The sequence below is a fragment of the Thermobifida alba genome, assembly GCF_023208015.1.
Taxonomy (GTDB): Bacteria; Actinomycetota; Actinomycetes; order Streptosporangiales; family Streptosporangiaceae; genus Thermobifida; species Thermobifida alba.
In genome coordinates this window covers 1,079,553-1,134,533 of the sequence record NZ_CP051627.1, presented here as the reverse complement: position 1 = coordinate 1,134,533, position 54,981 = coordinate 1,079,553, and the positions used below count along the sequence as shown (strand labels likewise).

Below are 54,981 nucleotides of genomic sequence, written 5' to 3'. Positions count from 1 at the left end.
CCGCCGTGACCAGGGTCTCTGTTCCGGGGCTCTCGTGGGATTTCCGGAACCGGCAATTGAGGGCATAATATGAAGTCGTTCCGTGAATCCACCGTTTCCGTATGGCGCCTTCTCCACCTGACCGGCGCGGAGCACTTCTGGGCTCGCCTTCCCACAGGCCGGGAGCACCGTCCGGATTGACGGACCCCTCGCCGTCCCGAAGACCATGCCAAGGGAACAATGACGTTTTCTGCTCCGAGTCCCGTCGCGGACCGTTCCTCCGTGGCCCGTGCCCCCGGTGTCCCGGCAACTCCACCGCCCGGTGCTCCCGTCCGCACCCCCGTTCCCGCTTCCGAGGAGGCACGATGAGGGAGCGCTTCCCCGCGACACGTCCGCGGCCGGTCACGGAACTCTTCGGCGCGTCCCGGCGGCCCGCCACCCGCCTCCTCCCGGCCAGGGCCGACTTCTTCGGTTCCGCCCAGGAGCCCGATCCGCGGCGGGCCACCACCCCCGCCGCTTTTGTCTCGGCCATGCGCCACTACCGGGCCTGGGTCGGCTCCCCCTCCTATCTGGAAATGGAGTACAACTGCGGCGGGGTGTGCTCGGCCTCCCGCTTCCGCCTCACCCTCAACAGCGACCGCCTTCCCCGGCTGACCGTGCTGAACGCCTTCGTCGTCGCCTGCGGCGGGGGCGAGGCCGACTACCAGCGCTGGGCCGCGGCCTGGCGCCGTGTCCGCACCGCCTCGGGGAACGGCACCCCTTCCTGAGTACTGAGTACCAGCCCCACGGCCTCCGGTGGCGCACGCCGCCGTAGGCCGCCCGCTGGCCACTCCCCGGGTACGGAGCCGCGGAGAACCGGAGGGCAGACGGTCCCGGACAGACCTTCCGCGCCGTGCCGGTGGAGCCGCCCGTCCGGTGCCGCGTTGCCGGTTCTCGGGTCTTCGTCACGTCGCCGCCGCGGGTGCGGGCTGGCAGTGCCGGCAGGGGCGGTAGCCCGCCGTCTCGGCCTGGACGACGGTGCGGAAGCCCTTCCGGTGGGACGGGGCGATGCGTCGGGCGTGGTGGCAGGTCGGATAGCACACGATTCCGGTGGTGTCGCTGGCCACGTAGAAGATGCCCCGACGCGCGAGGCTGTGCGCCTCGTCGAGGTTGGTGTCCTCGGCGTGGAGCAGGTGCCGTTTGAGTTCGGTCCCGAAGATGTACTCACCCACCGAGCCGTCGGAGCGGACCACCCGGTGGCAGGGGATCAGCAGGGGCACCGGGTTGGTGGCCAGCGCGGTGCCGACCGCCCGCACCGCGCGGGGACGGTTGATCCTGCGGGCGATCCAGGAGTAGGGGCGCACCTCGCCGCGCGGGATGGCCTGGGTGGCGCGCAGCACCTCGGCCTGGAAGTCGGTCAGTTCGCGCAGGTCGAACTCGATACCGCTGGTCCGTCCGGTGCGCAGCGCCGATGCCAGTCCGGCGGGCGGGCGGGCGGCGCGCAGCAGCGGCCGCCCGAAACGCCTGCGGAACTCCTCGCGCACGTCGTCCGAGGCAGGCCGGACATAGGCGATGCCGCGGTCGGTGTAGGCGACGAACAGCTCGCCGATGGGGCCGTCAACGGTGACCCAGCGGGCGGCGATCCTGTCGATCAGGTCGTCCGGAGCGTCGGTGACCAGTTTCGCGAGCTGCTCCAGCAGCGGTCCGTCACTCATCGGACACCTCCCTGGGTGAGTTCGCGGAGCTTCTTGAGCCCGCGGGAGACGTGGGATTTGGCGGTCCCCTCGGGGACCCCGAGGATCGCGGCGACCTCGCTGATGGACAGGTCCGCGACGTACCGCAGCACGACCGCCTCCCGCTGCGCGTCGGACAGCTGCTCCAGCAGCGCGGCGAGTCTTTCGCCGGTCTCGTTCCGTTCCGCCGCACCGGCCACGTCCTGACCGGGGTCGGCGACGTCGACCCCCTCGGTCAGCGGTGCGGGCGGCGGCCTGCGCGCGGCCGTGCGCGCCCGGTTGCGCCACAGGTTCCACAGGATGGTCATCAGCCAGGCCCGGGGGCGCACCTGGGCACGGCGTTCGGGGGTGTAGTCGCCGGCGGCCCGGTACGCCCGCACGAACGTCTCGGCCGTCAGGTCCTCGGCGTCGGCCCAGCGTGCGCACAGTCTCAGCGCGGCCGAGAACACCGGCCCGCGGTGCTGGTCGTACAGGTCGACGAACCAGCGGTCGACGTCGTCGGAGGTCTCCGCGATAACTCTCACACCCCTGTAACCCCGCACTCCCCCGATCGGTTGCACCGGCCGGCGGTCAGTTCCGGGCCGCATGCTCCCCCAGGAAGGCCAGGACCAGGTCGGCGACCTCGACGGGATGCGTGACGGCCATGCCGTGGCCGGCGTCGAGTTCGCGGACGTGCACGTCGGGCCGTGCGGCGGCCAGCGCGCCGAGGTCGCGGCGCAGGGCGGCACGGTGGGCCAGCATGAGGTCACGCAGTTCCTCGGGCATCCGCGGCACCTCCCAGGCGGCGAGGACGACCAGGAGCGGCGCGGTCACCGCGGCGAAGACCGGCAGGCAGTCGCGGAACTCGGCGCACTCCCGCAGGGCGGCGGTGGTCTCCGGCCCCGGCCGCAGGAACCACCGGCCGTCGCGTTCCTCCAGGCCCCGCCGCACGGCCGCCAGCCACTCCTCCTCGCTGATCCCCGTGTCGGCGGCGAAGGCGCGCTGCTGGTCGAGCAGTCCCGCGACCTGTGCGGCATCCATCGGCCGGGCCATCACCTCGGCCTGCGCGGTGAAGACCGCCCGCAGCCGCTCCAGGTCGCGGTGCACCCGCTCCTCGGGCAGTCCGGCGTAGTGGGCCGGGTCGGTCTCGGCCGCCCGGTGGCCGTCGAGGCTCACCGCCGCCGGGCAGTCGGGTGGGCGGCGCGCCCAGGCCCCGGCGAGCATCCCGCCCAGGGAGTGTCCGACGAGCGCGGGAGACCCCAGTCCGCAGTGGTCGACGACGGCCTCGACATCGTCGAGGGCCCGCTCCCACTCCCAGGGGGCGTCGTCGGAGCGGCCGTGTCCGCGCAGGTCCATGGCCACGACCCGGTGCGCGGTGGCGAGCCGGGCGGCGACCCGGCCCCAGTGCAGGAGGTTGCCGCCCGCCCCGTGCAGCAGGAGCACGGGCGGTCCGTCTCCTCCGTGGTCGCGCACCGCGACACGCGTCCCGTCCCGTGTCCGCACCGTGGTCTCCTGCTGTTCAACGCGCATCGCGAACCGCCGTCCTGCCGTGCTGCCGACCGTCGGTGGAAAAGGCGGATCCGCGCAGTCGGTCGCGCACCGACGCCGAGGTGACACCGCCGTCGGGATGCCGGGCCAGCTTGCCGCGGCGGACCAGGTCGTGGACTCCCTGCCGGGTGATACCGAGCATCGCCCCCGCCACCGAGTAGGACACGTGGTCTCTGGCCGTGTGCCCGACACGGCGGGCGACCACCCTGCCCAGCGGGGTCCGCCACCAGTCCTCCGGCGGGTCGAACGGTGCGTCCCCCGGATACAGCGCGGCCAGCACCCGGACGGCCGTCCGGGTGGCGACCGCGTCGTCGGGGCCGAGGAGCTGCGCCGCCCACATCTCGGCGTCGATGTGGAGGCGGTCGCGTAGGAAGGCGATCCGCTCCTCGTCCCCCAGCAGGAGGAGCAGCGGGTCGAGCAGCCGGCTGCGGACCAGCCGCCGCAGGTCGGCAACGAGTTGGACGTGCTCGGAGGTCGACGCGCCGGACATCGTGGCACCACCCCTTCCAGTACTTGACAGACAATAGCAAGTACTTGACAAGAGGTGTCAAGGAAAATCGGTGGGTCGCGGTACCGTCTCCCCCGGGCCGCACAGCGGCTCGGCGGACCCGCCGAGGACCGCCTGTCCGGCCCCGGTGCCGCCGGGGGACCCCCGGTGACACGGCCGGACGGACGCACGGCGCACCGGGCCAGCGGTACCGGTGGGGTGGATCGGGCACTCGGGGGAGGAAGCGCACGGCGCCCCACAGCCGCCCCGCCGCGGCGTTCCGCGGCGACCCCGCGCGTGACCCCAAGTTCGTTCGGGGGTGCCGGCTGGTGCCCGCAACACCGGACCACACCGAATCCTGGAGCCCCCGTGTCTGCGCGTCGGTCGACCGAGCACTCCCCCGTTCCCTCCCCCGTCGTCCCGGACTGTCCTGGTGGCAGGGGCCGCGGCCGTCCTCAGCACCGTCGCCGCTCCTGCTGCTGTGGGGCACCGGCCCTCCGCGGGCGCGTCCACGACCCGCCCCGACCACCTCACCGGGGCCGTGGTCACCGCCGCAGACGTCGCCTTCGCCTCCACCGTTCCCCTGGGCGCCGGGTCCGCCGTCGCGGTGGCGCGGTCCCCGCTGTGGCGGGGGTCCCTGCGAACCACGCAGGCCAACGGCACGTGGTACCGGCCACGACCGCCGCTCTCGACGCCGACACCGCGACCCGTGTCGTGCTCGCGTCGCTGCACGTGGCGCCGGCCCCGGCGGGGTGGCCGAGCCCGGCTGCGGTGCGCCGCGCACGCCGCCCCGGCCGCTCCCCCTTCCGGCCCCGCCCGGACCGTCTCGTGGGACCGGCCGGGGCGCCGCGCCGAGGCCGCGCGTCCCGTTTCCGCTGCGGCGGCCTCCAGCGGTTCCGGCGGCACGGAGGTCTTCCGGACGCCGTCTTCCCCGCGCCCCGAGGTCCTCTCACGAGAACCGCAACCGAACCCGCGCCTGCGGGGTTCAATCCCATGACAGGTCTTCCCGCATCCAGGAGAATCCCGTGGATCTGTGTTCGTCGGACCGTGCCGCCGTGGCCACCGAAGCCTTCGGCGCCGGCGCGGCCTCGTCCGTTTCCCGCTCGGCGCCGCTGTTCGCGTGGTGGCGCCCCCGTGCCGCCCCGCCCGGAGCCGTCCGCCCCGCCCGGAGCCGTCCGCCCCGCCCGGATCGCGGGACTCTGCGGGCGACAGCGGCCCCGGCCGCAGCGCGCACGGCGGGTCCGTGTCCTCGCCCCCGTCGCCGACACCCGCCGTGCCCCGGGGCGCCGATGTTCCGTCAGCGTCGGTGTTCCCCCCTCCCCGGTTCCCGACCGGCCGGGCAACCGCAACGGAGGTCGGACACCGTGAGCGCCTCCTCCGCCCCACGCGCACCGGGACCGTCCACCGGATGGGCCGTGGCGCGTCCGCACCCCGTGCTGCGTCCGCTGGTCGCGCGGTACGTCGGCTACACCCGACACGCGGTCCCGCTGACCGTGCACCGCGGCCTGCCCTCCCGGCACGTCACACTGGTCATCGTGGTGGACGCGCCGGTCCGGATGCTCGGCGGCCCCACACCGGACGGGGGTCCGATGACGGTGCGCACGGGCGCCTCCGGGCTGCACCTCGGTCCGGCGCTGATCCGTCAGGACTCCCACCAGCGTGGCCTGTCGCTGCTGCATCCGCTGGGAGTGCGCGCACTGCTGGGGGTGTCCGCCGCGGAACTGGCCCGGACCACCGTCGAAGCCGCCGATCTGCCCGTCCCGTGGGGCGGACGCCTCGCCGACCGGCTGGCCGAGGCGGCCACCTGGACGGAGGCGTTCGCCGTGCTGGACGAGGAGTTGGCCGCGGCGGTGCGGCCCGCGCGGTCCGCACCCGAGATCCACCGGGCGTGGCGGGCGCTGCTGGCTTCCGGCGGCACCCGACCGGTCGCCGCCATCGCCGCGGAGGTCGGCTGGAGCAGACGCCACCTGACGGAGCGGTTCGCCCGGGAGGTCGGCGTCCCACCGAAGCAGGCGGCGCGTCTGATGCGGTTCGAACGGTCCGTCGCCGCGATCCGCGCGGGCGGCCACCACGCCCTCGCCACGGTCGCGGCCGACTGCGGCTACGACGACCAGGCGCACCTGACCAACGAGTGGCGGACACTGGTCGGCTGCTCCCCCACCGTCTGGATCCGGGAGGAGCTCCCCTTTCTCCAAGACCCGTTCGCCGAGGTCGGCCACGATCCAGGACATGAGTGAGAACACGAACCGGCCCGGAGTGTGGCCCTGCCTGAGGTACCAGGACCCGGAGGCGGCACGCCGCTTCCTGGCCGGGGTCCTCGGCTTCGTGGAGACCGCGACCTTCCGCGACGCCGACGGACGCATCGAACACGCCGAACTGAGCTGGCCGGAGGGCGGAGGGGTGATGTACGGCCCCCTGACGGGGGAGTCGGCGGCCCTGTCGACAGTCGAGACCTACGTGTGCACCGCCGACCCCGACGCGGTGCACCGTCGCGCGGTCGCCGCCGGAGCGCGGATCGTCCGGGAGCTCATGGACACCGACTACGGGTCGCGTGATGTCAGCATCGTCGACCCCGAGGGGAACGTGTGGGCTTTCGGCACCTACCGAGGCGCTTGACTCCCCGTCCCCCACCCACCTGGCACCGGACGGGGGACGGGGAGACGGCCGGGTATGCGGGGCGGCGGGCCGCCACGGCACCGCCGCAGGGGCGGGCCTCCGGGCGGCTGACCGGGACGGTCGCCCCGCTGGGAGGGCCGGCCCGGACCGACGTCCCGGAGACTGTTCCGCCGCGTCCCGGCGGGAGTACTGTGGCGGATCGGTGACCGTCCACCGTGTCCGGCGGCCGCGGTGCAAGCCGTCCCGACGCCGGATGCCGCTGGTCCACTGCTTCCGGCGCCGCTTCCACCGCGGAACCGACGGGACCACCGACCCGCCCAGGACACGTCGCCGCTCAGGAGAGGACTGATCGACCAGCACGCCTTCACAGGCTTGAAAAACACAGTCCGCCCCTTGGGGAAGGGGGATGTCGTCAACTCCAACCACGGGGGCAGGGTGGCCGGTGCCCTGAGTCGACCTCGGGATCACCCGCGTCGGCGAGCTTGACCTGGCGGGGGCCGGAAACCGGTCCCCATTCCTCTTCCTCCGGCATTGCGTCCGAATCAGTCTGCCCCGCCAAACCCCCGAAATCAACTTTTGTCTAAAAATGTAGACAAATGCTTATTTTGATGACTCTTGCGGCCCACTCCCTCGCTATCCTGCCGCTATGCCACTTCGGTTCGGTCCTCCTGAGCACTCCTCCAAGGGGCAGGTGACCCGACACAGGATCCTGGAGGCGCTGCACGACCTGCTGCGCACCTCCCCCGCGGCACGGGTGAGCGTGGCCGACGTCGCGCAGCGGGCGGAGATGAAGCGATCCAGCGTCTACAACCACTTCAGGACCGTGGACGAGATGTGCCTGGCGCTGGTCGACCGCTCCCTCTCCGCGGTGTTCGCCGGCTTCGGCCGGGCGGACGCCACCAACCTGGGCACCTACTTCAGTTCCGCTCTCATGAGCACGTTCCGCCTGTGGGCCCTGCACCGTGTCGTGCTCGTCATCGCGTTCGAGATCTACGCGCGCGACCGCGCCTTCGCCCGGGCCTGGGACGAGCGGGTCACCCGGGAGTGGACCGAACCGGCCCTGGAGGTCTACCAGGCCGACGTCACGGCCGGACGGCTGTCCCCGCTCCCCGACCCGAGGGGTCTGCTGGACCTCCTCGCCTTCACCATCCAGCACCAGCTCCACCGACTCTGGCGGGACGGTACTCCCTCGCCCCAGGACTGCCACCGGGAGTTGGAACTGTGCGCCACCGCCTCCTGGCGGCTGCTGGGCCTGCCGGGGGACCCCGTGCTGGACCGGGCCACGGTCGACGAGATCCTGGTCCTCGCCGGGACGAAAGACTGACGGCCCCGACCGCCCGGCTCCCCGCACCGTCGTTTCTCCGTCTCTTCTGACGCTGGTCTTCCTTCCCGCGGGCGTGTGCTCTCTCTTTCCCCGCGCTGCCGAGAACGAGGACCGGGGGAGAAAAGAAGCGGCCTTCGCCGGCCTCCCCGCCGGCTCCGGCGGACGCTGCGCCACCCGCCCCGGCCCGGAGGCTCAGGCGGACACCCCCGCCGCGGCACGCACCGCCTCGGTGATCAGCTCGCGCCGCCGTGTGAAGGCGGAGTCGGCCCGGGGATCGTCCAGGCGGGGCAGGTCGGAGCTCTCGTCCAGGACGATCCGTCCGGGACGGGCGCTGAGGACGACGATGCGGGTGCCCAGGTACACCGCCTCGTCCACGTCGTGGGTGATGAACACCAGCGTCTTGCCGGTGAGCCGCCACAGGTCGCGCAGTTCCTCCTGCATGCGTTCCCGGGTGAGCGCGTCCAGGGCGCCGAAGGGCTCGTCCATGAGCACGATCCCGGGGTCGGGAGCCAGTGCCCGGGCGATGGCGACGCGCTGGCGCATGCCGCCGGAGAGCTCGTAGGTGCGCATACGGGCGGTGTCGGCGAGTCCCACCAGTTCCAGTTGGCGCATGGCGCGCTCCCGCCGCTCCTCACGGCGCATCCCCGCCATGCGCAGGCCGAACTCGACGTTGGCGAGCACGCTCAGCCACGGGAACAGGGTGGGCTGCTGGAAGACCACGCCCCGGTCGGGGCCGGGCCCCCTGACCGGGGCGCCGTCGACCGTGACGGCACCCCGCGAGGGCCGGTGGAATCCGGCCACGAGCCGCAGCAGCGTGCTCTTCCCGGATCCGGACGGGCCCACGACCACCAGGTGCTCTCCCCGTTCCACAGACAGGTCGACTCCCTGCAGGGCGGGCACCGTCCCCTCACGCCCCCGGTAGTCGTGGCCGACACCGCGCAGCTCCAGTGCGGCCGCCCCGGCGTCAGGGCGTGGCGACACTCTCGACTCCCTGGGTGGCGAGCGCGGCCTGGAAGTCCTCCAGGGTGGGTGCCGCGTCGATCTCTCCCTGCTCGGCGAGGAACTCGGCGGTCAGGAGGAGGGCCTCGGCCAGTCGGCCGGGTTCGTCGGCGGTGCCGAGGTAGTCGGCGGAGGACTGCTCGGCGGCGTCGAGGAAGACGAGCTGGCCGACCTGCTCCTCGGCCTCCGCGGGCTCCAGGTTGAGTTCGGCCGCGATGGCCTCGACCGCGGCGGCCCTGTCCTCGTGCAGCAGGGTCACCGCGCGGTTCTGCTGCTCCACCCAGGTGGCCAGGACGTCGGGGTAGGTCTCGGCGAACTCGGTGCTGACCACCGCGAGGTCGGCGGTGACCTTGCCCCGTTCGGCGAGTTCGCCGCTGGTGACGAGGATGCGGCCGCCGTCGGCGCGGAGCTGTCCCAGCACCGGGTACCACACGAAGGCCGCGTCGATGTCGCCGCGCTGCCAGGCGGCCTGGATGTCCGGCGGCTCCAGGTCGAGCAGTTCCACGTCGTCGACGGCGAGGCCGACCTCGTCCAGGGCGGCGATCAGGTGGTAGTGGGTGGTGCTGGCGAAGGGCACCGCCACCGTCCTGCCCGCGAGGTCGGCGACCTCGTCGATTCCCTCGGCGGCGACCAGCGCCTCGTTGTCGCTGATGACGTCGTGGATCCAGGGCACCTGGTAGTCGATGTCGAGAGGCTGGGACAGGCCGCGGACGACCGGGGCGCTGCCGACCAGGGCGATGTCGAGTTCGCCGGCGAGGAAGGCGGTGTTGACGTCGCCGCCGGAGTCGAACCTGTTCCACACGATCGCGGTGTCGGGCAGCGCCTCCTCCAGCCAACCGTTGTGCTTGACGACGAGGTCGCCGTTGGGGATGGACTGGTAGCCGATGCGCAGCTCGGCGGGCACTCCGTCGGCGGTCTCCGACCGGTCCTCGGCGGTGCTGCAGGCCGAGGCCATCAGGATGGCGGCGGTGAGTGCGGAGGCCGCCGCGAGGGTCCGGGAGGTGCGGGAACGACGGATCGGTGTCATGGGGATCTCCTGCGGGATGGTGGTGAGGGGTGGAGGGGATCGGCGGGGTCAGGTGCGGCCCCGCCACGGGGCCAGGACGCGGTCGACCAGTTGCAGCAGCCAGTCGATGAGCAGGCCGGACAGGCCGATGACGATGAGGCCGAGGATGACCGTGTCGGTCTGGTTGTAGCGCTGGGCCTCGCGGACCATCCCGCCGATTCCGGGGATGCCGTTGACGGTCTCGGCGGCGACGACGGAGGTGTAGGCCACGCCGACCGCGATGCGAATGCCGGTCATGACCTCGGGGAGGGCGTGCGGGAGGACGACCCACAGCGGCAGTTGCCAGGAGCGCGCCCCCAGGGAGCGGGCCGCGTTGAGGTAGTCGGGGGCGACGTTGCGGACGGCGTCGGCGGTGGCCACGGCCACCGGCGGCAGGGAGGCGATGACGAGCAGCCAGATCTTGGGCTCCTCGTTGATGCCGAACCAGATGACGAGCAGGCTGAGGTAGGCCAGCGGCGGCAGGGTGCGCACGAAGGAGATGAAGGGGCCCAGGAGCGCGCGCACGGCGGGCGCCAGTCCGATCAGGAGGCCGAGCAGGACTCCGCCGAGGGTGCCGTAGCCGCTGCCGACGAGGATGCGGCGCATGCTGACCCACAGGTGTTCGGGCAGGGTGTGGCCGCTGAAGCCCTCGGTGGTGGTGGCCACCGCCTTCTCCCAGACCGCCTGCGGCGAGGGCAGGATGACCGGGGGCCAGATCTCGGCGCGTGCCACCGCCCACCACAGCAGCAGGAGGCTGCCCACCGACAGGGCCCGCAGGCCCAGGGACCGCACCGGTGCGGGGGTGCGGGGACGGAAGCGGCCCCGGGTGGAGTTGTTGTCGAGGCGGGTCCCGGGGCCGCCGTCTGCGGGGCCCGGGCGGGCCTCGGTCACGGCGCTCACGACGCCGGTTCGGGAGTCGGGGAGGGCGTGCCGAGCCGGGGCAGGACGTACTCGCCCACCCGATAGGCCTCTTCGAGGTGGGGCCAGCCGGAGAGGACGAACTCGTCCACCCCGAGGGCGTGGTACTCCTCGATGCGCTGGGCCACCTCGGCGTAGTCGCCGACCAGCGCGGTCCCGGCGCCCTCGCGGACCAGGCCGACCCCGGCCCACAGGTTGGGCGAGACCTCCAGGGAGCGCGTGGAGCCGCCGTGCAGGGCGGCCATGCGGGCCTGGCCGACGGAGTCCATGCGGGCGTAGTAGCGCTGCATGGCCTCGATCCGCTCGGGGCTCATGCCCTCCAGCAGCCGTTCGGCGTCGCGCCAGGCCTCGGCGGCGGTGTCGCGGGCGATGACGTGCAGGCGGATGCCGAACCGGAGGCTGCGGCCGGTCCGGGCGGCCAGGGCGCGCACCCGTTCGATCCGCTGGGCGATCATGGCCGGCGGCTCGCCCCACATGAGGTGGACGTCGCTGTGGGCGGCGGCGACGCGCTCGGCCGCCGGGGACGCGCCGCCGAAGTAGATCTCGGGCGCGGGGTCGAGCGGCTCGGCGGCCTCCCAGCCCTCGATCCGGTAGTGCTCGCCGGAGAAGTCGACCGGCTTTCCGGTGAAGGTCCGGCGCAGCACGGTGAGGAACTCGTCGGTGCGGGCGTAGCGCTGGTCGTGGTCGAGGAAGTCGCCGTAGGCGCGCTGCTCGACCGGGTCGCCTCCGGTGACGATGTTGACCAGCAGTCGGCCGCGCGACACCTCCTGGAAGGCCCGTGCCTGCTGGGTGAGCAGGGTCGGCAGTACGAAGCCGGGGCGGAAGGCCACGAGGAACTTCAGCCGCTCGGTGTGCTGGGTCAGTGCCGCGCAGGTGATCCAGGGGTCCGGGCAGCCCGCGCCGGTGGGGGTGAGCGCCGCGGTGAACCCGGTGCTCTCGGCGGCCCGGGCCACCTGGGCGAGGTAGCCCAGGTCGGCCGGGCGCGAGGGTGCGGTGACCCCGTCGACGTCGAGGCGGATCGTGGAGTTACGGACCGCGTACCCGTCGCCGGTCGTGGGAAGGAACCAGTGGAAACGCATGCCGAGGAGCCGCCTTTCGCGGAGGTCGTCGCACCGGGAAACAAACCCAACTATACAGGTAGGAAAAATTATTTGGAAGCAGTGGCCTCCGGGAACACAGTGACGGGAGTGCCGCGGCGGTCCTCTCCCCCGGCCCGGTCGGACGCTGCCGCCCGGCGCCCGGCGCCGCGCAGCAGCGGGAGGACCTCCTCGCCCACCCGGTAGGACTCCTCCAGGTGGGGCACCCCGGCCAGGATGAACGCGTCGACGCCCAGCGCGATGAGCTCCTCCAGCCGCTCGGCGACCTGCCGGTAGCTGCCCACCAGCCCGAACGCCGGACCGCCGCGCAGCAGCCCGAAGCCGCCCCACACGTTTGGCTGGACCTCCAGGTCCCGGTAGCCGGTGACGGGGCCGCTGACGAAAGAGCGGCTGCGCGCCACGCCCACCGAGTCCCCCGCGCCGCCGTCGAGGCCGCGCAGGTCCGCGGCCTCGAAGCCGCGGCGCACCTCCTCCCAGGCCTCGCGTTCGGTGGGGCGCGCCACCACGTCCAGCCGGACCGCGAAGCGGGGGACGCGCCCGGCCGCGGCGGCGTGCTCGCGCACCGCGGCGAACTTCGCGGCCAGCGCGTCGAAGGGCTCCAGCCAGGACAGGTAGTAGTCGGCGTGCCGGGCGGCGACGTCGAGGGCCGCCGCCGAGGACCCGGAGAAGTAGATCTCGGGGAACTCCTCGGCCGCCAGGGGGTCGGGCAGCGCGCCCCCCGCCACCCGGTAGAAGCGCCCGTCGAAGTCGAAGGGGCGCTCCTGCCACACCCCCCGGTGCACCCGGAGGAACTCGTCGGTGCGCGCGTAGCGGTCGTCGTGGGCGACCTCGTCGCCCCACCACGCCTGGGCGGGGCCGCCGCCCCCGGTGATGACGTTGTAGACGACCCGGCCCCGCGAGGCGCGCTGCAGGGTGGCCGCCATCCGCGCGGCGTGCACCGGGTTGAGGAAGCCGGGCTGGAAGGCGATCATGAACCGGAAGGTGCGGGTCTCGCGCGCCAGCATCGCCGCGGAGGCCCACGGGTCGTCGGTGAAGGGGAACGACGGCATCAGCCCGCCGTAGAACCCGGCCGCCTCGGCGGCCCGCGCCACGTCGAGCATGTGCTCGACGTAGGCGTAGCCGTCGGGCTCCCCGTGGCGCAGCGCGGGGGCGATGCGCCCGGGCACGTGCGGGGCCCAGTCGCCGCGGCTCTCGGCGCGGCGGCGCAGCGACGGCTGGTCGCCGTGCATGCCGATCCGCCAGTAGAAGTCAACGGACACTCTCGTACTCCTCCTCCAGTGCGGGGCGCAGGTGCTCGCCCAGCCGGTACGCCTCCTGTAGGGCGGGGGCCGCCTCGACCGCGAAGACGCGCACTCCCCGGCGCGCGTAGTCGCCCAGCAGCTCGGCGGCCTGCCGGTAGGAGCCGACCAGGCCGGCGGCCACGGTGTGGCCGAGGGAGGCGAAGCCGTCCCAGCGTCCGGTCCCGCGTCCGGGGGCGCCCGCGTGGTGCCACGCCTCCTCGGCGTCCTCCCTGACCAGCAGGGACAGCTCCAGGCCCAGGTCGACCCGGCGGCCCAGGGGTGCGGCGCGCTCGGCGAGGCCGGCGCGCACGGCGTCGATGTCGTCGTCGAGTCCGACCAGGTGCACGTCGGCGTGGCGGGCCGACAGCTCCAGGGCGGCCTCGTCGGTGCCCGACAGGTACACGCGCGGGAACGGGTGCCCGGCCAGGGGCGGCGCGAAGCCTCCGCCGCGGACCCGGTAGAAGCGCCCGTCGAAGTCGAAGGGGCGCTCCTGCCACACCCCCCTGGCCACGGTGAGGAACTCGTCGGCGCGCGCGTAGCGGTCGGCGCCGTCGACGAAGTCGCCCTGGGCGGCGCGCTGGGCGGGGTCCCCGTCGAGGGACAGCCGCCAGCCCAGTCGGCCCACGGAGAAGCGTTGCAGGGTCACCGCCGTCTTCGCGGCGTAGACGGGGGTGGCGGCCCAGGGCGGGAACTCGGCGACGACCCGGAGGTGGCGGCTGTGCCGCAGCGCCCCCGCGGCGACGGTCCAGGAGTCCTCCCCCTGCGGGTCGTGGGGGGCCAGGACCCCGCCCAGGCCGGCGATCTCGGCGGCGCGCCCGGTCTGGAACAGGCGCTCCAGGGGGCCGTAGTGGTCGCCGCGCACGTCGCGCGGGACGGGGCCGAGGTCCGGCGGGGGCTGGTGGCGGGTGGGGAGTCTGAACAGCAGTTCGGTCATGGCGTCCTCGGTGGGGGTCGGGGCGGGGCGGGAGGCGGCGGGCCTCCCGCCCCGGGCGGGTCACTGCGCGTCGGCGCCGGGGATCGGCGGGACGAGGGCGTTGACGCTCGGCGACACCGCCGAGGAGACGTCGACCTTGCGGGGCAGCAGGCCGTTGGCGTGCAGCAGGTCGGCGGCGCGCTGCTGCTCGGCGACGAACTCGTCGGTGACCGGGAGCAGGCCGAAGGGGCGGGTGCGCAGGGCGTGCTCCCAGGCGTCCAGGTCGGCGCGGGGGCCGCCGCGCTTCTCGGCGTCGGCGACGAACAGGGCCGCCGCCTCCCTCGGGTTCTCGCGGATCCAGGCGTCGGACTCCTGGAGGGCGTTGACGATGGCGGCCAGCGCCTCGGGGTTGTTCTCCGCGAAGTCGCGGCGGGTGAACCAGAGGGAGCGGTGGCTGAACAGCCCCTCGGTGGCGACCAGGTCGCGGGTGGCCACCTGCTCCTCCACCGCGCGCAGCACCGGGTAGGAGCCCACCCAGGCGTCGATCTCGCCGGAGAGGAACTGCTGTGCGGCGTCGACCCCGGTGTCCACGGGCACGATGTCGCTCCAGGACAGGCCGGCCCGGTCCAGGGCGAACAGCAGCAGGGTGGTCTGCCAGGAGCCGTGCGCGATGCCGACGCGGCGGCCGCGCAGGTCGGCCGTCTCCTTGATGTCGGAGTCGGCCTTGACCAGCAGGCGCCCGTTCTCGTGGCGGGGGCCGGAGACCGCGACGTAGACGATGTCGTGCCCCTGCCCCTGGGCGGTGATCGGCGGGGTGAACCCGGTGCCGATGAAGTCGTAGCCGCCGTCGAAGAGGCGGTCGGCGTGCACGGTGGGCAGGCCGCGGGTGGGGTCGGGCCGCGTCCCCTGCGGCAGGTCGCGCAGGTCGACCCACTCCACGTCGGGCAGGGAGCGCTCCAGGATGCCCCGGTGGCGCAGGACGAACAGCGAGTTGTTGTGGGGGAAGTATCCGACCTTGACGCTCATGCTCGGTGTCTCCTCTCGGGTTCGTTGTGTCGGGTCGTGGGGTCGGTCGGTCAGGGGGTGGCGCGGGCGAGGGCCTCGCGGGCGGCGGCCAGCGGCTCGTGGGCGGCCCAGGCGCGCACGTCGACCCGTTCGGCGAGGAAGCCGTGCCGGTGGAGGAAGTCCTCCTGGGCGGCGAGCAGGTCCAGCCGCTCGTCGGACAGGTCGGGGTGCAGCCCGGTGTGGAAGCCGTCGGCGTAGGCGCGGGCCACCCCCTCGGCGCCGGAGTGGGTCTCGGCGGCCAGGATGCGGCGCACCCCGTCGGGGTCGGTGGCGGCCCAGTCGGCGGCGCGCAGGGTCTGCACGAGGAAGTCCGTCACCAGTTCGGGACGTTCGTCGAGGATGCGCTCGTGCACGGTGATGGGGCGGGGGGTGCCGTTGTTGACGCGGTGCCTCCGGTCGGGGACGGCGTCCAGGTCGACCGCCACGGTCGCGCCGATCGCCGCGGCCTCCTCGGCGGCCCGGGCGCCCTTGACGTAGACCGCGTCGACGGTGCCCGCGGCGAGTTCGGCCAGTCCCGGCCAGGTCGGGGCCGGCGAGTCCGGCTCCGGGCGGCCCGACAGCGTCGGGGGGACCTCGACGTGCTCGACGTCGTCGAGGGTGAGCCCGGCCAGGGCCAGGGCGCCCCGGAAGCCGTGCAGGGCCATGGCGCGGGGGAAGCTCTTGGCGCGGGTGTCGGCCCAGGCGGGCACGGCGATGCGGCGCCCTGCGAGGTCGGCGGGCGAGGCGATGCCGGTGTCGGGGCGGGTGAGCACGGCCTGCCCCTCGTCGATCCAGGTCAGTCCGATCAGCCTGGTCGGTGCGCCCTCGGACCTGGCGACCAGGGCCGGCACGTTGCCGCCCTCGCGGAACAGGCCGAGGAGCCGGTGGTCGAAGTGGTGGCGGGCGATCTCGGGGGGCGCCTCCTGCAGGACGCCCACCTGCAGTCCCCGGGCGGCGAAGGCGTCGGAGAGCCAGCCCAGGTTGTGGGCCAGGCCGCTGGCGGTGGGGACGGGGCAGCGGGTGTACCAGATCTTGTCCACTGCGGGTTTCGCGGGTGCGGTGGTGGTCACGGGTTCCTCCCGGTGGGTGGCGGGTTCAGCGTCCGGTGCCCACGCCGAGGCGGGCGAGGAGGTCGCGGCGGTGGGCCAGGACGGCGGGGTCGTCGCGGTCGCGGGGGTGCTCGGCGTCGATGCGCACGTCGTGGACGAAGCGCCCGCCGCGCAGCACCGCGACCCGGTCGGCCAGTCGGACGGCCTCGTCGACGTCGTGGGTGACGAGCAGCACCGCGGGGCGGTGCCGGACGCACAGGTCGGCCACGAGGTCCTGCATGTGCAGCCGGGTCAGCGCGTCCAGGGCGGCGAAGGGCTCGTCCAGGAGCAGCAGTTCGGGGTCGCGCACGAGCGCCCGGGCCAGGGCGACGCGCTGGGCCTCGCCGCCGGAGAGGGTGGCGGGCCAGGCCCGGGCCTTGTCGGCCAGGCCGACCTCCGCCAGGGCGCGCAGGCCGGCCTGCCGGGTGGCGGCGCCGCGGGGCTGTCCGATGGTGACGTTGGCGAGCACCCGGCGGGCCGGTACCAGGCGCGGCTCCTGGTAGACGGTGGTGCGCCGGGGCGGCACCCAGACCTCGCCGGCGTCGGGCGTCTCCAGGCCGGCGAGCACGCGCAGCAGGGTGGTCTTGCCGGTGCCGCTGGGGCCCAGCAGGGCGAAGAACTCGCCGCGGCGGATGTCGAGGTCGACTCCGTCCAGGACGGTCTGGGCGCCGTAGGACTTGCGCAGTCCGCGGACCTGGACGGCCAGGTCGGCAACGGGCGGGCTGGCCATGGCTTCCTTTCGGGCGGGCGGGTCAGCGGGCGGCGACGTGGCCGCGCCAGGGCATGAGGACGCGTTCCAGGACCCGGATCACCAGGTCGATGAGCAGGCCGAGCACCGCGTACAGGGCGATGCACAGCACCATGTAGTCGGTGCGGTAGTACTGCTGGGCCAGGGTGACCAGGTAGCCGATCCCGGCGGTGGTGCCGATCTGCTCGGCGGCGATGAGCCCGGTGAGGCTGACCGTCATGCAGATGCGCAGCGCCATGAGGATGCTGGGCAGCGCGCCGGGGATGATGACGCCGACGGCCAGCCGCGGGCCGCGCAGGCCGAAGCCCCGCGCCGCCTCCACGACCCGGCGGTCCACGCTGCGCACGCCGAGGTAGGTGTAGGCGTACATGGGGGCGACGGCCGCGACCGCGATGAGCACGACCTTGAAGGCCTCGTCGACGCCGAACCAGGAGATGAACAGCGGCACCAGGGCCAGGAACGGCACGGCGCGGACGATCTGCATGGACGGGTCGACGAGTTCCTCGGCGAGCGCGGACAGTCCGGCCGCCACCCCCAGGACGAGTCCGGCGCCCACTCCGAGGGCGACGCCGAGCGCGGCCCGGCGGAAGGAGGCCGCCAGGAACTCGGCGAGCTGGCCGGTGGCCACCAGTTCGCGCAGCGCGTCGACCACGTCGGGCGGGCTGGACAGCACCCGGGGGTCGACGAGGCCGGCGTCCGTGCCCCACCACCACAGGGCCACCAGCAGCACGGGGACGCTGGCGCGCAGGATCGGCGACACCGCGGGGTGGCGCCGGCGGCCCCGCAGGGGGGCGGGGCGCTCCAGGGCGGACGCCGCCGGGGCGCGGTCGGCGGCGTCCGCGGAGCCGGGCGGGTCGTGGAGCAGCGGTCGGGACGGAACGGTCATGGGATGCTCCCGGCGGGTGGGCGTCTGGGTCAGTCCAGGGCGGCGGGCAGGTCGAAGACGATGTCGGAGGCGTTGACCGGCCCGTCGAGCAGTCCGTGGTCGACGAAGGTCGCGGCGACGCTCTCGATGCGGGCCAGGTCCTCCTCGGTGGGGTAGCGGTAGGAGGTCGCGGCCCTGGTCAGCTCGACGCTCTCGGCGAGGCGGTCGCCGTCCAGGGCGGTGGGGCCCTGGTCGAGGAACACGTTCTGGAACTTCTCGGGCCGGCTGCGGCCCTCCTCGATGAGCTCGTTGAGGACCTCGAAGAACACCTCGGCGGCCTCGGGGTGCTCCTCCAGCAGGTCCTTGCGGGCGACGAAGACGTTGAGGTCCGCGTCGTCGATGTCCCGGCTGGTGACGACGGTCCTGGCGCCGTTGGCGACGGCCTCGGGGTAGGCGTCCACGATCGCCCACCAGGCGTCCACCTTGCCGGAGGCGAAGGCCGCCGCCCCCTCCTGCGGGTTGAGGTAGACGCGTTCGACCTCGTCGGGGTCGACGCCCTCGGCCTCCAGGGCGCGCAGCAGCAGGTACTCGCCCTTTCCGGCCTGGTTGACGGCGACCCTGCGCCCCTTCAGGTCGGCGACGGTCCGGATGTCGCTGTCGGGGGGCACCACGAGGCCGTCGCGCAGCGGCGCGGGGTCGCCGACGAGGTCCGCGACGATGAAGATGCGCAGGTCGTCGGTGCTGGCCAGGGAGCCGACCGCGGGGGAGACGGCGCCCTGCTGGACGTTGAGGTCGCCGGACTTGAGGGCGTCGGAGGCGGCGGTGAAGGAGGCGTAGGAGCCGCCCCACTCGATGGTCGCGCCGACCTCGGCGAGGCGGTCCTCGAAGATGCCCTCGCGCTTGGCGTAGGCGAGGGGGCCGACGTTGCCGGGGTCGCCGATGCGGATGACCGCTCCGCCGGAGGGGGACTCCTCCTCGGGCCCGCAGGCGGTGAGGGCCAGGGCGGCGGTCAGCAGGGTCAGCGCCGCGGCGGCGCTTCGGGTGAAGGGGTTCATGGGAGTGTTCGCTTCCGTGACGGGGGTGTGCGGTCAGGGCCGGGGGGCGGGGACGCCGAGGTGGGGGAGGATCGTCTCGGCGATGTGCTGGGCCTCCTCCAGCAGCGGGTTGCCGGAGAGGATGAAGGTGTCCACGCCCAGGGCCTCGAACTCCTGGAGGCGTTCGACGACGCTGGCGTGCGAGCCGACCAGGGCGGTTCCGGGGCCGGGGCGCAGCAGTCCCATCCCGGGCCAGACGTTGGGGTAGACCTCGATGTCCTTGGCCCGGTCGGGGACGCGGCCCCGGTGGGACTGCACCTGGCGGCTCTGGCCCACGGAGTCGGACCTCCTGGCCAGGTCGATCTGGCGGGCGAAGGTCTCGGGCCGGGTGACCTTGAGCAGGTGGTCGGCGTAGGCCCACGCCTCGGCGTCGGTGTCCTTGACGATGAGGTGGACGCGCAGGCCGAAGCGCAGGGTGCGGCCGTGGCGGGCGGCCTTGGCGCGCAGCCGGTCGATCTTCTCCTTGAGCTGGGCCGGGGGCTCTCCCCAGGACAGGTAGACGTCGACGAGTTCGGCGGCCAGGTCCAGGCCGGGTTCGGAGGAGCCGCCGAACCACAGGGGGACGTGCGGCCGCTACACCGGTTCCAGGCCGAACCCGCTGCCGGCGCCGGTGACGTCGATGTGGTCGCCGTGGAAGTCCACGGTCTCCCCGGCGGTCAGCCGCCGGAACACCGACCAGTACTCGCGGGCCAGCGCGTAGCGCTCGTCGTGGTCCAGGTGCAGGCCGTAGGTGCTCAGGGTGCGGGTGTCGCCGTTGATGACGTTGACGGCCAGGCGCCCGCCGAAGAGGTGGTCGAAGGTCAGGGCCATCTTGGCCAGCAGCACGGGTGAGATGAGCCCGGGGTGGACCGCGACCAGGGGGCGCAGCCGGGTGGTGACGTCGGCCAGGGCGGCGCCCAGGATCCACACGTCGTGGGCGGCGGTGGCCAGCAGCGCTCCCGAGTAGCCGAGCCGGTCGATGCTGCGGGCGAGGTCTTGCAGGTACTCGCGGTCGACCTCCCTGCGTCCCTCGGGCTCCCAGGGGTAGGGGCCGTCCTGGGGAACGACGTACCAGAGGACTTCCTCGGCCATGGGGCCTCCAAGGGGTGGTGACGGACGGGGGCGAGGCGCCGGGCAGCCGCGGGGCGGCGGCGCGCTTCGTGTCGGACGGGCAGGCACACCGTATTTCCCACATAATGGGATTGTCAACTTATTCAGTAGGTTTTATAGGAAATAGGGCGACAAAGAGGCCCAGGTCACAGGGGTCCGTGGTCCGCCGGACTCAGCGGGCGGGGCGCAGCAGCACCCGCTGGAAGGCCAGCGCGTACTCGCGCCCGATCTCGGCGAGCTCGGGGACGCGCTCCAGCGGCAGCCCCTCGGTGTCGGCGCGCAGCGCCAGCGCCATCTGGACCTGGCCGTACTCGTCGGCCAGCGGCACGGCGACCGTGCGCTTGCCGAGGGCCTGCTCCTCGTCGTTGAGGGCGTAGCCGCGTTCGCGCACCCGCTCCAGCTCGGCGCGCAGGCGCCGGGGGTCGGTGATGGTCCGCGGGGTCAGCGCGGGCAGCTCGCCCAGGTCGGCGACGTCGAAGTCGGGGTTCCAGGCGACCAGGACCTTGCCCATCGCCGAGGCGTGCAGGGGGATGCTCACCCCGAGTCCGGACTCGGGGTCGGCGGGGCCGCCCACGACGACGACGGCGCGCCGCCCGCTGTGGACGGCCAGGCCGGGAGAGGTCCGCGTGACCTCGGCCAGGCTGGCGAGCAGCGGCTCGGCCCGGTGGAGCCCGCGCTGCCGGTAGAGCACCTGCCCCAGTTCGGCGACGGAGGCCCCCAGCCGGTAGCGGGCGGTGCCGGGGGCCTGTTCCAGGAACCCCTCCGCGGCCAGGGTGCGCACCAGTCGGTGTGCGGTGCTGGTCCGCAGGTCCAGGATGCGGGCGATGTCGGTCGCCCCGAGCTCGGGCCCGTGGTCGCGGAAGCAGTGCAGCACCCGCAGCGCCCGCACCACCGCCTGGGCTCCCGCCGGACGGGACTCCTCCGCCATCGCGTGCTCCTCCGTGTCGGCCCGCGGCGCGACCGGCCGCGCCGCCGCGCCGATCCCAGCGCAGCCTACCCAACTCCGGCCCGCCGCCGGAGCGGGCGGAGAGGGCCTGCGCGGCCGGTCCGGCGGACCCCCGGCATAAAAACCGACTAAACAGGTAGACTTAATTGGGTTATTGGCCCATGATGGTGTCATGACCACCAGCGACACCCACCGCCCGGTGCTCCGCGCCGACGCCGTGCCGTCCCGGCACGACGAGGAGCGGCTGCTCGGCGTGATCCCCCTGGAGGATCTGCGCAGAGTCATGGTCGTCGTCGGCCACGTCGTGGAGGCGTCGACCGTCGGCGGGGTCCCCGCCGACGGCGGCTCCGCGGACGACTCCCTCGTCATCGACCGGGCCTCGTGGCGGGTGTGGGTGCGCGGCGTCCCCGTGTCCCTCTCCTACCAGGAGTTCCGCCTCCTGGCGCACCTGGTCGCGGCGCCGGGGCGGGTGTTCACCCGCCAGGAGCTGCTGGACCAGGTCTGGTCGCCCGGATCGCCCACCACGGCCCGGTCGGTGGACGTCCACGTCCACCGGATCCGCCGCAAGCTCGGCGACCTGGGCGACCGGCTGGTCACCGTACGGCGGGTCGGCTACGTCTACCGGCCCCGGTGACCCCCGCCCCGGGGGCTCCCCCGCCTGCGCGGACCGCTCCGATCCCGGAAGGAAACACCTCATGTCCCTGACGTTCCACTGGTTCCTGCCCACCCAGGGCGACAGCCGTGGCATCGTCGACCCCGTCACGGAGACCGCCTCGGCGTGGCGCTCCCGGGAGCCGTCCTTCGGCTACCTCCTCCAGGTGGCCCGGGCCGCCGAGCAACTGGGCTTCGAGGGGGTGCTGACCCCGACCGGCGCCTGGTGCGAGGACGCCTGGGTGACCACCGCGTCGCTGCTGGGCACGGTCCAGCGGCTGAAGTTCCTGGTGGCCTTCCGCCCCGGGCTGGTCTCGCCCACCCTGGCCGCGCAGATGGCCGCGACCTACCAGCGGCTCAGCGGGGGCCGCCTGCTGCTCAACGTGGTCACCGGCGGGGAGAGCGCGGAGCAGCGCGCCTACGGCGACTTCCTCGACAAGGAGGAACGCTACGCCCGCACCGACGAGTTCCTGCGGATCGTGACCCGGCTGTGGGAGGGCCGGACCGTCGACTTCAGCGGAGAGCACCTGGTGGTCGAGGGGGCGGCGCTGCACCGTCCCCCCGACCCCCGGCCCCGCCTCTACTTCGGCGGCTCCTCCCCCGCCGCGCTCCGGGTGGCGGCGCGCCGCGTCGACACCTACCTGACCTGGGGCGAGCCGCCCGCGGCGGTCGCCGACAAGCTCGACCGGGTGCGGCAGTTGGCCGCCGAGGCCGGGCGGAGCCTGGAGTACGGGATCCGCCTGCACGTCATCACCCGCGACACCTCCGCCGAGGCCTGGCGCGAGGCCGAGCGGCTGCTGGAGCGCCTACCCGCCGACACCGTGGCGCAGATCCAGGCGGGGCTGGCGCGCAGCGAGTCCGAGGGGCAGCGCCGCATGCTCGCCCTGCACGGCGGCCGCCGCGACAACCTGGAGGTCCACCCCAACCTGTGGGCCGGCGTCGGGCTGGCCCGCGGCGGAGCGGGAACCGCCCTCGTGGGCAGCCACACCGAGGTGGCCGACCGCATCGAGGAGTACCACCGGTTGGGCATCACCGAGTTCGTCCTCTCCGGCTACCCCCACCTGGAGGAGGCCTACTGGTTCGGCGAGGGGGTCCTGCCGCTGCTGCGCAGGCGCGGCCTGTGGCAGCATCCCGGAGCCGGGCCCGAGGCCGCGTCCGCGCACGTGCCCTTCCTGGGCGCCCCGCGGGTCCCGGCCGCCACGACCTGAGAACAGGAGAAACCACCGTGTCCGTCACCGTCCTCGTCGGGAACCCCCGCCCGGGGTCCCGCACCGCCACCGCGGCGCTGGCCGCGGCCCGCCACGTGGCCTCGGCCCTGGGCCTGCCGGGCGACCCCGACCTCGTCGACCTGGCCGCCCTGGCCCCGTCCCTGCTCCTGCCCGGTCCTCCCCCGGAGGTCGCCGAGGCGCTGGAGCGGGTGACCGGGGCCGAGCTGCTCGTCGTGGCGAGCCCGACCTACAAGGCCACCTACACCGGCCTGCTCAAGGTCTTCCTGGACCTGCTGCCCGGCGGCGCCCTCTCCGGCGTCACCGCCCTGCCCCTGCTGGTCATGGGATCCCCCGCCCATACACTCGCCGTGGAGGTCCACCTGCGCCCGCTGCTCGTCGAGCTCGGCGCGCACGTGCCCTCCCCCGGCCTGGCCGTCCTCCAGGACACCGTTCCGCGCGACGGGGCCTCCGGCCCCGACCTGGACGCCGTGCTGGCTCCCTGGGCCGAGCGGGTCGCGCCCCAGATCCGCTCGCCCCGCCGCAGCCGGGCGGCCGTGTGACCGCCCCGGCTCCCACCAGACCGCACACCGAGGAGGTCCCGATGGGCAACCCCGACACCGCCCTGCGCCCCGCGCAGCCCCGCGACGAGGTCAGCGCCGAGCAGTTCCGCCAGCTCCTGCGCCAGCACCCCGCCGGGGTCGTCATCGTCACGGCCGACGTCGCGGGCCGGCCGGTGGGGCTGACCGCCACGTCCTTCACCAGCGTCAGCCTCAACCCGCCGCTGGTCTCCTTCTACATCGCCACCACCTCGTCGACGTGGACGCACCTGAGCCGGGCGGACTCCTTCAGCGTGCACCTGCTGGGCGAGGACCAGGCCGACCTGGCGGCGCGCTTCGCGGCCAAGGGCGTGGACCGCTTCGCGCCGCCGACCCGCTGGTCCTACGGCCTGGACGGGACGCCCGCCCTGGAGGGGGTGGCCGCGCGGCTGGTGTGCCGCAGGTACGACACCCAGCTCATCGGCGACCACTGGCTGGTGGTGGGCCGCGTGGTGCACAGCGCGGTCCACGACGCCTCCCGGCCCCCGCTCCTCTACCACCGCGGCTCCTTCGGCGGGTTCGCGGCGCTGTGACGCCGCGCTGAGCCCTCTTCGGCCACGACCGGCCACGTCCTTGCCCGGGCCCGGCCTTCTCCCAAAAACCTACTTTTTCAGTAGGGAAAGTTGGTATATCTGGTGGTGCGGCCCCGCGGCCGCCCCGACCCCCGAAAGGAACAGCACCACCGTGTCCGACCAGTCACCCGTCCCCGAACCCCTGAAGTTCGCCTACTGGGTCCCCAACGTCAGCGGCGGCCTGGTCACCAGCACCATCGAGCAGCGCACCCACTGGGGCTACGACTACAACCGCGAGCTGGCGGTCCTCGCCGAGAACAACGGCTTCGAGTACGCGCTCACCCAGGTGCGCTACATCGCCAGCTACGGCGCGGACCACCAGCACGAGTCGACCAGCTTCAGCCTGGCCCTCGCCCTGGCCACCGAGCGGCTGCGGGTCATCGCGGCGGTGCACCCCGGCCTGTGGCACCCGGGCGTGCTGGCCAAGTGGGTGGCCACCGCCGACCACCTCACCCACGGCCGGATCGCCATCAACGTGGTCAGCGGCTGGCTCAAGAGCGAGTTCACCGCGCTGGGCGAGCCGTGGCTGGAGCACGACGAGCGCTACCGGCGCACCGAGGAGTTCATCCGCTACATCCGCGCCGCCTGGGAGGGCACCCCCCGCGACTACGTCGGCGACTTCTACCGGCTGCACGGCTACGACCTCAAGCCCAAGCCGCTGGACGTGCCCGGCCGGGGCCTGCCCGAGGTCTTCTTCGGCGGCAACTCCACCGCCGCCCGCGGCGTCGCGGGCCGCAACGCCGACTGGTACTTCTCCAACGGCAAGGACTTCGACGGCTTCACCGAGCAGGTCGAGGAGGTCAGCGCGCACGCCGCCCGGGCCGGGCGCACGGTGCGCTTCGGCCTCAACGGATTCGTCATCTCCCGCGACACCGAGGCCGAGGCCCGCGAGGTGCTGCGCGAGATCATCGACAAGGCCGACCGGCGCGCGGTGGAGGGCTTCCGCGACGCGGTCCGCCAGGCCGGCAAGTCCACCGCCGACGGCAAGGGCATGTGGGCCGACTCCGAGTTCGACGACCTCGTGCAGTACAACGACGGCTTCCGCACCCGCCTGATCGGCACCCCCGAGCAGATCGCGCGCCGGGCCGTGGAGTACAAGGCGCGCGGCGCCGACCTGCTCCTCCTCGGCTTCCTCCACTACCAGGAGGACGTGGCGAACTTCGGCTCCCAGGTGCTGCCGATCATCCGCGAGCTGGAGAAGAAGGTCGACGAGCGCCTGGCCGAGGGCGCGCCCGCCGAGGAGGCCGTACGGGCCGCGCGGGCCTGACCGGTCCGTCCGCCCCGGCCGGCAGGCCGGGGCCCGTCCACCCACCCGATCCCGCCGACGAACGAGGAGGCACCATGAGCACCGAGCAGACCGAACAGCCCACGCTGCCCCGACCGGACACCCCCTGGAGCGACCGGCCGACCCCGGCCACCGCCGAGGAATGGCTGGAGCGCGCCGCCGAGGTCGGCGCGGTCCTCGCGGTCGACGCCGTCGAACGCGACCACGCCGGACTGACCCCCCACTCCGAGGTCCGCCTGCTCAAGGACTCCGGACTGGTCACCCTGCTGGGGCCGGTCGAGCACGGGGGCGGCGGGCAGACCTGGGAGACCGCCTACCGCGTCGAGCGGGAGATCTCCAAGGCCGACGGGTCGATCGGCCAGCTTCTGGGCTACCACTACCTGTGGGCGTGGGCGGTGCGCTTCCTCGGCACCCCCGAGCAGATCGCCGCGGTCGAGGAGCTCTACACCGCCAACCGGTACTTCTTCGGCGGCGCGGTCAACCCCCGCGACAAGGACCTGGTCATCACCTCCGACGGCGACGAGCTCGTCTTCAACGGGCGCAAGACCTTCTCCACCGGCAGCAAGGTCTCCGACCTCACCGTGCTGGAGGGCGTGCTGGAGGGGACGGACAAGCACATCTTCGCCATCGTCCCCTCCGCCCAGGACGGCATCGTCTACGGCGACGACTGGGACAACATCGGCCAGCGCCTCACCGAGTCCGGCAGCGTCCGGATCGAGAACGTGCGCGTGTCCTGGGACGACGCGGCGGGCTACGTCAACCGCGAGTTCCGCCCGCTCGTCTACAACACCCTGAACCTGCCGACCATCCAGCTCGTGTTCACCAACCTCTACCTGGGCATCGCCCAGGGGGCGCTGGAGACCGCGGCCGCCTACACCCGCTCCACGACGCGGCCGTGGCCCTACGGCGGGGACAACAAGGACTCCGCCGTCGACGAGTGGTACATCCTGGAGGCCTACGGCGACCTGCAGTCGAAGCTGTGGGCCGTCGAGGCCCTGGTCGACCGGGCCGGCGAGCGGATCTCGGCGATCCTGCACGGCGACCGCGAGGCCGTCACCGCCCGACAGCGCGGCGAGATCGCCGTCCTCGTCGCCGCGGCCAAGCAGCGCGCGATCGACACCGGCCTGGAGGTCTCCTCCCGCATCTTCGAGGTCACCGGCGCCCGCGCCACCGCGTCCTCGGTCGGCCTGGACCGGTTCTGGCGCAACCTGCGCACGCACAGCCTGCACGACCCGGTGGCCTACAAGCGGCGCGAGGTGGGGCGCTACGTCCTGCTCGACGAGATCCCCGAGCCCACCTGGTACACCTGACCCCTTCCGGGACCGGTGCACCGGACCCCCGGCGCCCGGCCCGCGCGGGCCGGGCGCCCTCCCCCCGCAACCGACACCGGCCCGGTCCGACGCGGGCCGCGGCGGAAGGAGAGCTCCCCCATGACCGACACTGTGACCGCCCACGTCGTCTCCGACGACGACGAGGCCGTGCGGATCGCCCGGGACCTCGTGCCGCGCCTGGCGGTCGGGGCCGACCGGCGCGACGCCGAACGGGAACTGCCCTGGGAGCAGGTCGCCCAGATCAGGGCGAGCGGCCTGCTGGGCATCACCGTGCCCCGCTCCCACGGCGGCGCCGGCGCGGCCGCGGCGACCGTGGCCGAGGCGCTGCGGCTGGTGGGCACGGTCGACCTCAGCCTGGCGCAGATCCTCCAGCCCCACTTCGCGTTCCTGGACTCGCTGCGCCGCAGCGGCGGCGAGGAGGTCCGCAACCGGGTGTTCGCCGACGTCCTGGCGGGCGCGCTGGTCGGCAACGCCCAGGCCGAGCGCACCGGCCGCAACTCCCACGAGCAGCGGACCCGCCTGGAGCCGGCCGGCGACGGCCGCTACCGGATCACCGGGGTCAAGTACTACGCGACCGGGTCGCTGTTCGCGCAGTGGCTGGCGGTGACGGCCAAGGTGGAGGTCCCCGGCTTCGGCGAGCCGCAGCCCTACGTCGTCTTCGTCCCCCGCGACGCCCCCGGCGTGGAGGTGGTCGACGACTGGGACGGGATGGGGCAGCGCACCACGGGCAGCGGCACCGTGCGCCTCACCGGCGTGGAGGTCCCGGCCGAACGGGTGGTCCCGCACTACCTCACGTTCACCGGGCCCACCACCTACGGCGCGTTCGCGCAACTGGGGCACGCCTCGATCGACGTGGGCCTGGCCCGCGGCGCGCTGGAGCGGGCCGCGGAGTTCGTGCGCACCAGGAGCCGGGCCTGGTTCGAGAGCGGCAGCGACACGGCCTCGGAGGACCCGCTGGTGATCCAGCAGTTCGGCGAGCTGGAGCTACAGGTCCGCGCGGCGGAGGCGCTGGTGCAGCGGGCCGCCGCGGCGGTCGACGCCGCCAACGCCGACCCCACCGACGACACCACGGCCGAGTCGTCCATCGCGGTCGCGGCGGCCAAGGCGGCGGGCGGCCGGGCCGCCGTGGCGGTCTCCAGCGCCCTGTTCGAGGTGGCGGGCACCCGTTCGGCCACCGACGGGCTCAACCTGCACCGGTACTGGCGCGACGCGCGCACCCACACCCTGCACGACCCGGTCCGCTGGAAGATCCAGCACATCGGCCGCTACTCGCTCAACGGCCGGCGGCCCCCGCGCCACGGCCAGATCTGATCCGCCGGGGCCGACCGTCCCCCGCCGACGGGTGCGGTCCCCCGCGACCGCGGGCCCCAGGGCTCCGGGGACGGCCCGCCCGTTCCACCGATCCGGACGGCGGGTCTTCCCGGTCGCTGTCCCGGCCGAGCCGGTGGACGCGCCCCGGTCCGCCTCTCCCCCGGCGGCGGGGCGCCGGCCGCCGCGGAACGTCCGACCGCGACGGGGTGCTCTATCCTGGACGGCATGTCGGGCACCACCGGGGACGAGGACGCGTTCCGGTCCGACTTCGTCCGGCGGTTCGCCGAGTACTGGCAGTCCCAGGGCCGTCCCAAGGCCGAGGGGCGCATCGTCGGCTACCTGCTGCTGTCCGACAGCGGCGGGGTGAGCGCCACGCAGATCGCCGACGGCGCCCAGGTCAGCCGGGGGTCGGTGTCGACCGCGGTGCGCCGCCTGGAGGAGCTCGGCTTCGTCCGGCAGGTGCGGGTCACCGGGCAACGCCACCGCCTGGTCGCGATGGACGACGACGTGTGGGGCAACTTCCTCCGCAACGAACGGCGCTACCTGCGCCAGCAGCGCGACCTCGCGCAGGCCGCCCTGGACCGGCTGGGCGACGGCCTGAGCGCGGCCGGCCGGAGCCGACTGGTGAACATGCGCGACTACATGGTCTGGCTGGACGGCTACCACGACACGCTGCTGGCGCACTGGGAGGCCCACAAGGCGCGGCGCGACGCCGCAGCGGCGCGCGGATGAGCGTCAGCGCCGCCGCTCGTGCGGGATGACCAGGGGGGTGCTGGTGCGGGGGTCCGGGACCACGTCGCAGCGCAGGCCGAACACCCGGTGCACCAGGTCGGCGGTGAGCACCTCGCCGGGGGGCCCGTCGGCGACCACCCGGCCCGCGTCCATGACCACCAGCCTGCTCGCGAAGCGGGCCGCCTGGGCGAGGTCGTGCAGCACCGCGACGACCGTGCGTCCCCGCCGGTTCAGGTCGGCGAAGAGTTCCAGCAGGTCGTACTGGTGGGCGATGTCGAGGAAGGTGGTGGGTTCGTCCAGCAGCACGATCCCGGTGCGCTGGGCGAGGATCATGGCCGCCCACGCCCGCTGCCGCTGCCCGCCGGACAGGGCTTCGACCGGTGTGTCGGCGCGGTCGGCCAGCCCGGTCAGCTCCAGCGCCTCGCCGATCGCGGCCTCGTCGTCGGGGCTCCACTGCCGCAGCAGCGTGTGGTGGGGGTAGCGGCCCCGCGCGGCCAGGGAGCGCACCGTGATGCTCTCGGGGACGGCCGGGTTCTGCGGCAGCAGCGCCAGTTGCCGGGCCACTTCCTTGGAGCGCTGCGCCCGGATGTCGCGGCCGTGCAGCAGCACCCGCCCGGACTTCGGCCGCAGCACCCGGCCCAGGGCTTTGAGCAGCGTGGACTTGCCGCAGCCGTTGGGGCCGACGATCGCCACGAACTCGCCCTCGGCGATCCGCAGGTCGAGGTCGCGCACCACCGGGGCGGCGCCGTAGCCGAGGGTGAGGCGTTCGGCGCACAGTCCCCGTCCGGTCGGCGTGTCCGCCGCGGCGAACGTCTTCTCGTTGGTCGCGGTCTGGTTCACAGCACTCCCCTACGCCACTCGCGTACCAGCAGGAATCCCAGGTAGACGCCGCCCACGGCCAGGGTGGCGATCCCCACCGGCAGCCCGTCGGCGAACGGGAAGTGCTGCACGGCGAGGTCGGCCAGGGTGAGGACCAGGGCGCCGACCAGGGCCGACACCACCAGGTTGGGGCCGGAGGCCCGGGTGAGGCGCCGCGCGATCTGCGGCGCGGTCAGCGACACGAACGCGATCGGCCCGGCGACGCTGACCGCGGCCGCCGACAGCACCACCGACAGGGTGATCGCGCTGGTGCGGGTGCGGGCGGCGTTCGCCCCGAGGCTGTCGGCGAGTTCGTCGCCCATCTCGTTGAGCGCGACCGGTCGGGCCAGGGCTGCGAGCAGCGGCGTGGTCAGCGCCACCACCAGCCAGATCGTCAGGGCGTGCTCCCAGGAGCGGGCCGACAGGGTGCCGTTGACGTAGGCGGCGAGCACGCTGGCCTGGTCGCGGGCCAGCGCCGAGACCACGAACTGGGTGAAGGCCGCGGCCATCGCCGCCACCCCGATGCCCGCGACGATGAGCCGGCCGGGGTGGCGCAGGCCGGTCCCGGTCGCGGCCGTGACGAGGAGCACCGCGGCCGCCGCGCCCAGCAGCGCGCCCAGGGGGACGGGGACGACACCGGGGAGGGCCAGGGCGGCGAGCGCGGCTCCGGCGCCGGCGCCCCAGTTCAGTCCGATCACGTCGGGGCTGCCCAGCGGGTTGCGGGTGACGGACTGGAACAGCGCTCCCGCCAGGCCCAGGGCCGCGCCGGTGCCCAGCGCCACGACCAGGCGGGGGCCGCGCAGCCGGTTCAGCACGAACGTCTGGGCGGGAGAGGCGTCTCCGGTGAGCGCGCCCGCCAGTTCGGGGAGGGGGACGCCCAGGCGGCCCAGGCAGAGGGTGGCCGCGGCGGCGGCCAGGAGGGCGGCCAGCAGCAGCAGGGTCCACAGCAGGGAGCGCGGGTGCAGCGGCAGTGCCACCGCGGAGCCCACGCGCAGCATCGGCGGCCGGGCGCTTCTCATGCGGTCTCCCGCATCCGGCGCACCGCGTAGAGCAGGAAGGGGGCGCCGACGAACGCGGTGACCACGCCGACCATCAGTTCGGCGGGGCGCAGCAGGAAGCGGCCCACGACGTCGGCCAGCAGCAGCAGGGTCGGGCCGGCCAGCAGCGCGAGCGGCACCCGGTGGCGGAAGTCGCCGCCGGCCAGGGTGCGCACCACGTGCGGCACGGCCAGGCCGACGAACGCGATCGGTCCGGCCGCCGCGGTGGCCCCCGCGGCCAGCAGGGTGGCGGCGACCAGGCCGCCCGACCGCACGAGGGTGGGGTTGGCGCCCAGCGAGGTCGCGGTCTCTTCGCCGAGCGCCAGCGCGTTCATGCCGCCCGCGAGCAGCAGGGCCAGCAGCACGCCGACGCCCACGAAGGGCAGGACCGCGGCGACCACGTCGAATCCGCGGCCCGCCAGGGAGCCCACCACCCAGAAGCGGTAGTGGTCGAAGACCTCGGGCATGCTCAACGCGACCGCCTGGACGTAGGCGGTGAGCACCGCCGAGACCACCGCTCCGGCCAAAACCAGGCGGACCGTTCCGCCGGTGCTCTCCCGGCCGCCCACGGAGTAGGCGACCAGTCCGGCCAGCAGCGCCCCCGGCAGCGCCCACCAGACCGTCGCCGTGGTGGAGGCGGGGCCGAGCAGGGCGATGGCGGTGACCACGGCCGCCATCGCGCCCGCGTTGACGCCGAGCAGGCCCGGGTCGGCGAGCGGGTTGCGGGTGATGCCCTGCATGAGCAGCCCGGACAGGGCCAGGGCCGCTCCGGCGAGGACGCCCAGCACGGTGCGGGGGTAGCGGCTGGCCACCACGGCGGCGATGTAGGGGTCGGCCGTGTGGGTGAGTGCCGCCCACACCTGTCCGGGGGTGGTGGGTTTGCTGCCCACGGCGAGGCTGAGCAGGACCGCTCCGCCGAGGGCGAGGAGCGCTCCGCCGAGCAGCAGGGCGGTGCGGGCGGGTCTGGCCTGGGGTGGCGCCGTTGTCGTGGTCACGATCGCCTTCGGGGTCGCGGGGAGCGGACGGGGCGCGGCCCGGGGTCGGCGGGCCGCGCGTCTGGACCGGTCAGCGGTCGAGTGCCTCGACCGCCTCGTCGATGAGGGGGAGGTAGCGGTCCAGCACCCACGGCACGGTGAGCGGGTTGATGATGGAGGAGGCGGTGACGAACGAGGTGTCGTCGCTGACCACCACCGATCCGCGTGCGATCGCCGGGATGGACGCGTACAGTTCCTGCGCCTCGATCTCCTCGCGGGTCTCGGCGTCGGTGTAGAAGGTGAAGATGAGGTCGCTGTCCTTCAGTTTGTCGGCGTTCTCCAGGCCGATCACCGCCGAGTCGGTGCCCTCGGTCTCGGGCAGGGTCTCCACGACCGGGTCGACCTGCAGGCCGAGGCCGCGCACCATGGCCACGCGCTGCTCGTCGGGCATGAAGACGCCGAGGGTGCCGGGGCCGTCGGTGTAGATGTAGGAGAAGGTGAGGTCGGCGTACTCGGGGCGGGAGGCGGCGGCCTCCTCGAACTGCCGCTCGATGTCGTCGATCAGCCCCTGGGCCTCCTCGCTGCGGCCCAGCGCCTCGCCGATGATCTCGATCTGCTGGTCCCAGTCGGTGCTCCACGGCAGGTCGGGGTAGGCGACGGTGGGGGCGATGTCGCTGAGGATGTCGTACTGTTCCTGGGTGATGCCGGACCAGGGGGCCAGGATGACGTCGGGCTCCAGTTCGATGACGGCCTCGAAGTCGATGTCCTCGCCGCCGGTGAACTGGACCGGCAGTTCCTCTCCGGCCTCGGTGACGGCCTCGTGGATCCACGGCAGGTAGCCGGTCTCGTCGCTGCCCCACTCGTAGCTCTCGATGCCGACGGGGACGGTGCCCAGGGCGATGGCGGTCTCGGCCGATCCCTGGCCCAGGGTGACGATCCGTTCGGGGGCCTCGGTGATCTCCGCGACGCCCAGGGCGCTCTCGATGCTGACCGGGAACGCGCCGCCGGCCGAGGGGGCGTCCTCCCCGCCTCCCGCGCCGGAGCCGCCGCAGGCGGCCAGGCCGAGGGCCAGGACGGTGGCGGCACCCGCGCCGCCGGCGCGGCGGGTCAGGGTGCGGAGCTTCGAGTCCATGCTCGCTTCTTTCTTCGCTGCGTCGGGAGACTGCGCCTTCGTCGGGGACGGGGGTGGGCCCTCGTCACAGAGGCGGCCGCTTCCTCCCAGAAAAGAGCAAGCAACCGCCAAACCAGACAAAAGCGAACAATACGCCAAAAACAAAGGTAAGTCTAACCTTAGTCATTTGGGATTTCAAAAATTTTGAACCCGGTGCGGTTCCGGGGTGCGGAGGAGAGGCCGGGGAGCGGGGCCGCCGCGCTCAGAACCGCCGACGCAGGCCCGGCATCGGCGGGACCGGCCCGCCGGGGTCCGCACCGCGCCCGACCGGCCGCGGGTCGCGGTTCTGCGCGACGCAGCGCAGCACCTCGGCCGCGGCGAGCCGACCGGCGGAGCAAAACCCCCGCTCGGTGGAGTCCACCTCACTCCAGACGGCGTCGCGGAGCACCAGCCGAGCGGCGAAGACCGGCCGGCCGCGGCCGCGCCGCTCCAGCACCTCGCGCGCCCCGCGGCCGAACGCGGCGGCGTAGGCGTCCGGCAGCGGCTCGTCCGGGAGGGGGCACGTCGCGGGCAGGGCGGTGGCGAACTCGAGGTCGTCGGCCGCGCCGCCGGGCAGCGGTTCGGCGTCGGCCCACACCACGGCCCACGGGCCGAAGCACGAGGTCTGGACGATGTTGCGCACGTACACGCCGCGCACTGCGCGGGGCAGCGCGGGAGGGCGGCCGAGCGCCTCCCGGCCGACCGGGCGCGGTGCGCGGTCTTCGGCCAGCGCCCGCTCCGCCTCGTCCACGGCGAGGCGGGCCGCCTGTTCGACGGTGTCGGCGGCGCCGGGCAGGCGGAGGTCGCCGTGCCAGCGTGCCTCCCGCAGCACCGCGCGGGCGCGGAACAGGGGACGGCTGCCGCCGCCGGTCTCCCGCCACGCCTCCCCCAGGCACCGGCCGAGCCGCGCGAGCACGTCCGCGGCGGGCGCCGACGCGGTCTTGGGCAGGGCGGCGGCGAACTCGAGGCCGCCGGCCGCGCCGCCGGGCAGCGGTTCGACGTCGACCTCGAAGGCGATCCGGACGCGCCCTCCGCCCGGCCCGCTGTGGTCCACGCGCACCCCGGTCACCGGCCTGGGCGCACCGCCGTCGGGCATGGACGCCTCCTCTCCTCCCGGAGGGCCGGCGCTCCCCGGCCCCCGACCGGCGGGGAAGGGGAAACCCGATCGTCCGCAAGGAACCGGCCACTTTCCCCCAAGAGCATGCCGCCTTCCCTCCCCGCTTCGCCAAGCCGGACAAATCATCGCCCAGGGTTGCGTGGCCCAGGAATGCCACTCCGTCCCCCGGGGGGTACTGGCCGGGGCGCCCGCCAGTCGGGTCCGGTGCCGAAGGGGCACCGGCGACGTCCCAGGGGAGATGTCCATGGACAGAAGGAAACTGGCCCTGCTCGCGGTCGCGGTCCCGGTCGGCGCGCTCGCGGCCGCCGCGCCCGCCCACGCCGACGGCGCAGCGGTCCTGCACGCGAACCTCAGCCCGGTCAACCAGTCCGGCGCCCACGGCACCGCGAAAGTAACCGTCAAGGGCACGCGGGTCACCGTCCACATCGAGTCCGGCGGGCTGCTCGCGCATTCCCCGCACGCCCAGCACTTCCACATCGGCGGGCAGCACCGCTGCGCACCCCCCGAAGCCGCCGACGACATCACCGACGACGGGCGGCTCAGCACCACCGAGGGCGAGCCCTACCTGGGCGGCGTACGCATCTCCCTGACCACCGAAGGCGACACCAGCCCCGCCAGTGCCCTGGCGATCGACCGGATGCCCGTCGCCGACGCCCACGGAACCGTCGAGTACCACCGGACCTTCGAGGTCCCCGAGGACGTCGCCGCGGCGCTGCGCAGCGGCAAGGCCGTCCTCGAACAGCACGGCGTCGACCACAACGGCAACGGGACCTACGACTTCCAGGGCGCGGGCAAGAGCGACCTGGACCCGTCGCTCCCCGCCGAAGCCACCGACCCCGCGACCTGCGGTGAACTGGTCCCCGCCCCCAGAGGCGGCATGGCCGCGGGCGCCGGCGGCACCGCCGCGCCCTCTGTCGACACCGCAGCGCTCGCCGCGAGCGCGCTGCTCGCCGCCGCCGCGGGGGCGGGAGCCGCCGTCCGCCACCGGTTCGCGGGCACCGCCCGCCGTGGGTGAGCGCACCCCGCCGAGGAAGACCTGATGGACACCGACCGTCCACCGTCCGGTGGCCGCCGGGGAAGCGCCCCGGCGGCCACCGCCGCGGCCCGCGCGGCGGGACTGGTACTGGCCCTCACCCTGTGCGGCGGCTCCGGGTACGCCGGTGCCCCGCCCGCGGCCGCCCCGGCCCCCGTGCCGCCGCCGGCCGGGGCGGCCGCGGTGGCGCCGCTGCCCCGATCCGAACCCGTGGCGCTGGAGGTCCCCGCGATCGGCCTGCGCACGGACGGCCTGGTCGGGCTCGGCCTGCGCCCCGACGGGGAGATCGAGGTGCCCCGCGACTACGGGCGGGTCGGCTGGTACACGCACGGCCCCGCGCCGGGCCAGGTCGGCGCCGCGGTGCTCGGCGGGCACGTCGACTCCGGCACCGCCCCCGCGGTCTTCCACCGCCTGGCCGGACTGCGCCCCGGCGACACCGCCGCCGTCGACCGCGCCGACGGGAGCACCGCGCTGTTCACCGTCTACGCCGTCCACCGCTACCCCAAGGCGGACTTCCCCACGGACCTGGTCTACGGGCCCACCGGCGGCCGCGCCGAACTCCGGCTCATCACCTGCGGCGGCGAGTTCGACCACGCCGCGGGCAGCTACCGCGACAACACCGTCGTCTTCGCTCGGCTGAGCGCCGTTCGCCCCGAGGCTCGGCACCGCCCGTCCTGACCGGGGCCGCCCGCAGCGGCCCCGCCCCGCCTCCATCGTCGAAGCATTACCCAAAACGTATCCCCCGTTGTGGGAATCCCGAAGCGAACTGGTCAGCAGTCCAGGACAGGCACCGCAAGGTGACCGCAACGACCGAGGAGAAGGCATGGCAGAAACCGCCACCACCCGCAGTGAGCAGGCCGAGACCCGCCAACAGGCGCGCGTGCCGCAGGGGCGCACCGGCACCGACGTCCCGGCCACGGAGCGCGGCAGGACCTCCATCGCGGACAGCGTGGTCGAGAAGATCGTGGGCATGTCCGCCCGCGAGGTGCCCGGCATCCACAGCCTCGGCAGCGGCGCGAGCCGTGCCCTGGGAGCCGTGCGCGAACGCGTCCCCGGCGGCCAGCGCAACATCGCGCGGGGGGTGAAGGTCGAGGTGGGGGAGCGCCAGGCGGCCGTGGACCTGAACGTCGTCGTCGAGTACGGCATCCCCATCATGGACGTCGCCCGGGACGTGCGCAGCAACGTGATCTCGGCCGTGGAGCGCATGGCCGGCCTGGACGTCGTCGAGGTCAACATCGCCGTGGACGACGTCCACCTGCCGGAGGAGGAGGAAGAGGAGGCTCCCGAGGGTCGTGTGGAGTAGGCCGCGCCCCGCACAGCCGTCCGCGACCTGAGACAGGAGAAGTGAGTGATGAACCGAGCGACCGTGGGCCTGGCCGCCGGCATGGCGCTGGGCTTCGCCGGAGCGTTCGGCGGGTTCTGGGCGTTCCTGCTGGTGGCCGTACTCGGAGCGGCCGGCCTGGTGGTCGGCCTCGCCCTGGACGGCACCGTCGACGTGGGCCGGTTCGCCCGGCAGTGGGAGCGGCGATGACCGCTGAATCCTTCACCGGACCGGTCGGCTCCGCGCCGGCCCCGCCCGGCGGCCGGGAGTCGGCCGGGCCTCTTCCGCCGCCCGCCGAGCGGGGCACGACCCTGGTCCCGGACCGGGTCGTGGCCAAGATCGCGGCCCGCGCCGCCCGCGAGGCGCTGGAGAAGCGGTTCGGCGCGCCGCCGGGCCGCCTCGGACTCGGCACGCCCAAGGCGTCGGCGTCCGTGCGCGGCGGCTCGGCCCGGGTCGCGCTCGCCCTCGACCTGCCCTACCCCGTCGACATCGCCCGTTCCGTCGGCGTACTGCAGGAGCTGATCAACCGACGGGTCACCGCGCTGACCGGCCTGGCCGTGGACGAGGTGGACCTCACCGTCCGGCGCCTCGTCCTCACCGACGGGCCCGACCGCCGCCGCGTCCGCTGACCCGGTCAGGAGCACACCCATGTCCCTGGACAACCCGCCGTCCCCGACTGCTCCCGCGGCCTCCGTGCAGGAGTCCGCGCCGCGCCCCGACAGCGGGGGCGCCTCCGCCGCGACGGACTTCCGACCGCACCGGTCGAGGAGGCTGTGGTCGCGGCGGAACCTTCCGGCGTCGCTGGTGGCGCTGGCGGTGCTGGCCGCGTGTGCGGCCCTGCTGTACGGCGCCGCCGCCGTGTGGGCGGGGGCAGGCGGCTGGTTCCGCGGTCTGACCGGGGAGCTGACCGCCCGCCCCCTGAGCGACCCCTGGGTGCTCGCCGGAGCCGCCGTCGCCGCGGTCCTGGGCCTGTGGCTGCTGGTGCTCGCCCTCACTCCCGGGCTGCGCAACTGGCTGCCCCTCATGGCGCCGGGGGACGGCCCCAACGCGACCAGCGCCTACCTGGACCGGGGCGGCGCGGCTCTCCTGCTGCGCGACGCGGCCCTGCGGGTGCCCGGCGCGGGGCGGGTGCGGGTGCGCGTGGGGCGGCGCCGCGTCCGCGCCCGGGTGGACGTGCGCTTCCGCGACCCGCGCGAGGTCCGCGGCGAGGTCGCGGACGTGCTGCGCGAGCAGGTCGACGCCCTGGGACTGGCCCGTACCCCGCGGATCGCCGTGCGCGCGCGGCGTCTCGCCTGAGCGCGCGGCACGACGCGCCCACCGGAGGAAGCCGATGAACACGCGCACCGCGATCAACCGGATCCTGCTGGCCCTGGTCGGCCTCGCCCTGCTGGCCGGCGGCCTTCTCGCGCTCGCCGGCGGCCTGGACCTCTACCGGCGCTGGGGCCTCACGCCCCCCGGCCGGTGGCCCTGGTCGGCCCCGGACGGGGTCCTGCTCGACAGCGCCGCCCTGAGCGGCCTCAGCGACCGGTTCTGGTGGTGGCTGGTGCCGACCGTGCTCCTGGCGCTGCTGGCCCTGTGGTGGCTCCTGGGCCGCTCCAGGCGGCCCGACCTGGAGATCCCGACTCCCGACGGCGCCTCTCCGGCCGGCGGCGTCACCCTGGACGACAGCGCGCTGGCCGACGCCATCACCGCCGACACCGCCCGGCTTCCGGGTGTCGACCATGCCCGCACCCGGATCGTCGGCGGGGCCCGGCGCCCCCGGGCGCTCGTCTCCGTCACGCTCACCCCGCACGGAGCGCCGGCGTCGGTCCTGCGCCAGCTGTGGACGGGGCCGCTGCGGCGCGTGGTCCACTCCACCGGCTGGGACGGCCTGCCCGCCGAGGCGCGGTTCAGGGTCGCGCGCCACCGCATGCGGCGTGCCGAATGACCACTGCCGGGCGGGCGCGCCCGCGGAACCGCCAGCCGTCCGCGCTGCCCGCCGGAACGGAACAGAACGAGGAGGAGTGCATGGGCGACAGGCCCCAGGCCCCCGGTGCGGAGACGGCCGCCGCGGACTTCCCCGCCCGGCCGGACGACCGGCTGGACGACCGGCTGCTCGCCGTGCGGGCCGCCGAGGGAGACGACGACGCCTTCGCCGAACTCGTGCGCCGGCACTGCGGCGCCCTGCTCGCACTGGCCCGCCGGCTGCTCGGCGACCCGGCGGCGGCCGAGGACACCGTGCGGGACGCGTTCGTCAGCGCCCGGCAGCGCCTGCCTGACCTGCGCCGCGACCTTCCGTTCGACACCTGGATGCACCGTGCCGTCACCGACCGGTGCCTCGCCGCCCCCTCCACTCCCCCTCCTGCGGCCCGCACCGCCGGGCCCCCGGAGGAGGCCGTCCTCGCCCGCGCGCTCGCCCGGCTCTCCCCCGGGCAGCGCGCCTGCTGGGTGCTGCGCGAACTGCAGGGCCTGTCCTCCGAGGAGGTCGCCTACGCCACGCGGAGCGACGAGCGGACCGTGCGGGCCCGCCTCCTCCAGGCGCGGCGCCTCCTGGCGGAGGAGGCGGGGCCGACGGCTCCGGAGGAGCTGGGCGGGGCCGCCCGTTCGCTGCGCGGGCGGCCGGCGGTGGACCGGGAGGCGTTCACCGGCCGGGTGGCGGCCGCCGTCCGCGCCGTGACCGGTCCCGGCCGCCCGCTGCCGCTGGGAGCCCCGGACGAGAGGCTGTGGGTCGCCGACACGGCCGCGGCCGGGGTGCTGCGGGCGGCGGCCGACTCGGTCCCCGGCGTGCGCGCCGCCAGCTGCCGCCTCACCCCGCGGGGCGGCGGGGTCCGCGTGGCCATGACCCTGGCCGTCGCACCGCACGCCCCTCTGGCCGGACAGGCCAGGAGGGCCCGCCGGGCCGTGTTCGCCTCCGCCGCCCGGGCGCTCGGCCTCGACCTGGACGGCGTCGACCTCGAAATCGCCGACCTGCTGGAACCGTCTGCCGACGCCTCCTGGGGGAAGCCATGAGCACGTCCACGGCACAGCGGATCGCCGAGACCGCCGCGCGGGTGGCGCTCACCGTCCCCGGCGTGGCGGGGCTGCAGCCCCGGCCACCGGAGCCGTCCGCGGAGGGCCCCGCCGCCCCCCGGCGGGACCCCGTCGGCACGGCGGACCCGGCGGAGGCGGACGTCCGCGTCGACCACGCCGGCGGCTGGCACGTGGAGGTGCGCTGCGTCCTGGACGGGCGCGTCCGCGCCCTGGACGCCGCCCGTGCGGTCCGCGACTCAGTCACCGCGCACCTCCTCACCGGCCCCGCCCACCCCGAGCCCGTCTCGGTCTCCGTCGTCGTCACCCGGATCGCGGCCCCGTCCCCGGCCGGCTCCGCCGCCGACTGACCCGCGCCGGAGCGCGGCCCCGCCCGCGGGCGGGGCCGCGCTCCGGCGCGGGGGCCTCTGGTGCGGCGCCCGTCCTCAAAGCCCCCTGCCGCCGCGTGCGCCGGACTGCCGACCGCGCCCCAGAACGCGCGGCCGAACCCGGTGCGCGGTGTCCGGGGCGGCGTGCGCGGGGCTCCCCCGGCGGGCGGGCGGCCTCGCGGCGGACCGGCGGGAGCCCGAGTCAAGGCCTGAGGCCCCCTTTCCCCTCAACAGTAATATTGTTAACATTCATTCGCATTGATTGGTTACCCCAGAACCATAAGGAGCACCATGGCCGGGCAGCAGTCTGTCGCCTCTCGCCGACACCCACCCGAGGAAGTGGACGTTCTGGTCGTGGGAGCCGGCTTCTCCGGCCTGTATGCCCTGTACCGCCTGCGGGAGCTGGGCCGCACGGCGCACGCCATCGAGTCCGCCGGCGACGTGGGCGGCGTGTGGTACTGGAACCGCTACCCGGGGGCGCGGTGCGACATCGAGAGCATCGAGTACTGCTACTCGTTCTCCGAGGACGTCGTCCAGGAGTGGGACTGGAGCGAGCGCTACGCGGCGCAGCCGGAGATCCTCCGCTACATCAACTTCGTCGCCGACAAGTTCGACCTGCGCAGCGGGATCACCTTCGACACCCGGGTGACCGCGGCGGCCTTCGACGAGGACAGCGGCACCTGGAGGGTCGAGACCGACCGGGGCGACCTGGTCACCGCCCGCCACCTGGTCATGGCCAGCGGACAGCTGTCGGTCGCCCAGCTGCCCGACATCCCCGGCCTTCGCGACTTCGCCGGCGAGTTCTACCACACCGGGAACTGGCCGCACGAGCCGGTGGACTTCTCCGGCAAGCGCGTCGGCGTCATCGGCACCGGCTCCTCCGGCATCCAGGTGAGCCCGCAGATCGCCAAGCAGGCCGACGAACTGTTCGTCTTCCAGCGCACCCCGCACTTCGCCATGCCCGCGCGCAACGCGCCGCTGGACCCCGGCTTCCTCGCCGACCTGAAGGCGCGCTACGCCGAGTACCGCGAGGAGGCCCGCAACAGCCCCGGCGGCACCCACCGCTACCAGGGGCCGAAGTCCGCGCTGGAGGTCAGCGAGGACGAACTGGTCGAGACCCTGGAACGGTACTGGGAGAAGGGCGGCCCCGACATCCTGGCCGCCTACCGCGACATCCTGCGCGACCGGGAGGCCAACGAGCGGGTCGCCGAGTTCGTGCGCGGCAAGATCCGCGGCCTGGTGCGCGATCCCGAGGTGGCGGAGCGGCTGGTCCCCAAGGGCTACCCGTTCGGGACCAAGCGCCTCATCCTGGAGATCGACTACTACGACATGTACAACCGGGACAACGTGCACCTGGTCGACACGCTGTCCGCCCCCATCGAGGAGGTCACCCCCCGGGGCGTGCGGACCTCCGAGCGGGAGTACGAACTCGACTCCCTGGTGCTGGCGACCGGGTTCGACGCGCTGACCGGCGCGCTGTTCAAGATCGACATCCGCGGGGTCGGCGGCGCCTCCCTGAAGGAGAAGTGGGCCGCGGGCCCGCGCACCTACCTGGGCCTGTCCACCGCCGGGTTCCCCAACCTGTTCTTCATCGCGGGCCCGGGCAGCCCGTCCGCGCTCAGCAACATGCTGGTCTCCATCGAGCAGCACGTCGAATGGGTGACCGACCACATCGAGTACCTGTTCAAGAACGGGCTGACGCGCTCCGAGGCGGTCCTGGAGAAGGAGGACTCCTGGGTGGAGCACGTCAACGAGGTCGCCGACGAGACCCTCTACCCCGTGGCCAACTCCTGGTACCTGGGCGCCAACGTGCCCGGCAAGCCTCGGGTCTTCATGCTCTACGTCGGCGGTTTCCACCGCTACCGGAAGATCTGCGACGAGGTGGCCGCCAACGGCTACGAGGGCTTCGTCCTGTCCTGAGCACACCCCGCCGGGTCCGGTCCGGCAGGGGCGGGTGGCCGGGGAGGAGCTCCCCGGCCCCGTCCCTCCTCCCGGCGCCCGGCCCCGGGAGGAGGCCGCCCCCGGCGACGCGTGGTGGTCGCCGCCGGTCCCCGCAGGGACGTTCTCCCCGGCCGTCCGGAACGACCCGCCACCGGAGGAGGCCTCCTCGGGCCGACGGCCCGCCCACCGCGCAGCGGGCACACCTCCCCCGCGTGCGGCGGGGGCGGTGTCCGCGGCCGGAGAGCCGGTCCCGGACACCGCGCCCTTCCTCCCCGTCACGGGGCACGCCGCCCGGCGGGGACCGCGCCGCGGCTCACCCGTCGGCGGCGCGGGCGGGGGTGACCACGGCCCGGCCACGCACCTGGCCGCGCTCCAGCCGCTCGTAGGCCAGGAGCGCCTCCTCCAGCGGGTACTCCTCCACCTCCACCGTGATCCGGCCCGCGCGGGCCAGGCCGAGGACGTCGACCAGGTCGGACCGGGTCCCCCAGTAGGGGGTGCGCACCGTGGCCCCGAGGGGCACCAGGTTCACGGCCACCGGGAGCCGGCCGCTGCCGACCCCCACGACGCTGATCTCCCCTCCGGGGCGGAGGCTGTGCGCGGCCGTGCGCAGGGTGGCGTCGGTGGCGACGAAGTCGAGGACCACGTCGGCGCCGGCGCCGCCGGTGAGCTCGCGCACCTGTTCGGGGACGGTGTCGTCGCCGAACAGGGCCGAGTCCGCGCCGCACCGCAGCGCCAGGTCCAGCTTGTCGGCGGCCAGGTCCACCGCGACGATCCGCGCCGCGCTGAGCGCGCGCAGGATCTGGACGGCCACGTGCCCCAGGCCGCCGATCCCGATCACCAGGACCGTCCCGTCGGGCGGCAGCCCGGGCAGCGCGGACCTGACCGCGTGGTAGGAGGTCAGTCCGGCGTCGGTCAGCGGTGCGGCGCGGACCGGGTCGAGGCCGCCCAGGGGGACCAGGTGGCGGGGATGGTCGACGAGGAGGTAGTCGGCGAGGGCGCCGTCCGCCCCCAGCCCGGGCGGCAGGATGCCCGCCGCCCGGGCGTACGGGCAGTGGTTCTCCGCGCCGGCCAGGCAGGAGCGGCAGGCGCCGCAGCCCCACGGTCCGTACACCGCGACCTCCTCTCCCCCGGACAGGCCGCGCACCCCGGCGCCGACGTCCACGACCACGCCGACCGCCTCGTGGCCGAGGGTGATCGGCAGGTCGTAGGGCAGGTCCTGCGGCGGGCGGCTCATCACCGCCAGGTCGGAGTGGCACAGTCCGGCGCCGGTGACCTCCAGGACCACCTGTCCGGGACCGGCGGTGGGGGCGGGGACCTCCTCCAGGTACGGTGCCTTGCCGTCGTATCGCAGTGCTCTCATCGATCACCTGGACAACGCAGTGCTCTCATCGGCGACTAGACGAGCGCGGCGAGCGCGTGGGCCTGCTGGGTGGCGAAGGTGATCCGCCGGGGTGCGTAGGCGTCGCCGAGCAGGTGCACCTCGACTCCGCCGCGCCGTTTCAGCTCGTGGTAGAGGCCGTCGTCGGGCACGCCCCCGGCTGCCACGACCACGCTGTCGAAGCCGGTGATCTCCCCGGGGGTGTCGGAGTAGACGTTGCGGATCCGCAGCCGGTCCTCCTCGATGCGCACCACCCGGCTCATGAAGGTGAACTCCGCGCCCGCTGCGGTGAGCTTGGCCAGCGGGGCGCCGATGCTGTACTTGCCGACGAGCGGGGCGGGGCCGGGGGTCTGGTAGACGAGGTGCACCCGGTGGCCGTGGTCGGTGAGGTGTCCGGCGATGCTCAGCGGCTGCATGTGGTCCTCGGCGGCGACGACCACGACGCGTTCGCCGACCGGTGCCGCCCTGGTCAGCGCGGCGCGGCCGTCGACGACGAAGGGGGCGTCCGCGCCGGGGACGGCCAGGCGGCGGGGGGCCGCTCCGGTGGCCACGGCGACCACGTCGGCGCCGAAGGCCAGCACGTCGTCGGCGGTGGCGGTGCGGCCGAGCTCCACCGCGACGCCCGCGCGGCGCAGCCGTCCCTCCTGCCAGGCGATGAAGTCGCGGTAGGCGGCGTTCTCGGCGGCGCGGGCCGCGACGCGCATCTGGCCGCCCAGTTCCTCCTCGCGTTCCCACAGGGTGACCGGGTGTCCGCGTTCGGCGAGCAGTCCGGCCAGTTCCATGCCGGCGGGGCCGCCGCCGACCACCAGGACGTGCCGGGGGGAGCGGGCCGGGGGCAGGGGGCCGTCGATCTCGCGGGAGGCGTGCGGGTTGACCGCGCAGGCGAAGGGGAGCTTGTCGACGAGGCGGCGGTGGATGCACTCGTTGCAGCCGATGCAGGGGCGGATCTCGTGGACGCGGCCCCGGGCGGCCTTGGCGACGATCTCGGGGTCGGTGATGATGGCGCGGGCCATGCCGACCAGGTCCGCCTGTCCCCGGGCGATGACCTCCTCGGCGGTCTGCGGGTCGCTGACCCGGCCGGTGTAGACGACGGGCAGGGAGACGGCCCTGGTGACCTGCGCGGCCAGGTCCGCCCACTGGGCCCGCCGGTAGTGGTGGGGCTGGATGTAGCTGGGGGCGCCCCAGTTGTCGCCGACGACGACCGACAGGTAGTCGATCTTGCCGGTGGCTTCCAGGGCCCTGGCGATCTCCACGCCTCCGGCCGCGTCGTAGCCGCCGTCGAGGGCCTGGTAGAGGTTCATCCGCACGCCCAGGGTGAAGTCGGAGCCGACCTCGGCGCGGATGGCGTCGATGATCTCGGTGAGGAAGCGCATCCGCCCCGCCAGGTCGCCGCCGTATTCGTCCTCGCGGTGGTTGGAGGCCGGGGAGAGGAACCATTCGAGCAGGTCGTCGTGGTTGGCGTGCAGTTCGACGCCGTCCAGGCCCGCTTCCTTGCCGCGCCGGGCCGATTCGGCGTACTCGTTGACGAACCAGGCGATCTCGTCGCGGTCGAGGGCGTGGGAGACCTGGTTGGCGACGTAGGCGGTGACCGTGGGCGAGGGGCCGTGCGGCATGCCGCCCTGCATGATGATCTGCGCGGTGACGCGGGCTCCCGCCTCGTGCAGGGTGTCGGTGAGCTTGCGGATGCGGTCGTGGAAGTGGGGCAGGCGGAACACCCCGTGGGCGGCCGCGCCCACGCCGGTGGGTTCGAAGCCGGGGACCAGGCGGTTCTCCAGGGCTGCGCTGATTCCTCCCACCCAGCCCAGTCCGGCGCGGGCCCGGGCCGCCCAGTAGGCGATGTTGCGGTCGGCCTCCGCCTCGTCGGGGCTCCACAGGTTGCCGATCGGGGTGGCGTGCGGCGTGGCCATGATCCGGTTGGGCAGCTCCATCCGGCCCACGCGGACGGGGGTGAACAGGTGGGGGAACCGTGTCGTTTCCCGCGTTGTCATGAGAGGCGCCTTTCTGGAGGGAAAGTCAGCCGGTCACGTCGGAACCGGACACCCACTGGCATAAATTAGTTACTATCATTAAAATTAAAATAATTAAAGGATTTTTATATCCGAGAAATGACGTCTCCACCCCCCGGAGGTTCGATGCCCGCCCCCGTGGACCCCGCGATCGCCACCCTGGCCGCCGCCGCGGCCGCCGTGGCGGCCCCTCCCCTGCACACCCTCACCCCGGCCGAGGCCCGTGCCCGCGTGGCCGCGGGCCACGGCTCCTGCGCCGACGGCCCCGAACTGCGCTCGGTCGACGACATCCGCATTCCCGTGGCCGACGGCACGATCGGCGCGCGCGTCTACTCCCCCCACCGCGCGCCGCAGGCCACACTCGTCTACCTGCACGGCGGCGGCTGGGTCACCGGTGACCTCGACTACTGCGACGAACTGTGCCGTTTCATCGCCGACCGGCTCGACTGGACCGTGGTGAGCGTCGACTACCGGCTCGCCCCCGAACACCCCTTCCCCACCCCCCTGGACGACGCCTACGCCGCGCTGCGGCACGTCGCCGCCGAGATCGCCGGGAACGGACCGCTGGGGGTGGGCGGGGACAGCGCTGGCGGCAACCTCGCCGCGGCCTGCACCCTGCGCGCCCGCGACGAACACGGGCCGCGGCTGGACTTCCAACTGCTCGTCTATCCGGTGACCGACCACGACTTCACCCGCGGCTCCTACCGGACCCACGCCGCGGCCTTCCCCATCGGGGCCGCGGCGATGCGCTGGTTCTGGGACCACTACCTGCCCGACGTCGCACGACGGGACCTGCCGACCGCCTCCCCGCTGCGCGACGACCTGGCCGGGCTGCCGCCCGCCCACGTCGTCGTCGCCGGGCACGACCCGCTGCGCGACGAGGGCGTCGCCTACGCCGAACGGCTGCGCGCGGCCGGGGTCGACGCCACGCTCGCGGAGTACCCGTCCCTCGTCCACGGCTTCTTCCGCTTCACCCGGGTCGTGCCCGCCGCGCGCGCGGCCGTCGACGACCTGGTCGCCGCGCTGCGTGCCCTGACCGCCCGCGGCTAGCGCGGGCCCCGGGGACCGGCCCCTTCTCGCCGGGGCCGGTCCCCCGCCCCGTGCGGGGCGGGGGACCGGCCGCCGCGCCGTGCTCAGGCGTCGTTGCCGGGGCGGCGCTGCTGCATCGCGTCGCTCCACAGCTGGTCGAAGTAGGCCTGCAGGTCGGGCTGGTCCTGCTCGTACCACTCCAGGAACTCGTCGTATCCGACGTCGAGCCCCGGGGCGGTCTGCTCGACCTTGTCCGTCCACTCCTCCAGGGCCTGTTCGAGGGTGGCGACGAACGCCTCGCCGTCGCCGATCGCCGCGCTGTCCGCGGCCTCGACCAGGGCCTGCTCGTTGTAGGCGGCCAGCGCCTCGCGCGCGTCCCCGGCCAGCGGCAGCACCGCGCCGTCGTTCTCCTCCACCTGCTGCAGGCTGTCGGCGATGTTGTCCCAGGTGGCCTCGTAGTTCACCGCCAGCAGCACGTCCAGCCGGTCGTACAGCAGCTGCTGGGCGGCCAGCGGAAGCGACTCCCAGGTGTTGAGGCTGATCGCGATCGACCCGCCCGCGTTGCCGAAGCCGACCTCGGGGTCGACGACGAAGTAGGGGGCGGAGGGGATGTAGCCGTTGAGGGCGGCGACGGTGAACGTGCCGAGGGTGCAGTCGACCACGCCCCGCTCCAGGCTCTCGAACATCTCGGTGTAGTTGACCGTCGACGGCTGCATGCCCAGCGCCCGGACCTGGTCGTTCTGCACCCGGCTCTGCGAGGCGATCGTGGCGCCGTCCAACGCGTCCAGGTCGGCGCGCTCACTGGTGCAGGAGTAGGCGATGGCGCCGGACTGGAACGCGGGCAGCAGCAGCTTCATGCCCCGTTCCTCGAACTCCTGGTAGAGGGCGTCCTCCTGGACCGCGGCCTCCAGCACCGCGCCGTGCCACTGCAGCAGGCCGTCGACGGGGGTCTGGCGGCCGACGAAGCTCACGTCCCACATGACGTTGTTGGCGGGGAACTCCGCGGGCTCCAGGGACGGCATGACCGAGCCGACGTCGAGCCGGCCGTCGGCGAGCGCGTCGTCGACCTCGTTGGCGGGGGCGATCGCGTTGGAGAAGACGATCTCGAAGGTGATCTTGCCGTCGGACCACTCCTCCACCGCCGCGGCGTACTCCTCGAAGCGCCGCCCCGTGGCCGCCCCCTTGGGGGCGGTGCTCTGCAGGGTCAGCGTCACCGGCGCCATGTCCGCCAGCGCGGCGGCGTACTCCTCCTTGGAGGCGCCGTAGTCGACGGACCGCCCGCCGCCGCCGTTGCCGCCGGAGCCGCCCTCGGCGCACCCGGTGGCCACGAGCGCCGCGGCCGCCAGCAGCGCCGCGGCCCGCAGCGGCCTTGCGCGTCCCGTCCTCCCCGTTGCAAACACCGTGATTCTCCCTCCCACACAGACAACAGCGAAACAGCTGGTCCCGGCGGTCGCGGGCCGCTCAGGACCCGGCGACGAGCCGCGCCACCGGGACGGACTCCCCGCCCTCGGGGCGGACGAACTCCACCCGCACCGCGGCGCCCGCGGCGGGGGCCACCTCCTCGGCGTTGACGATCCGCAGCGTCAGCCACGGTCCCTCCGCCGTCTCCACGATCCCCACGACCGTGTCGGCCGCGGGACGGCCGCCCCGGGAGCGCCCCGGGATGACCGTCCAGCTGACCAGCGCCCCCTCCCCGGAGGCGGCGCGCCACTCCAGGTCGGCGGCCCGCGACGTCGCGCACACCCGGGCCTCCGGCGGCGACCAGGCGCCGCTGCTCGGCGAGTAGCGCAGCATCAGCTCGCCCCGTGCGGCGCCGTCGAAGAACGGGGCGGAGTACTCGTCGCGGACGACGGGGGTCAGACTCATCTCGGCTCCCATGCTCATGCGGTCCTGGCGTGCGGGCTGACGATGAGCGTGGCGTGGAAGTCGAGGACCCCGCCGTTGCCGCTCACCATGATGAGGTCGTTCTTGGCGACCTGGCGCTGCCCGCCCTGGCCGCGCGCCTGGATCACCGCCTCCGACAGCGGGGTCATCCCCCACATGTAGTACGACGACAGTTCGCCGCCGCCGGTGTTGGTGGGGTGGCTGCCGCCGGGGGCCAGCGCGCCGCTGGCCACGAACTCCCCGCCCTCGCCCTTGGCGCAGAACCCGTAGTCCTCCAGGGTGATCAGGGTGGTGTAGGTGAAGCAGTCGTAGATCTCGCGGATGTCGATGTCGTCGACGGTGACCCCGGCCATCTTCAGCGCCGCCGGGCCCGCCTGGGCGGCGCCGCTGACCAGGCCGAAGTCGCTGCCGCGGTGGTTGGCGTAGCCGGGGTGCGACTGCCCCCAGCCCCACACGTGCACCGGCGGCTGGGCCAGGTCGGCGGCGCGCTCGGCGCTGGTGACGATGACCGCGATGGCGCCGTTGCTGACCAGGCAGCAGTCGAGCAGCCGCAGCGGGTCGGCGATCATCCGCGAGTTCTGGTGGTCCTCCAGGGTGATCGGCTCCCGCATCTGCGCCAACGGGTTCATCGCCGCCCAGGCGCGGGCGGCGACCGCGATCGCGCCCAGCTGCTCGCTGGTGGTGCCGTAGGTCTCCATGTGGCGGCGGGCCGCGACGGCGTAGCGGGCCGGGGCGGACTTCAGTCCCGCGGCGGCGGGCAGGGACTCCACCCCGCTGAGCGCGCGGCCGCCGCCCGCGTAGGCGGCGCCGCTGCCCTTGCCCTCCTTCAGGGGCGCGTCGGCGTAGACGCACGCGACCACGTCCGCCATCCCGGCGGAGATCGCCATCGACGCGTACTGCACCATCTGGATCGCCGAGGACCCGAAGCCCTGGACGGTCGACAGCAGCCGCAGGTCGCGCAGCTGCAGGGTGGACTGCAACCGCAGGTCGGTGTCGTTGTTGACGCCGGGGTTGACCAGCAGTCCGTCGATGTCGTCCAGGGTCAGGCCCGCGTCGGCGGCGGCCCGGGTGACGGCCTCCAGCGCGAACTGGGCGGGGGTGCGCCCGTAGACCCTGCCCAGTTCGGTCATGCCGAGTCCGGCGATGGCGGTGGGGGTGACGTTCACTCCTGCTCCTCTCCGCGCCGCGGCAGCGTGACCTCCACGGTGCCCGGCCCGACGCTGACCCCGGACGAGTTCTCGCCCCTGATCGCGATCTCGACCACGCCCGCGCCGTCCTCGACGCGGGCGTCGGCGACGCTGGCGTGGACGCGCAGGGTGTCGCCGACGTAGTTGAACGACCGCATCCGGAAGCCGCGGATGCTGCGGATCGTCCCGGCGGGGCCGATCCAGTCGCGCACGCACCGCTCCCAGGTGCTCAGCAGGAAGGAGGTGTTGGCGTACATCTCCTTGGCGCCGGTGCGGCGCGCGTACTCGGTGTTGTGGTGGATGGAGTTGAAGTCGCGGTTGGACCCCGCCGCCATCACCAGCCGGTAGACGTTCAGCGGGTAGGCGACGCTCGGCAGCTCCTCGCCGACCGCCACGTCCTCGAAGTAGCGCTGCCGCGCTGCGGTGTCAGTCATCACTCGCCTCGGTCTCGTTCTTGGGCACGTAGGCGTAGGTGCCGATGCGGATCCGCGCGACGACCTCGCCGCTCTCGGTCACCACGTCGCTCTCCCACTTCAGGAAGGCGCCGCGGCCGACCGAGGTCTCCTTGGGCACGCACGACAGCAGCCGGTTGCCGCGGCGGCCGATGCGCTCCCCCGCCACGACCGGGCGGACGAAGTCGATGTCGATGTCGGTGCCGAAGAATCCGGTGGTCTTCGGGCCCAGGGGCATGTCCTGGTTGTTGATGGGCGTGCGCACCGGTTGGGCGTCGCGTTCGTCGCTGTCGAACAGCACCTCGCCGGGACGCCACATCGGCGGGATCGTCCAGGTGAGGACCCCGGTGTAGGGCATGGTGACGTCGTCGAAGCCCGCGGCGCGGGCCGCCTCGGGGTCGGTGTGCAGCGCACAGTCGAACTCCAGCGGCTCCAGGTAGCGGCGGATCGCTCCGCGTTCGACCGGGTCGGCCCCGAAGACGGTCTGCCCCGAGGAGAAGTCGCGGCCCACCGCGTCGATGACGGGCTGCCACTCGGCCTTCCAGTCCTCGGTCCGCCTACTGCCGGTCATACCAGCACTCCGTCCTTCACCAGCTGCGCGATCCGCTCGGCGGGGTAGCCGAGGATGTCGCGCAGCACGTACTCGTTGTCCTGGCCCAGCGTCGGCGCCGCTCGGGTGACCTCGCCGGGCGTGTCCGAAAGCAGGTAGCGCGGCCCCTCCACCACCGTCTCGCCGTGCAGCGGGTGCGGCAGCCGCACGACGTGGCCGCGGTGGGCGAGCTGTTCGTCGGCGACGAAGTCGGCGCTGGAGGCGGAGCGGTGCGCGGGCACGCCAACCGCCTGCAGGCACCGTTCGACGTCCTCGGCGCGCCGGCCGGAGGTCCACCGCGCGATCTGCTCGTCGAGCAGGTCGGCGCGGGCGCGCCGCTGTTCGGCGGTGCGCAGGTCGGCGCGTTCGGCCAGGTCGGCGCGGCCCATGGCCTCGGCCAGCCGGACCCACTCCGCGTCGTCGCGTGCGGCCAGGGCGACGAAGCGGTCCCGGCCGTCCTCGGCCAGGCACGGGTAGACGCCGTGCGGCGCGAACACCTCGTCGCGGTTGCCGCGGCGCCGGGCGACGGTGCCGTCGAAGCCGTGGTGGGCCACCTGCGGGGACAGGAAGAAGATCCCGGCCTCCACCTGCGCGACGTCGATATGGCGCCCCTGCCCGGTGCGGCGGCGGTGCTCGACCGCGGCGAGCAGCGTCACCAGGGCCAGCCGCGGGCCGACGTAGTCGGTGTAGGGGCCGAACGGGCCCATCGGCTGCCGGTCCTCCCAGCCGACGAGGTTCTGGAACCCGCTCAGCGACGCGCCGACGTTGCCGTAGCCGGCGAGTGCCGCCCACGGCCCGGACTGGCCCGCGATCGACGTGCTGAGCATGATGAGCGAGGGGTTGTCGCGGGCCAGTTCGGCGTAGTCCAGCCCCCACTTGGCCATCTGCCCGGGGGAGAAGGACTCGACGACCACGTCGGCCCAGCGCGCGAGGTCGCGGACGATCCCGCGCCCCTCCTCGGTCTTCAGGTCGACGGTCATCCCGAGTTTCCCGGCGTTGCAGTTGCCGTACAGCGCGGAGTTCTCCACGCCCGCCTCGCCCCGGTGGAAGGGCTGCATGAGGCGGGCGGTCTCCACGCGGCGGCTGGACTCCACGCGCACCACTTGCGCCCCGAAGTCGGCGAGGGCCCGTCCGATCAGCGGTCCGGCCACCACCCAGGACAGGTCCAGGACCTTCAGGTCGGCCAGCGGCCGGGTCATCCGTTCACCTCCGTCGTGGTCAGCCAGTCGGCGAGGACCTCGGCGGTGTGCTCGCCGAGGCGGGGGGCTCGGCGCCGCACGCCGGGCTGTGCGCCTCCGCCGACGCGGGCGATCGCGCTGGGGATGCGGACGGCGACGCCGTCGATGTCGACCTGCGCCCAGTAGTCGCGTTCGGCCAGGTGCGGGCTGGCGGCGATGTCGCCCATGTCGTAGATCGCCATGCACAGCAGCCGGTGCTCCATGGCGGCCTGGAGCACCTGCTCCTTGGTGAGGGTGGCGAGGAAGCCGCCGACCGCGGCGCGCGCCTCGTCCAGGTCGGCGTCGGTGATCTCGCCCGCGGCGATGCGCTGGGGCAGCGTCTTCCAGTCCCAGGCGGCGATGCGGTCGCTGACCGCGCCCTCGGAGCGCAGCCAGGCGAAGAGGCGGTTGGTGAACTCGCCGGAGGCCGGTCCCATGGACAGGTGGAGTTCCACCATGCCGTCGGCGCACCGCCACTTCTTGAGGCGGTTGGGGGTGGCCGCGCCGCTGCCGCTCTGGTCCTTGCCGGCCACGGGCTGGCGGTGCCACTCCGGCTGGGCGTCGCCCACCGCGTGGGCGAGCACCCGCGCGAGGGTGGCGGTGCCCAGGCTCGCCTGCGCGGAGACGTCGACGACCTGCCCCCGCCCGGTCGCCGCGCGGCCCAGGACCGCGATCAGGGCGCCCGCCGCGGCGTCGGCGGAGGCGTGCAGGAACGCCTGGGGGACGCTGATGCGCAGCGGCGGGCGCTCCTCGTCGCGGTGCGGGTCCAGCGGGCCGCCCGCCGCCCAGACGACGAGGTCGCAGTCGGCGTAGTCGGCCTTGGGGCCGGACCAGCCGAACGCGCTGATCACCGTGTAGACCAGGTGCGGGTGGGCGGCGCGCAGCGTGTCGGGGTCCAGGCCGCGCTCCCGCAGCCAGGCCGCGGGCAGCGAGGTCACCACGATGTCGGCGCGGCCGGCCAGTTCACGTGCGGCGGCCAGTCCCTCGTCGCTGTCGAGGTCCAGGGCGACGCCGCGTTTGTTGGCGGCGAAGGTCTCCCAGAACATCGACGGACCGGTCCCGCCGTGCGCGGTCGGCGGGGCCGACCGCGCACCGGAGCCGGTGAGGGGTTCCAGTTGGACCACGTCCGCTCCCAGGTCGGCGAGCAGCCGGCCGCACAGCAGTCCCCGCTCGTCGGTCAGGTCGAGGACGCGGAGGTGTTCAAGCATCGGCGGTCGTGGTCTCCGGCAGGGAGATCGCCGACTCGGGGCAGGCGTCGACGGCCTCGCGGGCCTGGTCGCGCAGGTTCTCGGGAACCTCCAGGGTCTGGCCGCTCTGGGCGACGAAGCCCTGCTCGTCGTCGGAGAGCAGGTCGGGGGCGACCGCGTAGCAGCGGCCGTGGCCCATGCACTTGGCGGCGTCGATGGAGATACGCACGTGTCTCAGACCTCCCATTCGAGGGGCAGCGTGGTCAGGGTCAGCTGTCCGCCGCGCTCGACCAGCTGCGTCCCCTCCTTGATGCGGTAGTGGGGGATGCGCTCGTGCCACTCGCGCAGCACGATCTGCAGTTCCAGGCGGGCCAGGTGCATGCCCAGGCAGCGGTGCGGGCCGGCGCCGAAGGCGATGTGCTGGTTGACGCCCTTGCGGTCCAGGACGAACCGGTCGGGTTCGGGGAACTTGCGCGGGTCGCGGTTGGCCTGGGCGATGCCCAGCCACACCACGTCGCCGGGCCGCAGGTCGACGCCGTGGAACTCGGTGGGCTCCTGGACCTCCCGGCCCGCCTGGAACACCAGCGGGTACATCCGCAGGAACTCCTCGACCGCCTTGGGAGCCAGGTCGGGGTGGTCGATGATGGCCTGCCGGTCGGCGTCGTTGCGGGCCAGGTGGGCGTAGATGTAGCCGAGCGCGCTGCGGGTGGTGTCGAGTCCGGCGAGCATCAGCGTCAGGCAGATGGTGAGGATGTCCTCGTGGGAGATCGGCTCGCCGTCGATGCGGGCCTCGACCAGGCGGGAGACCATGTCCTCCTTGGGGTCGCGCGGATTGGCGCGGCGCTCCCGGACGGCCTGGTCGAAGTACTCCATGATGTTCTTCTTGGCCGCGGCGACCTTGACCGGGTCCTCCCCGAAGAAGCCCGCGAAGACCGTCTCCGACCAGGGCAGGAAGAACTCGCCGTCGCTGACCGGCAGGCCCAGCAGCGCGAGGAACAGGTCGGTGGGGTAGCGGATCGCGAACTCGGCGACGAAGTCGCAGCCCCCCTTGGGTTTGAGTTCCTCGATCAGCTCCACGCAGCGCTCGTGGGCCATGGGCGTCATGCGGCGCACGGCGGCCGGGGAGAAGAACGGGTTGAGTACCCGGCGCAGTTTGGCGTGGGCCTCGCCGTTGAGGTCCTGCGGCAGCAGCGGCACCCCCGGCTCGGGGTTGATGGCGCTGCGGACCTCGGTGGTCCACGTCTCGTGGTGCTGGAAGCCCTCGACGACGTCGTCGTAGCGCTGCAGCATGAGGAAGCCGCGGTCAGTGGTGTCGTTGAACCGGAAGCGGCTGGCCTCCCGCTCGGCGTCGAGCATGGCGTAGTGGCCGTAGATCTCGGTGTTGGTGTTGAAGTCGGTGTGGCTGACCGGACACTTCCGGACGGGCGTGGCCATCGCTGGTGCCTCCTACTTCTGTGCGGATGCGAGGTCGGGGATGAAGGTGGCGATCTCCGGGACGAGGATGAGGATCACGGCCACCGCGATCGACATGGGCAGGAACCATCCGACGGAGACGAACACGTCCTTGAGGGTGATCTTGTGCCCCATGTTGACCTCGGGGTCCTTGACCATTCCGTGGATGATGAAGGAGAGGATGCCGACGGGCGGGGTGACCACCGCCAGCTCGCCCATGAAGACGGTGAACACGCCGAACCACATCAGGGAGATGTCGAGCGAGTGCAGGGTGGGGATCAGGATCGGGATGGTCAGGACCATGATCGCCATGGGCTCCATGAACATGCCGAGGATGAGGTAGACCACCACCATGACCAGCAGGAACTGGATGCGGCCCAGGCCCAGGCCCTCGATCAGGTCGGCGATTCCGGTGCTGATGCCGGTGAGGGTGAGCAGGCTGGTCAGGGCCGCGGCGGCGACGAGGATGAAGAAGATCGCGCCGACGCTGCTGACGGTGGCGACCGCCGACTCGACGATCGCGGCGAACGGCCGGTCCCGGCGTTTCCAGACGAGGGCGATGACGACGGAGAACAGGGCGGCGGCGGCGCCCACCTCGGTGGCGGTGAACACGCCGGAGAACATGCCGATGATGATGAGGAGGATCAGCACCGGCACGGGCCAGATCCGCACCAGACTCATCAGGCGCTCGCCCCAGGAGATCTTCTCCCGTTCGGCGGCGACACCTCTGGCCCTGCCCACCAGTTCCGGCTTGGCGACGGCGAAGGCGATGATCATCAGGGTGAACATGACGGCCACGAGCAGGCCGGGGCCGATGCCGGCGAGCAGCTGGGGGCCGATGGGGACCTCGGCGATGCCGGCGTAGATGACCAGCATGATGCTGGGCGGGATGAGCTGTCCGGGCAGGCCCGCGACGATCACCGCGCCGATGGCCATGCGGCGGTCGTATCCGGCCTTGAGCATCTCGGGGATGCCCATGCGGGCCAGGGCGTAGGCGGTGCCGACGGAGGAGCCGCTGACCGCGGCCAGTCCCGCGCCGGCGACGTTGGTGCCCACGGCCAGGCCGCCGGGCAGCCAGTTGAGCCACTTGCGGCCCGCCAGGTAGATGCCGTCGGTCAGGCCCGAGCGCCACAGCAGCAGGCCCATGAGGACGAACATCGGGACCACGCTGAGGGTCCAGTTGGACACGCCGTTGTAGGCCAGTTTGCTCAGGGTGCTCTCGATGAGCGGCATGCCCCGCAGGGCGTACAGGCCCAGCAGCGAGGGGATGATCATCGCCACGGCGACGGGGACCCGCAGGAAGAGCAGGGCCAGCATCATGACGCAGGCCATGATCCC

Annotated in this window: 56 protein-coding genes and 1 pseudogene (1 of these 57 cut by a window edge); 23 read left to right on the top strand and 34 right to left on the bottom strand. The window is 73.8% G+C overall.

Translation table 11 applies throughout. The annotated features are described in order from the left end of the window. Window positions 1-344: 344 nt before the first annotated feature. Window positions 345-746, top strand: coding sequence for a hypothetical protein (locus FOF52_RS05165; RefSeq protein ID WP_248592683.1), 402 nt, complete (start codon window positions 345-347; stop codon window positions 744-746). 177 nt (window positions 747-923) lie between these two features. On the opposite strand, the gene FOF52_RS05160 is transcribed toward FOF52_RS05165, so the two are convergent. The 4 genes from FOF52_RS05160 to FOF52_RS05145 are packed head-to-tail and all read right to left on the bottom strand — an operon-like array spanning window position 924 to window position 3,708. After that, the gene (locus FOF52_RS05160) at window positions 924-1,673 is read right to left on the bottom strand and encodes a methylated-DNA--[protein]-cysteine S-methyltransferase (RefSeq protein ID WP_248592682.1); all 750 of its coding nucleotides are present in this window, start codon (window positions 1,671-1,673) and stop codon (window positions 924-926) included. Further along, entirely contained in the window at window positions 1,670-2,215 is a 546-nt protein-coding gene (locus FOF52_RS05155; protein WP_248592681.1) for an RNA polymerase sigma factor, read from the bottom strand. The genes FOF52_RS05160 and FOF52_RS05155 overlap by 4 nt, the downstream gene beginning before the upstream one ends. Before the next feature lie 46 nt (window positions 2,216-2,261). Further along, window positions 2,262-3,200 (bottom strand): alpha/beta fold hydrolase, encoded by a 939-nt coding sequence (locus FOF52_RS05150; RefSeq protein ID WP_248592680.1) that lies wholly within the window; start codon window positions 3,198-3,200, stop codon window positions 2,262-2,264. Next, entirely contained in the window at window positions 3,190-3,708 is a 519-nt protein-coding gene (locus FOF52_RS05145) for a hypothetical protein (protein ID WP_248592679.1), read from the bottom strand. The genes FOF52_RS05150 and FOF52_RS05145 overlap by 11 nt, the downstream gene beginning before the upstream one ends. 1,412 nt (window positions 3,709-5,120) lie before the next feature. On the opposite strand from FOF52_RS05145, the gene FOF52_RS05140 reads away from it, so the two are divergent. From FOF52_RS05140 to FOF52_RS05130, 3 genes are all read left to right on the top strand, one after another. Beyond that, on the top strand, window positions 5,121-5,942 hold the full coding sequence (locus FOF52_RS05140) for a helix-turn-helix domain-containing protein (protein WP_248592678.1): 822 nt from the start codon (window positions 5,121-5,123) through the stop codon (window positions 5,940-5,942). Then, window positions 5,935-6,321, top strand: a complete 387-nt coding sequence (locus FOF52_RS05135; protein ID WP_248592677.1) for a VOC family protein — start codon at window positions 5,935-5,937, stop codon at window positions 6,319-6,321. The genes FOF52_RS05140 and FOF52_RS05135 overlap by 8 nt, the downstream gene beginning before the upstream one ends. 691 nt (window positions 6,322-7,012) lie before the next feature. Further along, window positions 7,013-7,645, top strand: coding sequence for a TetR/AcrR family transcriptional regulator (locus FOF52_RS05130; RefSeq protein ID WP_248592676.1), 633 nt, complete (start codon window positions 7,013-7,015; stop codon window positions 7,643-7,645). A gap of 192 nt (window positions 7,646-7,837) precedes the next feature. Here the strand turns inward: FOF52_RS05130 and FOF52_RS05125 are convergent, their stop codons facing one another. The 13 genes and pseudogenes from FOF52_RS05125 to FOF52_RS05065 all read right to left on the bottom strand — a co-directional run bounded on the left by FOF52_RS05125 (window position 7,838) and on the right by FOF52_RS05065 (window position 20,753). Then, window positions 7,838-8,626, bottom strand: coding sequence for an ABC transporter ATP-binding protein (locus FOF52_RS05125; protein WP_248592675.1), 789 nt, complete (start codon window positions 8,624-8,626; stop codon window positions 7,838-7,840). After that, window positions 8,610-9,671 carry a taurine ABC transporter substrate-binding protein gene (locus FOF52_RS05120; RefSeq protein WP_248592674.1) on the bottom strand — a complete coding sequence of 354 codons (1,062 nt, stop codon included), beginning with the start codon at window positions 9,669-9,671 and terminating at the stop codon, window positions 8,610-8,612. Before FOF52_RS05120 ends, FOF52_RS05125 begins: the two co-directional genes overlap by 17 nt. Window positions 9,672-9,719: 48 nt before the next feature. Next, on the bottom strand, window positions 9,720-10,589 hold the full coding sequence (locus tag FOF52_RS05115; protein WP_248592673.1) for an ABC transporter permease: 870 nt from the start codon (window positions 10,587-10,589) through the stop codon (window positions 9,720-9,722). Continuing rightward, on the bottom strand, window positions 10,586-11,686 hold the full coding sequence (locus FOF52_RS05110) for an LLM class flavin-dependent oxidoreductase (protein WP_248592672.1): 1,101 nt from the start codon (window positions 11,684-11,686) through the stop codon (window positions 10,586-10,588). Before FOF52_RS05110 ends, FOF52_RS05115 begins: the two co-directional genes overlap by 4 nt. A 68-nt stretch (window positions 11,687-11,754) precedes the next feature. Then, window positions 11,755-12,963, bottom strand: coding sequence for an LLM class flavin-dependent oxidoreductase (locus FOF52_RS05105; RefSeq protein WP_068755774.1), 1,209 nt, complete (start codon window positions 12,961-12,963; stop codon window positions 11,755-11,757). Further along, window positions 12,953-13,918 (bottom strand): LLM class flavin-dependent oxidoreductase, encoded by a 966-nt coding sequence (locus FOF52_RS05100; RefSeq protein ID WP_068755776.1) that lies wholly within the window; start codon window positions 13,916-13,918, stop codon window positions 12,953-12,955. The genes FOF52_RS05105 and FOF52_RS05100 overlap by 11 nt, the downstream gene beginning before the upstream one ends. Window positions 13,919-13,978: 60 nt before the next feature. Further along, window positions 13,979-14,923: an ABC transporter substrate-binding protein gene (locus FOF52_RS05095; protein ID WP_248592671.1), complete on the bottom strand. Its 945-nt coding sequence runs from the start codon at window positions 14,921-14,923 to the stop codon at window positions 13,979-13,981. A gap of 50 nt (window positions 14,924-14,973) precedes the next feature. Continuing rightward, window positions 14,974-16,011 carry an ABC transporter substrate-binding protein gene (locus tag FOF52_RS05090; RefSeq protein WP_248592670.1) on the bottom strand — a complete coding sequence of 346 codons (1,038 nt, stop codon included), beginning with the start codon at window positions 16,009-16,011 and terminating at the stop codon, window positions 14,974-14,976. Between the two features lie 25 nt (window positions 16,012-16,036). After that, window positions 16,037-16,759, bottom strand: a complete 723-nt coding sequence (locus FOF52_RS05085; protein ID WP_068755782.1) for an ABC transporter ATP-binding protein — start codon at window positions 16,757-16,759, stop codon at window positions 16,037-16,039. 22 nt (window positions 16,760-16,781) lie between these two features. Next, window positions 16,782-17,663 (bottom strand): ABC transporter permease, encoded by an 882-nt coding sequence (locus FOF52_RS05080; protein WP_248592669.1) that lies wholly within the window; start codon window positions 17,661-17,663, stop codon window positions 16,782-16,784. A gap of 29 nt (window positions 17,664-17,692) precedes the next feature. Next, window positions 17,693-18,697 carry an NrtA/SsuA/CpmA family ABC transporter substrate-binding protein gene (locus FOF52_RS05075; protein WP_248592668.1) on the bottom strand — a complete coding sequence of 335 codons (1,005 nt, stop codon included), beginning with the start codon at window positions 18,695-18,697 and terminating at the stop codon, window positions 17,693-17,695. Between the two features lie 33 nt (window positions 18,698-18,730). Next, window positions 18,731-19,807 (bottom strand): annotated as a pseudogene (locus FOF52_RS05070) (LLM class flavin-dependent oxidoreductase). Window positions 19,808-19,997: 190 nt separating this feature from the next. Then, complete coding sequence (locus FOF52_RS05065) at window positions 19,998-20,753, bottom strand: IclR family transcriptional regulator (RefSeq protein WP_068755796.1); 756 nt, start codon at window positions 20,751-20,753, stop codon at window positions 19,998-20,000. Between the two features lie 190 nt (window positions 20,754-20,943). Between FOF52_RS05065 and FOF52_RS05060 the strand changes: the two genes are divergently transcribed. The 8 genes from FOF52_RS05060 to FOF52_RS05025 all read left to right on the top strand — a co-directional run bounded on the left by FOF52_RS05060 (window position 20,944) and on the right by FOF52_RS05025 (window position 28,457). Continuing rightward, window positions 20,944-21,405: a winged helix-turn-helix domain-containing protein gene (locus FOF52_RS05060; RefSeq protein WP_248592667.1), complete on the top strand. Its 462-nt coding sequence runs from the start codon at window positions 20,944-20,946 to the stop codon at window positions 21,403-21,405. A 61-nt stretch (window positions 21,406-21,466) separates the two neighbouring features. Continuing rightward, complete coding sequence (locus FOF52_RS05055) at window positions 21,467-22,630, top strand: LLM class flavin-dependent oxidoreductase (RefSeq protein ID WP_068755800.1); 1,164 nt, start codon at window positions 21,467-21,469, stop codon at window positions 22,628-22,630. A 17-nt stretch (window positions 22,631-22,647) separates the two neighbouring features. Then, window positions 22,648-23,190, top strand: a complete 543-nt coding sequence (locus FOF52_RS05050; protein ID WP_068755802.1) for an NAD(P)H-dependent oxidoreductase — start codon at window positions 22,648-22,650, stop codon at window positions 23,188-23,190. A 41-nt stretch (window positions 23,191-23,231) separates the two neighbouring features. Further along, window positions 23,232-23,759, top strand: coding sequence for a flavin reductase family protein (locus FOF52_RS05045; protein ID WP_068755804.1), 528 nt, complete (start codon window positions 23,232-23,234; stop codon window positions 23,757-23,759). Window positions 23,760-23,910: 151 nt separating this feature from the next. Beyond that, entirely contained in the window at window positions 23,911-25,065 is a 1,155-nt protein-coding gene (gene sfnG, locus FOF52_RS05040; protein WP_248592666.1) for a dimethylsulfone monooxygenase SfnG, read from the top strand. 74 nt (window positions 25,066-25,139) lie between these two features. Next, window positions 25,140-26,393: an acyl-CoA dehydrogenase family protein gene (locus tag FOF52_RS05035; protein ID WP_248592665.1), complete on the top strand. Its 1,254-nt coding sequence runs from the start codon at window positions 25,140-25,142 to the stop codon at window positions 26,391-26,393. Window positions 26,394-26,513: 120 nt separating this feature from the next. Continuing rightward, complete coding sequence (locus tag FOF52_RS05030; protein WP_248592664.1) at window positions 26,514-27,725, top strand: SfnB family sulfur acquisition oxidoreductase; 1,212 nt, start codon at window positions 26,514-26,516, stop codon at window positions 27,723-27,725. Between the two features lie 225 nt (window positions 27,726-27,950). After that, on the top strand, window positions 27,951-28,457 hold the full coding sequence (locus tag FOF52_RS05025; RefSeq protein ID WP_248592663.1) for a GbsR/MarR family transcriptional regulator: 507 nt from the start codon (window positions 27,951-27,953) through the stop codon (window positions 28,455-28,457). A gap of 3 nt (window positions 28,458-28,460) precedes the next feature. Here the strand turns inward: FOF52_RS05025 and FOF52_RS05020 are convergent, their stop codons facing one another. The 5 genes from FOF52_RS05020 to FOF52_RS05000 all read right to left on the bottom strand — a co-directional run bounded on the left by FOF52_RS05020 (window position 28,461) and on the right by FOF52_RS05000 (window position 33,572). Then, window positions 28,461-29,234 carry an ABC transporter ATP-binding protein gene (locus FOF52_RS05020; protein ID WP_248593759.1) on the bottom strand — a complete coding sequence of 258 codons (774 nt, stop codon included), beginning with the start codon at window positions 29,232-29,234 and terminating at the stop codon, window positions 28,461-28,463. Between the two features lie 59 nt (window positions 29,235-29,293). After that, window positions 29,294-30,313, bottom strand: a complete 1,020-nt coding sequence (locus FOF52_RS05015) for a FecCD family ABC transporter permease (RefSeq protein WP_341849823.1) — start codon at window positions 30,311-30,313, stop codon at window positions 29,294-29,296. Between the two features lie 17 nt (window positions 30,314-30,330). Beyond that, a complete protein-coding gene (locus FOF52_RS05010) occupies window positions 30,331-31,347 on the bottom strand; it encodes a FecCD family ABC transporter permease (RefSeq protein WP_248592661.1) in 1,017 nt (338 codons plus the stop codon). Between the two features lie 70 nt (window positions 31,348-31,417). Next, a complete protein-coding gene (locus tag FOF52_RS05005) occupies window positions 31,418-32,458 on the bottom strand; it encodes an iron-siderophore ABC transporter substrate-binding protein (RefSeq protein WP_248592660.1) in 1,041 nt (346 codons plus the stop codon). 241 nt (window positions 32,459-32,699) lie between these two features. After that, window positions 32,700-33,572 (bottom strand): hypothetical protein, encoded by an 873-nt coding sequence (locus FOF52_RS05000; RefSeq protein WP_248592659.1) that lies wholly within the window; start codon window positions 33,570-33,572, stop codon window positions 32,700-32,702. 265 nt (window positions 33,573-33,837) lie between these two features. Between FOF52_RS05000 and FOF52_RS04995 the strand changes: the two genes are divergently transcribed. The 10 genes from FOF52_RS04995 (at window position 33,838) to FOF52_RS04950 (ending at window position 41,241) form a co-directional block, all read left to right on the top strand. Then, window positions 33,838-34,608: a hypothetical protein gene (locus tag FOF52_RS04995; RefSeq protein ID WP_248592658.1), complete on the top strand. Its 771-nt coding sequence runs from the start codon at window positions 33,838-33,840 to the stop codon at window positions 34,606-34,608. A gap of 24 nt (window positions 34,609-34,632) precedes the next feature. Beyond that, window positions 34,633-35,304: a class F sortase gene (locus FOF52_RS04990; protein WP_248592657.1), complete on the top strand. Its 672-nt coding sequence runs from the start codon at window positions 34,633-34,635 to the stop codon at window positions 35,302-35,304. Between the two features lie 145 nt (window positions 35,305-35,449). Continuing rightward, a complete protein-coding gene (locus FOF52_RS04985) occupies window positions 35,450-35,929 on the top strand; it encodes an Asp23/Gls24 family envelope stress response protein (RefSeq protein WP_248592656.1) in 480 nt (159 codons plus the stop codon). A 48-nt stretch (window positions 35,930-35,977) separates the two neighbouring features. Next, window positions 35,978-36,157, top strand: coding sequence for a hypothetical protein (locus tag FOF52_RS04980; RefSeq protein WP_248592655.1), 180 nt, complete (start codon window positions 35,978-35,980; stop codon window positions 36,155-36,157). After that, on the top strand, window positions 36,154-36,576 hold the full coding sequence (locus tag FOF52_RS04975) for an Asp23/Gls24 family envelope stress response protein (RefSeq protein WP_248592654.1): 423 nt from the start codon (window positions 36,154-36,156) through the stop codon (window positions 36,574-36,576). Before FOF52_RS04980 ends, FOF52_RS04975 begins: the two co-directional genes overlap by 4 nt. A 19-nt stretch (window positions 36,577-36,595) precedes the next feature. Continuing rightward, window positions 36,596-37,243 (top strand): DUF6286 domain-containing protein, encoded by a 648-nt coding sequence (locus FOF52_RS04970; protein WP_248592653.1) that lies wholly within the window; start codon window positions 36,596-36,598, stop codon window positions 37,241-37,243. Window positions 37,244-37,277: 34 nt separating this feature from the next. Then, on the top strand, window positions 37,278-37,874 hold the full coding sequence (locus tag FOF52_RS04965; RefSeq protein ID WP_248592652.1) for a hypothetical protein: 597 nt from the start codon (window positions 37,278-37,280) through the stop codon (window positions 37,872-37,874). An 80-nt stretch (window positions 37,875-37,954) separates the two neighbouring features. After that, window positions 37,955-38,935 carry an RNA polymerase sigma factor gene (locus tag FOF52_RS04960; RefSeq protein WP_248592651.1) on the top strand — a complete coding sequence of 327 codons (981 nt, stop codon included), beginning with the start codon at window positions 37,955-37,957 and terminating at the stop codon, window positions 38,933-38,935. Continuing rightward, the gene (locus FOF52_RS04955; RefSeq protein ID WP_248592650.1) at window positions 38,932-39,303 is read left to right on the top strand and encodes a hypothetical protein; all 372 of its coding nucleotides are present in this window, start codon (window positions 38,932-38,934) and stop codon (window positions 39,301-39,303) included. Before FOF52_RS04960 ends, FOF52_RS04955 begins: the two co-directional genes overlap by 4 nt. 309 nt (window positions 39,304-39,612) lie before the next feature. Next, complete coding sequence (locus FOF52_RS04950) at window positions 39,613-41,241, top strand: flavin-containing monooxygenase (RefSeq protein WP_248592649.1); 1,629 nt, start codon at window positions 39,613-39,615, stop codon at window positions 41,239-41,241. A 334-nt stretch (window positions 41,242-41,575) separates the two neighbouring features. Here FOF52_RS04950 and FOF52_RS04945 read toward each other — a convergent pair whose 3' ends face one another. Next, window positions 41,576-42,622: an NAD(P)-dependent alcohol dehydrogenase gene (locus FOF52_RS04945; RefSeq protein WP_248592648.1), complete on the bottom strand. Its 1,047-nt coding sequence runs from the start codon at window positions 42,620-42,622 to the stop codon at window positions 41,576-41,578. Window positions 42,623-42,657: 35 nt separating this feature from the next. Then, a complete protein-coding gene (locus FOF52_RS04940; RefSeq protein WP_248592647.1) occupies window positions 42,658-44,628 on the bottom strand; it encodes an oxidoreductase in 1,971 nt (656 codons plus the stop codon). A 144-nt stretch (window positions 44,629-44,772) separates the two neighbouring features. On the opposite strand from FOF52_RS04940, the gene FOF52_RS04935 reads away from it, so the two are divergent. Beyond that, a complete protein-coding gene (locus FOF52_RS04935) occupies window positions 44,773-45,696 on the top strand; it encodes an alpha/beta hydrolase (RefSeq protein ID WP_248592646.1) in 924 nt (307 codons plus the stop codon). Between the two features lie 83 nt (window positions 45,697-45,779). Here the strand turns inward: FOF52_RS04935 and dctP are convergent, their stop codons facing one another. From dctP to FOF52_RS04885, 10 genes are all read right to left on the bottom strand, one after another. Then, complete coding sequence (gene dctP, locus FOF52_RS04930; protein ID WP_248592645.1) at window positions 45,780-47,075, bottom strand: TRAP transporter substrate-binding protein DctP; 1,296 nt, start codon at window positions 47,073-47,075, stop codon at window positions 45,780-45,782. 61 nt (window positions 47,076-47,136) lie between these two features. After that, window positions 47,137-47,541, bottom strand: a complete 405-nt coding sequence (locus tag FOF52_RS04925) for a Zn-ribbon domain-containing OB-fold protein (RefSeq protein ID WP_248592644.1) — start codon at window positions 47,539-47,541, stop codon at window positions 47,137-47,139. Between the two features lie 14 nt (window positions 47,542-47,555). Continuing rightward, window positions 47,556-48,725 carry a thiolase family protein gene (locus FOF52_RS04920; protein ID WP_248592643.1) on the bottom strand — a complete coding sequence of 390 codons (1,170 nt, stop codon included), beginning with the start codon at window positions 48,723-48,725 and terminating at the stop codon, window positions 47,556-47,558. After that, window positions 48,722-49,180, bottom strand: coding sequence for a hotdog family protein (locus FOF52_RS04915; RefSeq protein ID WP_248592642.1), 459 nt, complete (start codon window positions 49,178-49,180; stop codon window positions 48,722-48,724). The genes FOF52_RS04920 and FOF52_RS04915 overlap by 4 nt, the downstream gene beginning before the upstream one ends. After that, complete coding sequence (locus tag FOF52_RS04910) at window positions 49,173-49,769, bottom strand: FAS1-like dehydratase domain-containing protein (RefSeq protein ID WP_248592641.1); 597 nt, start codon at window positions 49,767-49,769, stop codon at window positions 49,173-49,175. Before FOF52_RS04910 ends, FOF52_RS04915 begins: the two co-directional genes overlap by 8 nt. Next, window positions 49,766-50,986: a CaiB/BaiF CoA transferase family protein gene (locus FOF52_RS04905; RefSeq protein ID WP_248592640.1), complete on the bottom strand. Its 1,221-nt coding sequence runs from the start codon at window positions 50,984-50,986 to the stop codon at window positions 49,766-49,768. Before FOF52_RS04905 ends, FOF52_RS04910 begins: the two co-directional genes overlap by 4 nt. Further along, on the bottom strand, window positions 50,983-52,212 hold the full coding sequence (locus FOF52_RS04900) for a CoA transferase (RefSeq protein WP_248592639.1): 1,230 nt from the start codon (window positions 52,210-52,212) through the stop codon (window positions 50,983-50,985). Before FOF52_RS04900 ends, FOF52_RS04905 begins: the two co-directional genes overlap by 4 nt. Next, window positions 52,205-52,420, bottom strand: coding sequence for a ferredoxin (locus FOF52_RS04895; RefSeq protein WP_248592638.1), 216 nt, complete (start codon window positions 52,418-52,420; stop codon window positions 52,205-52,207). Before FOF52_RS04895 ends, FOF52_RS04900 begins: the two co-directional genes overlap by 8 nt. A 5-nt stretch (window positions 52,421-52,425) precedes the next feature. Beyond that, window positions 52,426-53,625, bottom strand: coding sequence for a cytochrome P450 (locus FOF52_RS04890; RefSeq protein WP_248592637.1), 1,200 nt, complete (start codon window positions 53,623-53,625; stop codon window positions 52,426-52,428). A gap of 12 nt (window positions 53,626-53,637) precedes the next feature. Further along, a protein-coding gene (locus tag FOF52_RS04885) for a TRAP transporter large permease (RefSeq protein ID WP_248592636.1) crosses the window boundary here: on the bottom strand, window positions 53,638-54,981 show its 3' portion. It continues 177 nt past the right edge of the window; only the last 1,344 of its 1,521 coding nucleotides appear in the window; the start codon falls outside the window, past its right edge; it ends in the stop codon at window positions 53,638-53,640.

What these genes read in the sequence shown, in the direction of transcription:
- FOF52_RS04970 (WP_248592653.1), top strand. Translation starts at nt 36,596, where the DNA reads ATGTCCCTGGACAACCCGCCGTCCCCGACTGCTCCCGCGGCCTCCGTG.
- FOF52_RS05055 (WP_068755800.1), top strand. Translation starts at nt 21,467, where the DNA reads ATGTCCCTGACGTTCCACTGGTTCCTGCCCACCCAGGGCGACAGCCGT.
- FOF52_RS04900 (WP_248592639.1), bottom strand. Translation starts at nt 52,212, where the DNA reads ATGCTTGAACACCTCCGCGTCCTCGACCTGACCGACGAGCGGGGACTG.
- FOF52_RS05065 (WP_068755796.1), bottom strand. Translation starts at nt 20,753, where the DNA reads ATGGCGGAGGAGTCCCGTCCGGCGGGAGCCCAGGCGGTGGTGCGGGCG.
- FOF52_RS05150 (WP_248592680.1), bottom strand. Translation starts at nt 3,200, where the DNA reads ATGCGCGTTGAACAGCAGGAGACCACGGTGCGGACACGGGACGGGACG.
- FOF52_RS04985 (WP_248592656.1), top strand. Translation starts at nt 35,450, where the DNA reads ATGGCAGAAACCGCCACCACCCGCAGTGAGCAGGCCGAGACCCGCCAA.
- FOF52_RS05085 (WP_068755782.1), bottom strand. Translation starts at nt 16,759, where the DNA reads ATGGCCAGCCCGCCCGTTGCCGACCTGGCCGTCCAGGTCCGCGGACTG.
- FOF52_RS05015 (WP_341849823.1), bottom strand. Translation starts at nt 30,313, where the DNA reads ATGCTGCGCGTGGGCTCCGCGGTGGCACTGCCGCTGCACCCGCGCTCC.
- FOF52_RS04975 (WP_248592654.1), top strand. Translation starts at nt 36,154, where the DNA reads ATGACCGCTGAATCCTTCACCGGACCGGTCGGCTCCGCGCCGGCCCCG.
- FOF52_RS05145 (WP_248592679.1), bottom strand. Translation starts at nt 3,708, where the DNA reads ATGTCCGGCGCGTCGACCTCCGAGCACGTCCAACTCGTTGCCGACCTG.
- FOF52_RS04945 (WP_248592648.1), bottom strand. Translation starts at nt 42,622, where the DNA reads ATGAGAGCACTGCGATACGACGGCAAGGCACCGTACCTGGAGGAGGTC.
- FOF52_RS05135 (WP_248592677.1), top strand. Translation starts at nt 5,935, where the DNA reads ATGAGTGAGAACACGAACCGGCCCGGAGTGTGGCCCTGCCTGAGGTAC.
- FOF52_RS04995 (WP_248592658.1), top strand. Translation starts at nt 33,838, where the DNA reads ATGGACAGAAGGAAACTGGCCCTGCTCGCGGTCGCGGTCCCGGTCGGC.
- FOF52_RS05080 (WP_248592669.1), bottom strand. Translation starts at nt 17,663, where the DNA reads ATGACCGTTCCGTCCCGACCGCTGCTCCACGACCCGCCCGGCTCCGCG.
- FOF52_RS04935 (WP_248592646.1), top strand. Translation starts at nt 44,773, where the DNA reads ATGCCCGCCCCCGTGGACCCCGCGATCGCCACCCTGGCCGCCGCCGCG.
- FOF52_RS05120 (WP_248592674.1), bottom strand. Translation starts at nt 9,671, where the DNA reads ATGACACCGATCCGTCGTTCCCGCACCTCCCGGACCCTCGCGGCGGCC.
- FOF52_RS05160 (WP_248592682.1), bottom strand. Translation starts at nt 1,673, where the DNA reads ATGAGTGACGGACCGCTGCTGGAGCAGCTCGCGAAACTGGTCACCGAC.
- FOF52_RS05060 (WP_248592667.1), top strand. Translation starts at nt 20,944, where the DNA reads ATGACCACCAGCGACACCCACCGCCCGGTGCTCCGCGCCGACGCCGTG.
- FOF52_RS05025 (WP_248592663.1), top strand. Translation starts at nt 27,951, where the DNA reads ATGTCGGGCACCACCGGGGACGAGGACGCGTTCCGGTCCGACTTCGTC.
- FOF52_RS04950 (WP_248592649.1), top strand. Translation starts at nt 39,613, where the DNA reads ATGGCCGGGCAGCAGTCTGTCGCCTCTCGCCGACACCCACCCGAGGAA.
- FOF52_RS04890 (WP_248592637.1), bottom strand. Translation starts at nt 53,625, where the DNA reads ATGGCCACGCCCGTCCGGAAGTGTCCGGTCAGCCACACCGACTTCAAC.
- FOF52_RS04980 (WP_248592655.1), top strand. Translation starts at nt 35,978, where the DNA reads ATGAACCGAGCGACCGTGGGCCTGGCCGCCGGCATGGCGCTGGGCTTC.
- FOF52_RS05165 (WP_248592683.1), top strand. Translation starts at nt 345, where the DNA reads ATGAGGGAGCGCTTCCCCGCGACACGTCCGCGGCCGGTCACGGAACTC.
- FOF52_RS05030 (WP_248592664.1), top strand. Translation starts at nt 26,514, where the DNA reads ATGACCGACACTGTGACCGCCCACGTCGTCTCCGACGACGACGAGGCC.
- FOF52_RS04965 (WP_248592652.1), top strand. Translation starts at nt 37,278, where the DNA reads ATGAACACGCGCACCGCGATCAACCGGATCCTGCTGGCCCTGGTCGGC.
- FOF52_RS05100 (WP_068755776.1), bottom strand. Translation starts at nt 13,918, where the DNA reads ATGACCGAACTGCTGTTCAGACTCCCCACCCGCCACCAGCCCCCGCCG.
- FOF52_RS04960 (WP_248592651.1), top strand. Translation starts at nt 37,955, where the DNA reads ATGGGCGACAGGCCCCAGGCCCCCGGTGCGGAGACGGCCGCCGCGGAC.
- FOF52_RS04990 (WP_248592657.1), top strand. Translation starts at nt 34,633, where the DNA reads ATGGACACCGACCGTCCACCGTCCGGTGGCCGCCGGGGAAGCGCCCCG.
- FOF52_RS04955 (WP_248592650.1), top strand. Translation starts at nt 38,932, where the DNA reads ATGAGCACGTCCACGGCACAGCGGATCGCCGAGACCGCCGCGCGGGTG.
- FOF52_RS05095 (WP_248592671.1), bottom strand. Translation starts at nt 14,923, where the DNA reads ATGAGCGTCAAGGTCGGATACTTCCCCCACAACAACTCGCTGTTCGTC.
- FOF52_RS05110 (WP_248592672.1), bottom strand. Translation starts at nt 11,686, where the DNA reads ATGCGTTTCCACTGGTTCCTTCCCACGACCGGCGACGGGTACGCGGTC.
- FOF52_RS04925 (WP_248592644.1), bottom strand. Translation starts at nt 47,541, where the DNA reads ATGAGTCTGACCCCCGTCGTCCGCGACGAGTACTCCGCCCCGTTCTTC.
- FOF52_RS04910 (WP_248592641.1), bottom strand. Translation starts at nt 49,769, where the DNA reads ATGACCGGCAGTAGGCGGACCGAGGACTGGAAGGCCGAGTGGCAGCCC.
- FOF52_RS05045 (WP_068755804.1), top strand. Translation starts at nt 23,232, where the DNA reads ATGGGCAACCCCGACACCGCCCTGCGCCCCGCGCAGCCCCGCGACGAG.
- FOF52_RS05035 (WP_248592665.1), top strand. Translation starts at nt 25,140, where the DNA reads ATGAGCACCGAGCAGACCGAACAGCCCACGCTGCCCCGACCGGACACC.
- FOF52_RS05075 (WP_248592668.1), bottom strand. Translation starts at nt 18,697, where the DNA reads ATGAACCCCTTCACCCGAAGCGCCGCCGCGGCGCTGACCCTGCTGACC.
- FOF52_RS04905 (WP_248592640.1), bottom strand. Translation starts at nt 50,986, where the DNA reads ATGACCCGGCCGCTGGCCGACCTGAAGGTCCTGGACCTGTCCTGGGTG.
- FOF52_RS04915 (WP_248592642.1), bottom strand. Translation starts at nt 49,180, where the DNA reads ATGACTGACACCGCAGCGCGGCAGCGCTACTTCGAGGACGTGGCGGTC.
- FOF52_RS05000 (WP_248592659.1), bottom strand. Translation starts at nt 33,572, where the DNA reads ATGCCCGACGGCGGTGCGCCCAGGCCGGTGACCGGGGTGCGCGTGGAC.
- FOF52_RS04940 (WP_248592647.1), bottom strand. Translation starts at nt 44,628, where the DNA reads ATGACAACGCGGGAAACGACACGGTTCCCCCACCTGTTCACCCCCGTC.
- FOF52_RS05005 (WP_248592660.1), bottom strand. Translation starts at nt 32,458, where the DNA reads ATGGACTCGAAGCTCCGCACCCTGACCCGCCGCGCCGGCGGCGCGGGT.